Annotated in this window: 56 protein-coding genes, 1 tRNA gene and 1 pseudogene (1 of these 58 cut by a window edge); 36 read left to right on the top strand and 22 right to left on the bottom strand. The window is 68.4% G+C overall.

Annotated features, from left to right (window positions below; genetic code table 11):
• Together AB0L70_RS31400 and AB0L70_RS31395 are read left to right on the top strand one after the other, a co-directional pair.
• Positions 1-721 carry the final stretch of a DEAD/DEAH box helicase gene (locus AB0L70_RS31400; protein ID WP_363690387.1) on the top strand. The gene continues 2,087 nt to the left of window position 1, outside the view, so only the last 721 of its 2,808 coding nucleotides appear in the window; its start codon lies off the left edge, out of view; its stop codon occupies positions 719-721.
• Positions 722-789: 68 nt separating this feature from the next.
• On the top strand, positions 790-2,058 hold the full coding sequence (locus AB0L70_RS31395) for a serine hydrolase domain-containing protein (protein WP_363690386.1): 1,269 nt from the start codon (positions 790-792) through the stop codon (positions 2,056-2,058).
• Positions 2,059-2,064: 6 nt separating this feature from the next.
• On the opposite strand, the gene AB0L70_RS31390 is transcribed toward AB0L70_RS31395, so the two are convergent.
• Together AB0L70_RS31390 and AB0L70_RS31385 are read right to left on the bottom strand one after the other, a co-directional pair.
• On the bottom strand, positions 2,065-3,351 hold the full coding sequence (locus AB0L70_RS31390; RefSeq protein WP_363690385.1) for a glycoside hydrolase domain-containing protein: 1,287 nt from the start codon (positions 3,349-3,351) through the stop codon (positions 2,065-2,067).
• A 30-nt stretch (positions 3,352-3,381) separates the two neighbouring features.
• On the bottom strand, positions 3,382-3,906 hold the full coding sequence (locus AB0L70_RS31385) for a helix-turn-helix domain-containing protein (RefSeq protein ID WP_363690384.1): 525 nt from the start codon (positions 3,904-3,906) through the stop codon (positions 3,382-3,384).
• Positions 3,907-4,010: 104 nt separating this feature from the next.
• Between AB0L70_RS31385 and AB0L70_RS31380 the strand changes: the two genes are divergently transcribed.
• Genes AB0L70_RS31380 through AB0L70_RS31365 form a run of 4 tightly spaced genes read left to right on the top strand, consistent with a single transcriptional unit; the run spans position 4,011 to position 7,215 of the window.
• Positions 4,011-4,388: a nuclear transport factor 2 family protein gene (locus AB0L70_RS31380; RefSeq protein WP_363690383.1), complete on the top strand. Its 378-nt coding sequence runs from the start codon at positions 4,011-4,013 to the stop codon at positions 4,386-4,388.
• Positions 4,389-4,413: 25 nt separating this feature from the next.
• Positions 4,414-4,887 carry a GyrI-like domain-containing protein gene (locus AB0L70_RS31375; protein WP_363690382.1) on the top strand — a complete coding sequence of 158 codons (474 nt, stop codon included), beginning with the start codon at positions 4,414-4,416 and terminating at the stop codon, positions 4,885-4,887.
• Between the two features lie 3 nt (positions 4,888-4,890).
• Entirely contained in the window at positions 4,891-5,946 is a 1,056-nt protein-coding gene (locus AB0L70_RS31370; RefSeq protein ID WP_363690381.1) for a DUF5937 family protein, read from the top strand.
• Between the two features lie 54 nt (positions 5,947-6,000).
• Positions 6,001-7,215 carry an MFS transporter gene (locus AB0L70_RS31365; RefSeq protein WP_363690380.1) on the top strand — a complete coding sequence of 405 codons (1,215 nt, stop codon included), beginning with the start codon at positions 6,001-6,003 and terminating at the stop codon, positions 7,213-7,215.
• A 4-nt stretch (positions 7,216-7,219) separates the two neighbouring features.
• Here AB0L70_RS31365 and AB0L70_RS31360 read toward each other — a convergent pair whose 3' ends face one another.
• The gene (locus AB0L70_RS31360) at positions 7,220-8,239 is read right to left on the bottom strand and encodes an aldo/keto reductase (RefSeq protein ID WP_363690379.1); all 1,020 of its coding nucleotides are present in this window, start codon (positions 8,237-8,239) and stop codon (positions 7,220-7,222) included.
• A gap of 91 nt (positions 8,240-8,330) precedes the next feature.
• Between AB0L70_RS31360 and AB0L70_RS31355 the strand changes: the two genes are divergently transcribed.
• Positions 8,331-8,906 (top strand): TetR/AcrR family transcriptional regulator, encoded by a 576-nt coding sequence (locus AB0L70_RS31355; protein ID WP_363690378.1) that lies wholly within the window; start codon positions 8,331-8,333, stop codon positions 8,904-8,906.
• Here AB0L70_RS31355 and AB0L70_RS31350 read toward each other — a convergent pair.
• Positions 8,887-9,942 carry an FAD-dependent oxidoreductase gene (locus AB0L70_RS31350; RefSeq protein WP_363690377.1) on the bottom strand — a complete coding sequence of 352 codons (1,056 nt, stop codon included), beginning with the start codon at positions 9,940-9,942 and terminating at the stop codon, positions 8,887-8,889. The two genes, AB0L70_RS31355 and AB0L70_RS31350, sit on opposite strands and share 20 nt — an antisense overlap.
• 45 nt (positions 9,943-9,987) lie before the next feature.
• On the opposite strand from AB0L70_RS31350, the gene AB0L70_RS31345 reads away from it, so the two are divergent.
• A complete protein-coding gene (locus AB0L70_RS31345; RefSeq protein WP_363690376.1) occupies positions 9,988-10,881 on the top strand; it encodes a LysR family transcriptional regulator in 894 nt (297 codons plus the stop codon).
• Here AB0L70_RS31345 and AB0L70_RS31340 read toward each other — a convergent pair.
• Positions 10,878-11,621 carry an SDR family NAD(P)-dependent oxidoreductase gene (locus tag AB0L70_RS31340; RefSeq protein ID WP_363690375.1) on the bottom strand — a complete coding sequence of 248 codons (744 nt, stop codon included), beginning with the start codon at positions 11,619-11,621 and terminating at the stop codon, positions 10,878-10,880. The two genes, AB0L70_RS31345 and AB0L70_RS31340, sit on opposite strands and share 4 nt — an antisense overlap.
• Positions 11,618-12,409 carry a VOC family protein gene (locus AB0L70_RS31335; protein WP_363690374.1) on the bottom strand — a complete coding sequence of 264 codons (792 nt, stop codon included), beginning with the start codon at positions 12,407-12,409 and terminating at the stop codon, positions 11,618-11,620. The genes AB0L70_RS31340 and AB0L70_RS31335 overlap by 4 nt, the downstream gene beginning before the upstream one ends.
• 135 nt (positions 12,410-12,544) lie before the next feature.
• Here AB0L70_RS31335 and AB0L70_RS31330 point away from each other — a divergent pair, with 135 nt between their 5' ends.
• Genes AB0L70_RS31330 through AB0L70_RS31310 form a run of 5 tightly spaced genes read left to right on the top strand, consistent with a single transcriptional unit; the run spans position 12,545 to position 18,179 of the window.
• A complete protein-coding gene (locus tag AB0L70_RS31330; RefSeq protein WP_363690373.1) occupies positions 12,545-13,900 on the top strand; it encodes an extracellular solute-binding protein in 1,356 nt (451 codons plus the stop codon).
• Between the two features lie 2 nt (positions 13,901-13,902).
• The gene (locus AB0L70_RS31325; protein WP_363690372.1) at positions 13,903-14,835 is read left to right on the top strand and encodes a sugar ABC transporter permease; all 933 of its coding nucleotides are present in this window, start codon (positions 13,903-13,905) and stop codon (positions 14,833-14,835) included.
• Complete coding sequence (locus AB0L70_RS31320; protein WP_363690371.1) at positions 14,832-15,722, top strand: carbohydrate ABC transporter permease; 891 nt, start codon at positions 14,832-14,834, stop codon at positions 15,720-15,722. Before AB0L70_RS31325 ends, AB0L70_RS31320 begins: the two co-directional genes overlap by 4 nt.
• A gap of 30 nt (positions 15,723-15,752) precedes the next feature.
• Complete coding sequence (locus AB0L70_RS31315) at positions 15,753-17,096, top strand: GH1 family beta-glucosidase (protein ID WP_363690370.1); 1,344 nt, start codon at positions 15,753-15,755, stop codon at positions 17,094-17,096.
• Positions 17,097-17,108: 12 nt separating this feature from the next.
• The gene (locus AB0L70_RS31310) at positions 17,109-18,179 is read left to right on the top strand and encodes a LacI family DNA-binding transcriptional regulator (RefSeq protein WP_363690369.1); all 1,071 of its coding nucleotides are present in this window, start codon (positions 17,109-17,111) and stop codon (positions 18,177-18,179) included.
• Here the strand turns inward: AB0L70_RS31310 and AB0L70_RS31305 are convergent.
• From AB0L70_RS31305 to AB0L70_RS31270, 8 genes are all read right to left on the bottom strand, one after another.
• Positions 18,169-18,651 (bottom strand): 2,4'-dihydroxyacetophenone dioxygenase family protein, encoded by a 483-nt coding sequence (locus tag AB0L70_RS31305; protein WP_363690368.1) that lies wholly within the window; start codon positions 18,649-18,651, stop codon positions 18,169-18,171. The genes AB0L70_RS31310 and AB0L70_RS31305 overlap by 11 nt on opposite strands.
• Positions 18,652-18,661: 10 nt before the next feature.
• A complete protein-coding gene (locus tag AB0L70_RS31300; RefSeq protein ID WP_363690367.1) occupies positions 18,662-19,339 on the bottom strand; it encodes an SDR family oxidoreductase in 678 nt (225 codons plus the stop codon).
• Between the two features lie 95 nt (positions 19,340-19,434).
• Positions 19,435-20,103, bottom strand: a complete 669-nt coding sequence (locus AB0L70_RS31295) for a hypothetical protein (protein ID WP_363690366.1) — start codon at positions 20,101-20,103, stop codon at positions 19,435-19,437.
• A gap of 88 nt (positions 20,104-20,191) precedes the next feature.
• Complete coding sequence (locus AB0L70_RS31290; RefSeq protein WP_363690365.1) at positions 20,192-20,887, bottom strand: hypothetical protein; 696 nt, start codon at positions 20,885-20,887, stop codon at positions 20,192-20,194.
• A 79-nt stretch (positions 20,888-20,966) separates the two neighbouring features.
• Complete coding sequence (locus AB0L70_RS31285; protein ID WP_363690364.1) at positions 20,967-22,493, bottom strand: precorrin-2 C(20)-methyltransferase; 1,527 nt, start codon at positions 22,491-22,493, stop codon at positions 20,967-20,969.
• A complete protein-coding gene (locus AB0L70_RS31280; protein WP_363690363.1) occupies positions 22,490-23,122 on the bottom strand; it encodes a precorrin-8X methylmutase in 633 nt (210 codons plus the stop codon). The genes AB0L70_RS31285 and AB0L70_RS31280 overlap by 4 nt, the downstream gene beginning before the upstream one ends.
• Positions 23,119-24,213 carry a precorrin-3B synthase gene (locus AB0L70_RS31275; protein WP_363690362.1) on the bottom strand — a complete coding sequence of 365 codons (1,095 nt, stop codon included), beginning with the start codon at positions 24,211-24,213 and terminating at the stop codon, positions 23,119-23,121. Before AB0L70_RS31275 ends, AB0L70_RS31280 begins: the two co-directional genes overlap by 4 nt.
• Before the next feature lie 10 nt (positions 24,214-24,223).
• On the bottom strand, positions 24,224-25,390 hold the full coding sequence (locus AB0L70_RS31270; RefSeq protein WP_363690361.1) for an MFS transporter: 1,167 nt from the start codon (positions 25,388-25,390) through the stop codon (positions 24,224-24,226).
• On the opposite strand from AB0L70_RS31270, the pseudogene AB0L70_RS31265 reads away from it, so the two are divergent.
• The 6 genes and pseudogenes from AB0L70_RS31265 to AB0L70_RS31240 form a co-directional block, all read left to right on the top strand.
• Positions 25,389-25,799: pseudogene (locus AB0L70_RS31265) on the top strand (DUF664 domain-containing protein); the annotation flags it as partial. The gene AB0L70_RS31270 and the pseudogene AB0L70_RS31265 overlap by 2 nt on opposite strands.
• Positions 25,800-25,821: 22 nt before the next feature.
• Positions 25,822-26,019, top strand: coding sequence for a DUF664 domain-containing protein (locus AB0L70_RS31260; protein WP_363690360.1), 198 nt, complete (start codon positions 25,822-25,824; stop codon positions 26,017-26,019).
• A gap of 50 nt (positions 26,020-26,069) precedes the next feature.
• A complete protein-coding gene (locus tag AB0L70_RS31255) occupies positions 26,070-26,555 on the top strand; it encodes a MarR family winged helix-turn-helix transcriptional regulator (protein ID WP_363690359.1) in 486 nt (161 codons plus the stop codon).
• A 102-nt stretch (positions 26,556-26,657) separates the two neighbouring features.
• Positions 26,658-28,502 carry a CocE/NonD family hydrolase gene (locus tag AB0L70_RS31250; protein ID WP_363690358.1) on the top strand — a complete coding sequence of 615 codons (1,845 nt, stop codon included), beginning with the start codon at positions 26,658-26,660 and terminating at the stop codon, positions 28,500-28,502.
• A gap of 77 nt (positions 28,503-28,579) precedes the next feature.
• Positions 28,580-29,989 (top strand): DHA2 family efflux MFS transporter permease subunit, encoded by a 1,410-nt coding sequence (locus tag AB0L70_RS31245; RefSeq protein WP_363690357.1) that lies wholly within the window; start codon positions 28,580-28,582, stop codon positions 29,987-29,989.
• Positions 29,982-30,590 (top strand): TMEM175 family protein, encoded by a 609-nt coding sequence (locus tag AB0L70_RS31240; RefSeq protein WP_363690356.1) that lies wholly within the window; start codon positions 29,982-29,984, stop codon positions 30,588-30,590. Before AB0L70_RS31245 ends, AB0L70_RS31240 begins: the two co-directional genes overlap by 8 nt.
• On the opposite strand, the gene AB0L70_RS31235 is transcribed toward AB0L70_RS31240, so the two are convergent.
• From AB0L70_RS31235 to zwf, 3 genes are read right to left on the bottom strand one after another with little or no spacing between them, the layout of a single operon-like run.
• Positions 30,583-32,175, bottom strand: a complete 1,593-nt coding sequence (locus AB0L70_RS31235) for a carboxylesterase family protein (RefSeq protein ID WP_363690355.1) — start codon at positions 32,173-32,175, stop codon at positions 30,583-30,585. The two genes, AB0L70_RS31240 and AB0L70_RS31235, sit on opposite strands and share 8 nt — an antisense overlap.
• 57 nt (positions 32,176-32,232) lie before the next feature.
• Positions 32,233-33,003 carry a precorrin-6A synthase (deacetylating) gene (cobF, locus tag AB0L70_RS31230; protein ID WP_363690354.1) on the bottom strand — a complete coding sequence of 257 codons (771 nt, stop codon included), beginning with the start codon at positions 33,001-33,003 and terminating at the stop codon, positions 32,233-32,235.
• A 45-nt stretch (positions 33,004-33,048) separates the two neighbouring features.
• Positions 33,049-34,545, bottom strand: coding sequence for a glucose-6-phosphate dehydrogenase (gene zwf, locus AB0L70_RS31225; protein ID WP_363690353.1), 1,497 nt, complete (start codon positions 34,543-34,545; stop codon positions 33,049-33,051).
• Positions 34,546-34,708: 163 nt separating this feature from the next.
• Here zwf and AB0L70_RS31220 point away from each other — a divergent pair, with 163 nt between their 5' ends.
• Genes AB0L70_RS31220 through AB0L70_RS31205 form a run of 4 tightly spaced genes read left to right on the top strand, consistent with a single transcriptional unit; the run spans position 34,709 to position 37,262 of the window.
• Positions 34,709-35,047, top strand: a complete 339-nt coding sequence (locus tag AB0L70_RS31220) for a YciI family protein (protein ID WP_363690352.1) — start codon at positions 34,709-34,711, stop codon at positions 35,045-35,047.
• Positions 35,044-36,231: a sigma-70 family RNA polymerase sigma factor gene (locus tag AB0L70_RS31215; RefSeq protein WP_363690351.1), complete on the top strand. Its 1,188-nt coding sequence runs from the start codon at positions 35,044-35,046 to the stop codon at positions 36,229-36,231. Before AB0L70_RS31220 ends, AB0L70_RS31215 begins: the two co-directional genes overlap by 4 nt.
• Positions 36,232-36,249: 18 nt before the next feature.
• On the top strand, positions 36,250-36,879 hold the full coding sequence (locus tag AB0L70_RS31210; protein ID WP_363690350.1) for a maleylpyruvate isomerase family mycothiol-dependent enzyme: 630 nt from the start codon (positions 36,250-36,252) through the stop codon (positions 36,877-36,879).
• Positions 36,876-37,262 (top strand): VOC family protein, encoded by a 387-nt coding sequence (locus AB0L70_RS31205; RefSeq protein WP_363690349.1) that lies wholly within the window; start codon positions 36,876-36,878, stop codon positions 37,260-37,262. Before AB0L70_RS31210 ends, AB0L70_RS31205 begins: the two co-directional genes overlap by 4 nt.
• On the opposite strand, the gene AB0L70_RS31200 is transcribed toward AB0L70_RS31205, so the two are convergent.
• Positions 37,259-38,767 (bottom strand): serine hydrolase domain-containing protein, encoded by a 1,509-nt coding sequence (locus AB0L70_RS31200; protein WP_363690348.1) that lies wholly within the window; start codon positions 38,765-38,767, stop codon positions 37,259-37,261. The two genes, AB0L70_RS31205 and AB0L70_RS31200, sit on opposite strands and share 4 nt — an antisense overlap.
• 133 nt (positions 38,768-38,900) lie before the next feature.
• Here AB0L70_RS31200 and AB0L70_RS31195 point away from each other — a divergent pair, with 133 nt between their 5' ends.
• Entirely contained in the window at positions 38,901-39,431 is a 531-nt protein-coding gene (locus tag AB0L70_RS31195) for a helix-turn-helix domain-containing protein (protein ID WP_363690347.1), read from the top strand.
• Here AB0L70_RS31195 and AB0L70_RS31190 read toward each other — a convergent pair whose 3' ends face one another.
• Positions 39,432-40,445: an aldo/keto reductase gene (locus AB0L70_RS31190; protein ID WP_363690346.1), complete on the bottom strand. Its 1,014-nt coding sequence runs from the start codon at positions 40,443-40,445 to the stop codon at positions 39,432-39,434.
• A 131-nt stretch (positions 40,446-40,576) separates the two neighbouring features.
• Between AB0L70_RS31190 and AB0L70_RS31185 the strand changes: the two genes are divergently transcribed.
• Positions 40,577-41,437: an AraC family transcriptional regulator gene (locus AB0L70_RS31185; RefSeq protein ID WP_363690345.1), complete on the top strand. Its 861-nt coding sequence runs from the start codon at positions 40,577-40,579 to the stop codon at positions 41,435-41,437.
• Here AB0L70_RS31185 and AB0L70_RS31180 read toward each other — a convergent pair.
• Positions 41,379-43,310 carry a DUF1365 family protein gene (locus AB0L70_RS31180; RefSeq protein WP_363690344.1) on the bottom strand — a complete coding sequence of 644 codons (1,932 nt, stop codon included), beginning with the start codon at positions 43,308-43,310 and terminating at the stop codon, positions 41,379-41,381. The genes AB0L70_RS31185 and AB0L70_RS31180 overlap by 59 nt on opposite strands.
• Positions 43,307-44,554, bottom strand: coding sequence for an FAD-dependent oxidoreductase (locus tag AB0L70_RS31175; RefSeq protein ID WP_363690343.1), 1,248 nt, complete (start codon positions 44,552-44,554; stop codon positions 43,307-43,309). Before AB0L70_RS31175 ends, AB0L70_RS31180 begins: the two co-directional genes overlap by 4 nt.
• 94 nt (positions 44,555-44,648) lie before the next feature.
• Here AB0L70_RS31175 and AB0L70_RS31170 point away from each other — a divergent pair, with 94 nt between their 5' ends.
• Genes AB0L70_RS31170 through AB0L70_RS31160 form a run of 3 tightly spaced genes read left to right on the top strand, consistent with a single transcriptional unit; the run spans position 44,649 to position 46,926 of the window.
• A complete protein-coding gene (locus AB0L70_RS31170) occupies positions 44,649-45,551 on the top strand; it encodes a cobalamin B12-binding domain-containing protein (RefSeq protein WP_363690342.1) in 903 nt (300 codons plus the stop codon).
• Positions 45,548-45,985 (top strand): SRPBCC family protein, encoded by a 438-nt coding sequence (locus AB0L70_RS31165; RefSeq protein WP_363690341.1) that lies wholly within the window; start codon positions 45,548-45,550, stop codon positions 45,983-45,985. Before AB0L70_RS31170 ends, AB0L70_RS31165 begins: the two co-directional genes overlap by 4 nt.
• Entirely contained in the window at positions 45,982-46,926 is a 945-nt protein-coding gene (locus tag AB0L70_RS31160) for an SDR family NAD(P)-dependent oxidoreductase (protein WP_363690340.1), read from the top strand. The genes AB0L70_RS31165 and AB0L70_RS31160 overlap by 4 nt, the downstream gene beginning before the upstream one ends.
• Positions 46,927-46,964: 38 nt before the next feature.
• Here the strand turns inward: AB0L70_RS31160 and AB0L70_RS31155 are convergent.
• Positions 46,965-47,036, bottom strand: a tRNA-Arg gene (locus AB0L70_RS31155).
• A 179-nt stretch (positions 47,037-47,215) separates the two neighbouring features.
• Between AB0L70_RS31155 and AB0L70_RS31150 the strand changes: the two genes are divergently transcribed.
• The 8 genes from AB0L70_RS31150 (at position 47,216) to rho (ending at position 56,661) form a co-directional block, all read left to right on the top strand.
• Complete coding sequence (locus AB0L70_RS31150; RefSeq protein WP_363690339.1) at positions 47,216-47,401, top strand: PspC domain-containing protein; 186 nt, start codon at positions 47,216-47,218, stop codon at positions 47,399-47,401.
• Between the two features lie 44 nt (positions 47,402-47,445).
• Positions 47,446-47,973: a hypothetical protein gene (locus AB0L70_RS31145; protein ID WP_363690338.1), complete on the top strand. Its 528-nt coding sequence runs from the start codon at positions 47,446-47,448 to the stop codon at positions 47,971-47,973.
• A 62-nt stretch (positions 47,974-48,035) separates the two neighbouring features.
• Positions 48,036-49,694 (top strand): arginine--tRNA ligase, encoded by a 1,659-nt coding sequence (argS, locus tag AB0L70_RS31140; protein ID WP_363690337.1) that lies wholly within the window; start codon positions 48,036-48,038, stop codon positions 49,692-49,694.
• Positions 49,691-51,097, top strand: a complete 1,407-nt coding sequence (gene lysA, locus AB0L70_RS31135) for a diaminopimelate decarboxylase (protein ID WP_363690336.1) — start codon at positions 49,691-49,693, stop codon at positions 51,095-51,097. The genes argS and lysA overlap by 4 nt, the downstream gene beginning before the upstream one ends.
• A complete protein-coding gene (locus AB0L70_RS31130; protein WP_363690335.1) occupies positions 51,094-52,386 on the top strand; it encodes a homoserine dehydrogenase in 1,293 nt (430 codons plus the stop codon). Before lysA ends, AB0L70_RS31130 begins: the two co-directional genes overlap by 4 nt.
• Positions 52,387-52,390: 4 nt before the next feature.
• Positions 52,391-53,467, top strand: coding sequence for a threonine synthase (thrC, locus tag AB0L70_RS31125; RefSeq protein ID WP_363690334.1), 1,077 nt, complete (start codon positions 52,391-52,393; stop codon positions 53,465-53,467).
• Positions 53,406-54,407 (top strand): homoserine kinase, encoded by a 1,002-nt coding sequence (thrB, locus tag AB0L70_RS31120; RefSeq protein ID WP_363690333.1) that lies wholly within the window; start codon positions 53,406-53,408, stop codon positions 54,405-54,407. The genes thrC and thrB overlap by 62 nt, the downstream gene beginning before the upstream one ends.
• A 364-nt stretch (positions 54,408-54,771) precedes the next feature.
• Entirely contained in the window at positions 54,772-56,661 is a 1,890-nt protein-coding gene (gene rho, locus AB0L70_RS31115) for a transcription termination factor Rho (RefSeq protein ID WP_363690332.1), read from the top strand.
• The last annotated feature ends 55 nt before the right edge of the window (positions 56,662-56,716 follow it).

Raw genomic sequence — 56,716 nt, 5'->3', positions numbered from 1 at the left:
GCAGGAGATGCGGGCGCAGCTGCGCGCGCATCCGTGCCACGGCTGCTCCGATCGCGAGGACCACGCCCGCTGGGCCGAGCGGTACTTCCGGCTCGACCGGGAAAACCGCGACGTACAGCGGAAAATCGAGCAGCGGACAAACACGATCGCCCGCCAGTTCGACCGGGTCTGCCAGGTGCTGGACGCGCTGCACTACCTGGACGGCGACAAGACCACGGAGGCCGGCGACCGGCTGTCGCGGATCTACACCGAGCTCGACCTGGTCGCGGCTGAGTGCCTTCGGCAAGGAGTTTTCGACGACCTCAACGTCCCGGAGCTGGCCGCGTGTCTGGCCGCATTGGTCTACGAGGCGCGGTCGAAGGACGAGCCGACCTCACCACGGTTGCCGCGCGGCGACGTACGGCAGGCGTTGGAGCGGATGGGTGCGATCTGGCGCGACCTGTCCGCGTTGGAGCGGGACATGCGGGTCGACTTCCTGCGATCCATGGACCTCGGGTTCTGCTGGCCCGCGTTCCGCTGGGCCTCGGGCGCTTCCCTGGCTGAGGTGCTGTACGAATCAGACCTCGCCGCCGGTGACTTCGTTCGTTGGGTGAAGCAACTGATCGACCTGACCGAGCAGGTTGCCGATGCCGCCGGCGACACTGCGTTGCGCCGGACCGCACGCCGTGTCGTCGAGGAGATCCGTCGCGGTGTGATCTCCTACGCATCGATGATCGAGTAGACCTCTCGGGTGAAAGACTCGTTGCGTACTACCCCTCTGCCCTGAGACACCTGAAGGAGAACACGTCCGTGGAGTTGACGCGCCGGAATCTCGGCAAGCTTGCTGTCGCCACTGGAGCGGTCGCCGCCGCCGGCACCGGAGTCGGAACGGCCCTGAGTCGTTCCGCCGATGCCGCCGCGACCTGGAAGACCACCGGGACCGCAGTGCCGGCCCTGGCCGGTTTCGACAACCAGATGAAGGCGTTCATGCAGGCCCGCGGCGTGACCGCCGGCCAGTTGGCCGTGACGTACAAGGGCCGCCTGGTGCTTGCCCGCGGCTACAGTACGTCGACCGCGCTGGCCGTCCAGCCGACGTCGCTGTTCCGGATCGCGAGCCTGACGAAGTCGTTCACCGCGGCTGCGATCGTGAAGCTGGTGCAGGACGGCAAGTTGACGCTGGCCACGCCGGTCACCGACATCCTCGACATCACCCCGGCGACCGGCCTGACCCGGGACCCGCGCTGGTCGTCGATCACGATGTGGAAGCTGCTGCAGCACATCAGCGGCTGGGACCGCGACGTCTCCGGCGACCCGCTCGCCAAGGACGCGACCATCTCCCGGACGCTCGGCGTACCGATGGAGCTTCAGCACGCCGACGTGATCAAGTACATGGCCGGGCAGAAGCTGGACTTTGCCCCGGGCACCAAGGTCGCGTACTCGAACTTCGGGTACCTGCTGGCCGGCCGCGTGATCGAGAAGCTCACCGGCCTGCCGTACGCGACGTACGTGCAGCAGAAGCTGCTCACCCCGCTGAAGATCAAGCGGATCACGCAGGGGTACACGATCGCGAAGCACACCGGCGAGACGTCGTACGAGTCGCAGTACACCGCGAAAACCGTGCTGGACATGTCGGGCAAGACCGTGGCTGCGCCGTACGGGTCCTTCAGCATGCGGCTGCACGACGCCAACGGTGGTTGGATCGCCAGTGCGCCCGACCTGGTCCGCTGGGCGAAGATGTTCGACGCTCCGGGCAGCGTGCTGAACAGCACGTCGCTGAGCCACTTCTGGTCCAAGCCGTCGACCGGTGTGAACCCGGACGGCTGGTACTACGGGCTCGGCTGGCAGGTCCGGCCGACGACTGGCGGCACCGGTCGCAACACCTGGCACACCGGCAGCCTGCCGGGGACCTTCACCATCGTGGTGCGGACGTACAACGGGATGAGCTGGGCGGCGCTGTTCAACCGTCGCGACGACGCGAGCGGCAAGTCGTACGGCGACATCGACGCGGCCCTGTGGACAGCTGCCAACGGCGTGAAGTCCTGGCCCACAACCGACCAGTTCCCGACCTACTTCCCGTAACCTCCATCAGCAACGCCGGATCGGGGCTGAGTAGGTCGCGTTGCTAGTGGTCGCAACGTAGTAGTCCGTCACATAGCTGCCATCACTCAACCGATTCCAGACCGCCGTCGTACCGACCTTCGTGCCGGGGAGCTGGCAAGTGACCCACGCCAGCGCCCCGGTGCGCAGCAACCCCGGGTACGTCGCATACGACGTACCCGGCCCACGCCGCCGCCCGAGATTGTCGACAGTCGTCTGGAACGGGAAGCTGCAGCCGGGGATCGGTGCGCTGTACCCGGGCTTGTTCGGCGTCCGCACGTAGTAGTCGGTGACATAGGTGCCATCGATCAACTTGTTCCACACAGTCGTCGTCCCGATCTTCGGCCCGAACGTCTGACACACAACCCGCACGCTCGCGTTGGCGGCGATAGTCGTCCTGACCGGATACGCCGTCGACGGTCCGCCGTAGCTGTGGATCGTCGTCCTGACCGTGTACCGATACGCAACCGAGGCAACCGGTGCGTCGAACCGGTCGTTGTCGATGTTGAGCGTCACACCGCCGTACGTCTCGGTGTGGTCGCCTCGGTACTGCTTCCCGCGCTGCCCGACCGACCAGAAAGCGTTGGGGACCGTCGCCCAGCCGGTCAGCGCACTGTTCAAGTCCCAACGCGCGATCCACAGTGCGTCCGGCCGCGCGTACGACGTGGAGTTGTACGCGGCGGCCAGGTCCGGTGCGCCCGAGCTCAGGTTCCCGTAGACACCGGACAGGTACCTCTGCAGGTGCAGCTCCTTCGTCCACGCGGACAGGTAATGCAGTACGGCGGAACGACAGCCGGCGTCGGTGCTGTCGTAGTTCTCCATGTCGTTGTAGATCGCACTGCCCGGCAGCAGGCCCAGCGCCTTCGCCTTGGCGACCGCATCGTCCGCCTCACGCACCGCTTGCCGGTTGGAGGACGTGGTCGACATCTTGTAGGTGCGAGTACCGCAGGGCGCCTGCAGACCGAGGTAGATCGGGACGAGGCGCCACCCCATCGCAGTGACGGCCGTGACCCAGCTAGGTGTGAGCTGTGGTTGCGCACAGCTCCGGTTGATCCCACCCATGTAGATCCCGACCGCCTTGTACGGCGAGGCTTTCCACGCAGTCATCTGAGCGAGGGTTGGCGCCGTACACGTGTCGAAGGCGAGCCCGGTGAAGCGGGTCGCCGTTGTGCCGGCCGCGTAGGTCAGGGGAGTGGTCGGCTCGGCCAGCGCTGGTGCGGACGGGCCGATCATCAGCAGAGCGAGACTTGCTATCGCGACCTTGACCTTGAGCATGACGGCTCACCCCCTGACGTCAGTACACGCTCACGAGCCCCATGGCGCCAGACCTCGGAAGATCACCGCCAACGTCCGCCGCCGCAGGTCCTCCGACCACCCGCCTTGCTGCGCCGCCTGAGCGGCCGCGGTCAGCAGCGCCATCACCTCATCGACGCGTACGTCGGAACGCACCTCGCCGGCGTCCCTCGCCTTCGTGAGCAGCCGCTCGATCTCATCGGTCAGGCTACGCAGCGCATCGCCCACGTCAAGCGTCGGAGCGGCCAGCGCTGTGACCACGGTCCGGGTCCGGACCGCTTCGTCGACGACTGCGGCGATGAAGTCGAACAGCGTCGACTCCGCAGCTCGCCGGCTCAGCCCGTGCAGCGATTCCTTCATGATCGCGACCAGCAGGGCGTCCTTGGTCGGGAAATGCCGGAACACGGTCCCGACCGCGACCCCGGCCCGGATCGCCACCTTCTCGGTGGTCGCCGCCGGCCCGTGCTCGGCGAACGCCTCGGTCGCGGCGGCGAGGATCGCGGCACGGTTCCGCTCCGCGTCGGCACGGGGAGTCATGTGGCCTCCTGGACTAGAAACCTGAGTGATCACTCACTATAGTCGTGCTGAAACCTGAGTCATGACTCATTTTATCGGAGGTCGGGATGTCGGAGCTGCACGCGATGATTGATCGGATGGGTGCTGGGTGGCTCGGCGATCCGGGCGCGATCGACGGTCTGCTGGCTGACGACGTGGTGATGGAGGTGCCGTTCGCTCCTGGCGGTCCGATGCGGTGGGACGGCCGGGAGTCGTGGCTCGCGTTCGCGGGACCTGCGCGGGAGGGGTTCCCGGTGCGATTCGATTCGTTCACCAAGCTGGCGGTGCACGAGACGGTCGATCCGGAGGTTGCGGTGATCGAATACGAGCTGGGTGGCGAGGTTACTGCCACCGGGGGGCGGGGATCGGCGCGGTTCATCGGCGTACTGCGGGTTCGGGACGGGCGGATCGCCGGGTGGCGTGAGTACCAGAACACCGCGGCGATTCAGCAAGCGCTAGGTTGAGGCGAAGCCGACTTGGGAGGATTGCATGCCGGAGATCGTGGAAGTGGGAGAGCGCCCGTACGTTGCCCTCCGGGGCAAGGTTGCGATGGGCGGAATCGGCGCGTTCGCCGACCGCATGCGCGAGGTGATCGACTGGCTGGCCGCCCGTGAGATCGCCCCGAACGACGCCCCCTTCTTCAAGTACGACGTGGTCGACATGGAGAGCGGCCTGACCATGGAGATCGGCTTCCCCGTCGACGACCTGCACGCCGGCGAGGGCGAGATCGTCACCGGCACGCTCCCCGCCGGCCGCTACGCCAGCGCGGACTACCACGGCCACCCCGACGGTCTCGTCGACGCGACCCGTGACCTGCTCGACTGGGCCTCGGCCGAAGGACTCGAGTGGGACGCCAACGGCGACAACTGGACCGCCCGCCTGGAGATCTACAAGTCCGACCCGCGCGAAGTCCCCGACATGAACGACTGGGACACCGAACTCCAGTTCAAGCTCAAGGGCTGACGCTTGCCGAACGTCCTGGCCGGTGTCAGCCGGCTCGATCCCGAACGCATCCGCCACGTCGCCTCGCCGCTGATCGAGCTGGGCTGCGCGCTACACGTTCTGGCCGAACCGCGACACCACGGGCGGGTCGAGTGGGCTGCCGGCGTACGGCTGTCCGATGAGCTCCGGACCGAGCTGGCTCAGTGGTCCTGGACGGTGCGGGCGATTCGGTCCCGCTGCTTCGCCACGAGTGCGGCCACCGGGATGCCGACCTGGCAGGAAGAGTTGGACGGACTGCGGTCGCGGCCGTCGGCGGAGGTGGCCGCCGATCTGATCCGGCCGCTGCGCGGGCTGCCGTCGTACAGCGGTGTGACCGACCAGGACGCCGTACGGCGTTGGGCGCGGAGCCGGGGGCGGTCCGTCGGGGACATCGTCGAGGCGCTGCTGACGTCACCCGCCGAGCCGGTCCGGCGCTTCATCGCGCTGCTCGAGAACTGCTGGACGGAGTGGTTCGAGGAGGTCTGGGAGGAGTCGCGGCAGGCTCTGGCTGCGCAGGGGCGGCAGGATCGCGATCTGGCTGTCCGTGATGGTGTCGCGGCGATGCTGTGTTCGCTGGACGGCGCGATCAGTGTGCGCGACAAGGACCACCTGGTCGTGCAGAAGGTCCAGAACAAGCGCATCGACCTGTCGGAGCGCTCGCTGTTGCTTGTCCCGAGCAACTTCATCGCGCCACATCTGTTCCTGGGTGAGGTTCCCGGTGAACCGCTGACGGTCATCTATCCACCGACCGGCCGGACTTCCGCCGTACCGACCGCCCAGCAGGTCCGCGGTCGGCTGGAAGCGCTGGCCGCTCCGGACCGCCTGTTCGTCTGCCGCGCGGTCGCCAGCGAGCCCCGCACCGCCGGCGAGATCGCCGGTCTCTGGGGCCTTCACCCCACGCAGGTCACCCGTCACCTCCGGGCCCTCACCCGGGTCGGCCTGGTCACCGCCGAACGCCAGGGCCGCTTCATGGCGTACCGCCTGGACGAATCCGCCCTCCGCGATCTCGGCCTCGACCTCCTCAACCTCGTGATGCGTTGAGCTGACGGATTCCCGCAATCCAACGGTGCTCCCGGGCGCTGTGCCGTTGGCTGGGTGGCTGTGACAACAACCTTTCCGCCCGCTGTCCGGAGCCTGATCGCCGCCACCCTGGTCAACACCTTGGGTAACGGCGTGTACGCCGCCGTCGCCGCGCTGTACCTGACCAGGGCAGCCGGTCTGTCCGTCGGCCAGGTGGGCGTGGGCCTCACGATCGCGGCGTTGATCGGACTGGCCGCGAGTACGCCGCTCGGCGTCGTCGCCGATCGCCTCGGACCCAACCGTACGTACGTCGGGTTCCTGCTGCTGCAGACCGTCACGATGACCGCGCTGACGCAGGTGCGTTCGGTCGTCCCGTACGTCGTTGTTGCCGGCGTGACCGCGATCGCCGACTCCGGGCAGCGTGGTGCCAAGGGTGCTTTGATCGCCGGGCTCGCACCAGTTGACCAGCGGGTGCGGACGCGCGCGATCCTCCGCGTCGCGACGAACATCGGCATGGGTGTGGGGATGGGCCTGGCCGGGATCGTGCTCGCGGTCGATCGGCGTGAGGTTTATGTGATCGCACTGCTGGCGAATGCGGCGACGTACCTGGTCACGGCCGGGCTGGTCCGCTTCGGCATGCCGCCGGTCCCACCGGTGCCGCGAGCAACGGGTCCGTCGGCGCTGACCGCGGTACGGGACCGGCGCTTCCTCGTGTTCGTGGCGCTGGACGGCGTACTCACGATGCATGCCGCGATGGCGCAGATCGGGATCCCGCTGTGGATCGCCACCTCGACCGACGCGCCACGCTGGATGGTCTCCGTGCTCCTGGTCCTCAACTCCGTCGCGGTGGTACTGCTCCAGGTCCGAGTTGCCCGAGGCACCGAAACCCTCACCGGCGCCGCCCGCGCCGGCCGCCGCGCCGGGCTCCTGCTGGCGATCGCCTGCCTGGTCCTGGCGGTCACCGACACCACTTCAGGAACGGTGACCGTCGCCCTCCTGATCGTGGCAGCCCTGGTCCACGTCGTTGGCGAGATGCTCCAGTCCGCCGGCGGCTGGGGAATCAGCTTCGAACTGGCCCCGCCCGGCGCCCAAGGCCAATACCAAGGCGCTTACGCCATGGGCCGCCAACTAGGCGACCTGGCCGCTCCGCTCCTCCTCACCACCGTAGCCATCTCCTGGGGCTGGCCCGGCTGGCTCCTGGTAGCCGCCATCTTCCTAACCGCCGGCCTACTGATCCCACCCGTCGTAAACCACCACCAACTCACCCGAGACCTCACCCCGGTGGGCTAACAGCTCACCGGCGACGTTGGGTGGGGTCCAGCAAGGCGGGTGGGGTGTCAATCTTTTCGTGGGCGGCGAGGTCGGTGCCGGGGGCAACGATTTCGTCGATGGCGTCGAGGAGGTCCGGGGTTAGGACGGTGTCGGCGGCGGCTAGTTGGGAGTGGAGGTGGTCCAGGGTTCGTGGGCCGATGAGGGCGCTGGTTACGCCGGGGTGGGCGGTCACGAAGGCTAGGGCCAGTTGGATCAGGGTCAGGCCCGCCTCGTCGGCGACCTTCACCAGCTGCTCTACGGCGTCCAGCCTGGCCTGGTTGTAGGGGAGCGTGGTGTCGAAGCGTTCTGGCACCACCGTCGAGCGGTTGGTGCTGATCTCGCGCCCGGCGCGGACGGCACCCGATAGCCAGCCCGACGCCAACGGGCTCCACACCAGCACACCCATGCCGTACTGCTCGGTCACAGGAAGCACGTGGCTCTCGATCCCGCGCTGCAGGATCGAGTAGCTCGGCTGCTCGGTGACGTATCGCCCCAGGTGGTGTTCCCGCGCAGTCCACTGCGCCTGGACGATCCGGTACGCCGGGAACGTCGACGACCCGAAGTACCGGATCTTGCCTGCGCGCTGCAGATCGGTCAGCGCGGACAGGGTCTCCTCGTCGCTCGTGGCCGGATCCCAGCGGTGCATCTGGTACAGGTCGACGTGATCGACACCGAGCCGGCGAAGGCTGTTGTCCAGTGCCGTGACGAGCCAGCGGCGTGAACTGCCGCGGCGGTTGCGCTCGGCACCCATCGGCATGGTCGCCTTCGTCGCCAGCACGATGTCGTCGCGGCGCCCGGCGATCGCCCGGCCGACCATTTCCTCCGACTCGCCGGCGCCGTACATGTCGGCGGTGTCGATCAGGTTGACCCCGGCCTCGAGCGCGGCGTCGACGATCGCGGTGGCGTCGTCCTGGGTGGTGTTGGCTTTGGCGCCGAAGTTCATCGCGCCGAGTGCGAGGGTGCTGACTTGTACGCCGGTGGTTCCCAAGCTGCGGTACTGCATGAGTACGGTCCTCCTGGCATGATGGGCTATGCGGAACGATGTTCCGGTAACGACGATACGGAACGTTGTTCCGTTTATCAAGGAGGTCTCAGTGAGCCCGGAACAGGCCAGAGCGCGCCGAGCCGATGCCCGCCGGAACGCGCAGAGCCTGCTCGACGCGGCCGCCGCGGTCTTCGTCACGTCCGGCGTGGACGCGCCCGTCCGCGACATCGCGGCCCGCGCCGGCGTCGGCACCGGCACGATCTACCGGCACTACCCGACCCGGGCCGACCTGATCATCGCCGTCTACCGCCACCAGGTCGACGCCTGCGCCGAGGCCGGTCCACGGTTGCTGGCGACGAGCGCATCGCCGTACGCCGCACTCGCCGAATGGATCGACCTCTACGTCGATTTCGTCGCCACCAAGCACGGCCTGGCCGCCATCCTCCAGTCCGGCCAACCCGGCCTCGAAACGCTCGCCGCGTACTTCCTCGACCGCCTCGTCCCCGTCTGCACCGAGCTCCTCGACGCCGCGGCCACCGCCGGCGAAATCGCCCCTGACACCAAGGCCTACGAACTGATGCGAGCCGTAGGCAACCTCTGCATAGGCGCCGGCACCGACCCCCAGTACAACGCCCGCCACATGGTCGCCGTACTTGTCGCCGGCCTCAGGCTGCCTGTGGTTTGAGGAGGTCTCTGAGGTCTCGGGCTGCCGCGAAGCCGGCTCGGTTGGCGCCGATCGTGCTGGCGGACGGGCCGTAACCGACCAGGTGGATGCGGGGGTCCAGCACGGTCCGCGTGCCATCCATGCGGATACCACCCGAAGGCTCGCGCAGATGCAGCGGAGCCAGATGCGCCAGGTCGGCGCGGAAGCCGGTTGCCCACAGGATCGCGTCGAACTTCTCCACCCGGCCGTCGGCCCACTCGGTGCCGTCCGGCGTCAGCCGCGAGAACATCGGCAGGCGGGTGTAGACGCCGCGTTCCAGCGCCGCCTGCTCCTGCTCGCGCAGGTGGAGCCCGGTCACGCTGACGACGCTGCGGGGTGGGAGGCCGGCGCGGACGCGTTCCTCGACGCGCGCGACCACCTGTCGGCCGTACTCGGGGTTGAAGTCCTCACCCGTCCGCCACTCCGGCTCCCGGCGCGTGACCCAAGTAGTGGAAGCGACCTCGGACAGCTCCGCCAGCAACTGCACCGCCGACGCGCCACCCCCGACCACAAGCACATGCTGCCCAGCAAACTCAGCCGCACCGCGGTAGTCCGCCGTATGCAGCTGCCGTCCGTGAAAGCTCCCCGGATACCAAGGTATGAACGGCCGATCCCAAGTCCCCGTCGCATTCACCAGCGCCGCCGTGCGGTAAGTGCCGGCCGAGGTATCCACCGAGAACCCACCCTCCACCGCATGCACGCTGGACACAGCAACCGGCCGCACCACCGGTAGCGAGAACCGCTTCTCGTAGTCAGCGAAGTACGAAGGCACGAAGGTGTTCGCGCGCTCGGAGGAGGCACTAGGAGGGACCGGCACCCCCGGCAGGTTCGCGATCCCGTGCACGTCGTGCATCGTCAGTGAGTCCCACCGGTGCTGCCAGGCCCCGCCCGGTGCCGGATTCCGGTCCAGTACGACGACCTCGTCGTACGGCGTGAATCCCATCCGGACCAGGTGGTACGCAGCCGACAGCCCCGCCTGACCGGCGCCGATCACCACGACTTCGAGCACGTCAGCCATAACGCGGAGGCATCGACGGGTCTTCCCAGCGATAGCGTGAGTGGCATGGATCTCACCGCGGCGTACGGCTTCCGGATGGACTGGATCGTGAGCTTCGTCGCCGTCGCCCGCCACGGCGGCTTCTCGGCGGCCGGCAAGGCCGTGTTCCGCAGCCAGTCCCGGATCAGTGAGCACGTGGCCGAGCTGGAACGCGCCCTCGGCGTCCAGCTGTTCGACCGCACCGTCCACCCGGCGCGGCTGACACCGGAGGGGCGCGCGCTCGTCCCGTACGCCGAAGAGATCCTCGACCGCCTGAACACCCTGACCGCCGCCGGGGGAGAGGTCCGCTTCGGCGCCTACCCGAGCGCCGCCGCCTGGCTCTTCCCCCAAGTCGTACGCCGATTGCCGGCCGGCATCACGCTATTACTCGTCGAAGGCCCCAGCCTCGAACTCGAGGGCACCCTCGGTCGGGGTGAGGTCGACCTGGCGATCCGACCGGTGCATCCGCCGGTGGCGTCGGAGTCGCTGGAGCACGAGATCCTCTGGACCGAGCCGTTGGTCGCGGTCTTCGAGGACAGCCATCCGCTGGCGGCGGCCGAGTCGATCGGCTTGGCGGAGCTGGCCGGGCTGCCGCTGATCTCGATCGGCGAGGCCTCGGGTGCGCGCCAGTTCGAGTCACACCTGGCGTTCGCGTCGGCCGGTCTCAACCCGAAGAGTGCCTTCCGCACCAATCAGCCGCAGACTCTGCTCTCGCTGGTTCGCCACGGTCTCGGCACCGGTGTCACCAACGCGCTCGCTGTCACAACGGCGAACCTGACCGGCGTACGACTGGTCCCGATCCGCGACGCGGGCGTCGAGCGCCAGGTCGGCCTGTTCGTACACCGTGATCGACCGCGGACCCCAGCCATGGAACACGTGATCGCCGCGGTCCGCGCCGTACCGCCGCCGACCTGGCCCTAGGGGAGCGCGGCGTCGCAGAGCTCCAAGCACTGCGCGAGTACGGCGTCCTGCAGCGCGTGGTCGTATGCCTGTGGATTGAGCTCGATCGCCTTGCGGTCCTGGAAGAACGTCCCGGTCACAAGCGCCTCCGGATCGTCCGATCCGGCCAGCCAAACCGGCGTATCGGCGCCCTGGGCAACGGTCAGCGGCGCTGCGTAACCGCTCATCTTCGTGCTCACCCACCCCGGGTGAACCGCGTTCGACCGTACGTCGGGCCAACGCCGCGCCAGTGCGAACGCGAGGGCGGCCATCACCAGCTTGGAGTCTGCGTACGCCGCGTCCTGCGTCCACTCCTGTTCGTGTTGCAGATCGTCGAGGCGAATCCGGCCGCGCGTGATCGAGTCCGAGCTCACGAAGACGATCCGATCCGGCTTCGGGAGCAACGCGGTGATCAGCAGCGGAGCCAGCGCGTTGATCTGAAACGTCTTCTCCAGCCCGTCCTCGGTCACCGGCCGGGTCTCATCCTTAGAACCCCACCCCGCGTTGTGCACCACGACATCCGGCGCCCCGACCCGCAGCACCTGCTCCGTCAGCACCCGAGTCGACCGCAATGACCCAAGATCGCCGAGCACATATCCCGGCCCGTCAGCGCGCTCCGCATTGCGCGCATGCCGAATCACCTCATGACCCTGAGCCGTCAGCACCCGGGCAATCTCCGCCCCGATGCCATCATTCGATCCGGTAACCAGAACACGGCTCACCGCAACCCTCCTATCGTGACAGGCACCCCATCGGGCGCGATCAGCTGCTGCTCACCCGGTGCGTCCAGCACCAGCCGGCGCGGACCCAGGACAGCGGGTCCGGACGTGGACAGATCGTTCGGCACGATCGGTACGTCGAAGCTGAACACCTCGAGCACCGCCGGACCAGCCTGCAGGTACGTCATCAGGAACCCGCCCGGATCCCCGTGATGCCTGATCTCGCCGATCACCTCGAAGCCGAACCGGTCCCGCCAGAACCCCAGTGCCGCCGGCAGATCCGCCACGGTCACCGCGACGTGGTCGAACCGCGGTTCGTCACCGGCGACCTGCGCGGCCTCTGCGGCGGCCAGCTCCGGCGACGAGATCTGCTGGTAGCCGAGGTTGCCTTGGATGAACTCCAGTCGCGCGCCGTCGGGGTCGAGGAAGAACGCGATCCGTACGTCGCCGAGTACATCGAGGGGCTGTGACAGTACCGTCACCCCAGCATCCTCCAACCGCTTGATCTGTCGATCGACCCCGGCCACCTTCATCCCGAGGTGCCGGATCCCGCCCTGCAGATCGTCGTTCACCCAGCCGCCCTGGTTGCCGTCGGCCCCGACCTCGACGAGCTCGAGGACGACGGTGCCGTGGCTCAGCAACCGGCTGCGTCCGGCCGGTCGCGGTGCGTCGGGGAGTAGCTGGAAACCCAGCAGGCGTTGATAGAAGTCGAGGGAGCGGTCGAGATCCCGGCAGCCGATCTCGATCCGGCGCAGTCCGGGCGATAACGATTCGGGCAGGTCAGCGGGCATGGCAGGGAGAGTACCGTGACCGCTCACAGAATGGCACCCCAGAGTCTTGACAGCGGGCCTCGGCGGGCCGAATCTGTGATCGCTCACAGAAATCTGTGAGCGATCACAGACTCGACTGTTCCGGAGAGGTTCACCATGGTTCGTTCGACCTCAGAGGCCGGCGTCGGCCGCCGTGGCTTCCTGCGCGGTGTGGCCGGCGCGGGCCTTGCCCTCAGCCTGCCGGCCGGTCTGGCCGCCTGTTCCAGTGACGACGAGCCGGCCGCGGCGCCGCAGCCCGCGGGCGATCCGGACGCGCCGGCCAAGCTGACCTTCTGGACCTGGACGACCGGGATCGACAAGGTCGTCGCGATCTGGAACAAGAAGAACCCGAGCCAGCAGGTGACGGTCAGCGCGCAGGCGCAGGGCGAGGAACTGCTGACCAAGATCGTCACCGCGCACCGGGCCGGCAATCCACCCGACCTGATCCACGCCGAGTACCAGGCGCTGCCGGTGCTGATCACCAACGGCGTGACCGCCGACCTCACCACACTGGCCGGACAGGTGAAGAGCGCGTTCACCGACGGCACCTGGGGACTCACCTCGTTCGGCGGCAAGACGTACGCGATCCCGCAGGACGTCGGTCCGATGATGCTGTACTACCGCGCCGACCTGTTCGACCAGCTCGGACTGACCGTGCCGAAGACCTGGGAAGAGTTCGGCGCGCTCGCCGCACAGGTGCGGTCCAAGGACCCCAAGCGATACCTCGCCACCTTCTCCTCGGGCGATCCGGGCTGGTTCGCGGGCCTGGCCGAGCAGGCCGGCGCGAACTGGTGGACCAACGACAACGGCACCTGGACGGTGTCGATCAACGACGAGCCGACCAAGAAGCTCGCCAAGTTCTGGGGTGACCTGGTGAACGCCGGAACCCTGCAGGGCAAGCCGATGTACACGCCGGAGTGGAACAAGGCGATGAGTGACGGCACCCTGCTGGCCTGGCCGAGCGCCATCTGGGGTGCGGGTGTGCTCCAGGGCGTCGCGCCGACCACGAAGGGCAAATGGAAGATGGTCCCGCTGCCGCAGTGGGAGACCGGCAGTACGACGACCGGATTCTGGGGCGGGTCCGCGACCGCGATCGCGGCGAAGTCCAAGCAGTCCGCCCAGGCACAGAAGTTCGTGAAGTGGCTGAACACCGATCCGGAGGCGCTGGAGGCGTTCGTCAGCTTCGGTGGCATCTACCCGGCCGCGACCGCGGGGCAGTCGACGCCCGCACTGGCCAAGGCGCCGGCGATGATGCCGAACCAGCCCACCTTCTTCACCGAGGCGGCCGAGATCGCGAAGGGTGCCCGCGGATTCACCTGGGCGCCGAACGTGAACGTCACCTACAGCCAGTACAGCGACCTGTTCGCGAAGGCGATCCAGACCAAGGGCGACTTCGGCGCGACCGTCGACCAGTTGCAGGCGGCATCGGTCGCGGATCTGAAGAAGCAGGGCTTCCAGATCAAGGGGTCGTGACGGTGGCCGCACTGTCCCTGCGCAGCCCGGCGACCCGTCCACGGCGGGTCGGCGGCGCGGCGCCGTACGTGTTGCTGCTGCCGGCGTTGGTGTTGCTCGTGCTGTTCCTGATCATCCCGATCGGGTACACCATTTGGCTCAGCGTGCGCGCGTCCCGGGTCACCGGTGGTGGGCTCGGGCTCCGGAAGGAGTCGTTCGTCGGCCTGGCCAACTACGTCGGCGCGATCACGGATTCGGCGTACGCGCACTCTGTCGTGCGCATGCTCGGGTACGGCGTGATCGTGGTGCCGACGATGCTCGGACTGGCCCTGTTGTTCGCGCTGCTGCTGGACTCCCGCGGAGCCCGGTTCACCAGGTTCACCCGGCTCGGCATCTTCCTGCCGTATGCCGTCCCCGGGGTGATCGCTTCGCTGCTGTGGGGATTCCTCTACCTGCCCGGTGTGAGCCCGATCCGGGCAACGTTCGACTGGATCGGGATACCCGCGCCGGACTTCCTCGGCTCGGGCACCGTGCTCTTCTCGGTCGCCAACATCGGCATCTGGGGCGGAGTCGGGTTCAACATGATCGTGCTCTACACCGCGCTGCGCGGTCTGCCGGCCGAGCTGGACGACGCCGCCCGGGTCGACGGTGCGAGTGAGCTGCAGATCGCCTTGCGGATCAAGGTTCCGCTGATCGCCCCCGCACTGGTGATGACGGGGATCTTCTCGCTGATCTCGTCCCTGCAGGTGTTCAGCGAGCCGTCGACGCTGCAGCCGCTGACCGACTCGATCTCGTTCACCTGGGTGCCGCTGATGACGATCTACCGCGACGCCTTCGTCAACAACGACATCTACACGGCCGCCGCGGCCTCGGTACTGCTTGCCCTGGGCACCTTGGTGGTCTCGCTCGCCGTCCTGAGTTTCCTGCAGAAGCGCGCCTTCGGGGAGGATCGATGAGTACGGCGGTACTGACCCGGCCCGAGGCGGTTCGGGCCGACGCGCGCCCGCCGCGACGTACCCGGTATGTGTCCACGGCGATCCTGCTGATCGGGGCGCTGTACTGCCTGCTGCCGGTGGTCTGGGTGGTCATCGCGGCCACGAAGGGGCCGGGGGACCTGTTCACCACGTTCTCGTTCTGGCCCAGCTTCAACGGCGGCTTCGGCTACAACATTACGCACCTGCTGGAGTTCCGCGACGGGATCTTCTGGAAGTGGGCCGGCAACAGCCTCCTGTACGCCGGAGCCGGATCGCTGCTGTCCGTGGCGATCTCGGTGACAGCCGGGTACGCGCTGGCGAAGTACCGGTTCCGCGGCCGGGAGACGCTGTTCCGCTGCATCCTGGCCGGTGTCCTGGTCCCGCAGATCACGCTGGCGGTGCCGCAGTACCTGCTGATGTCGAAGCTCGGCCTGGTCAACTCGTACTGGTCGGTGCTGCTGCCGAGCATCATCAGTCCGTACTGCATCTACCTGTCCCGGATCTACGCGGCCGCGGTGGTGTCGGACGACATGCTCGAGGCCGGCCGGATCGACGGTGCGGGCGAGTACCGGCTGGCCTGGTCGATCGGGATCCCGCCGATGATCCCCGGCATGGTGACGATCTTCCTGCTGCAGTTCGTCGCGATCTGGAACAACTTCCTGCTGCCCTACATCATGATCTCCGACGACCGGCACTTCCCGATGACGGTCGGCCTGTTCTCGATGCTCAACCAGGGCGCCAGCCAGCCGGCCCTGTACTCGCTGGTGATCATGGGCGCGTTCCTGTCGGTGCTGCCGCTGATCGCCCTCTTCCTGTTCCTGCAGCGCTACTGGCGCATCGACCTGGTCAGCGGCGCCGTCAAGGGCTGACCTTTCTCAACCACTACTGGAGGACCCTGTATGAGTGACGCACCCCGTCCGACCGATACCTTTCCCGAGGGCTTCGTCTGGGGTGCGGCCACCGCCGCGTACCAGGTCGAGGGCGCGGTGGACGCGGACGGTCGTGGCCAGTCGATCTGGGACACGTTCTGCCGTGTCCCAGGCGCGATCGCCGGTGGTGACACCGGCGACGTCGCCTGCGACCACTACCACCGGTACGCCGAGGACATCGGGTTGCTGGCGGATCTCGGGCTCGGCGCCTACCGGTTCTCGATCGCCTGGCCGCGGGTGCAGCCGGACGGGGCGGGTGCGATCAATCAGAAGGGCCTGGACCACTACCGCCGGGTGGTGGACGAGTGTCTGGCCCGCAACGTGGTGCCGTACCTGACGCTGTACCACTGGGACCTCCCACAAGCCCTGCAGGACAAGGGCGGCTGGCCCGCCCGCGATACGGCGTACAGGTTCGCGGACTACGCGGCGGTGGTGCACGACGCGCTCGGGGACGTCGTGAAGCACTGGATCACGCTCAACGAGCCGAAGGTGTCGAGTCACGCCGGCTACGGCAGCGGCATCCACGCGCCGGGGATCAAGGACCAGGTACAGCGTGACCGTGCGGTTCACCACCTGATGCTGGCGCACGGCCTGGGACTGCAGGCACTGCGTGGCGGCCGGCACTCACAGGACCAGGTCCTCGGCATCACCCTCGACGTGAGCCCGGTCAAGCCGTTCACCGACTCCGATGCTGATGTCGCGGCGGCGCGGCGGGTCGACGTCGACAGCCACCGGCTGTTCCTCGACCCACTGCTGGGCGGCGCGTATCCGGTCGAGCTCGACGCAGTGGAGGACGGGGACCTCGAGCTGATCAGTGCGCCGATCGACTTCCTCGGAATCAACTACTACCGCCGAATCCTCGTCCAGGCCGGTCCCACCGGTGACGAGACCGTCCTGCCCGCGGGCGTTCCGGTCACCTCGGTGAACTGGCCGGTCCAGCCCGACGGCCTCCGGGAAGTCCTGGTCGAGCTGCATGCCGACTACGACCTACCGCCTGTGTACATCACGGAGAACGGCGCCGCGTACGACGACGTACCCGCTGAGGACGGGACCGTCGACGACCCGCTGCGCGTGGACTACCTGCAGGGACATCTGGCTGCGTTACGGACCGCTGTCGCCGCTGGGGTTGATGTCCGTGGGTACTTCGTCTGGACACTGCTGGACAACTTCGAATGGGCCGAGGGCTACGCCAAACGGTTCGGCATCGTCCACGTCGACTTCCCGACCCAGACCCGTACGCCGAAGAGCAGTGCGGGCTGGTTGGGTCGGGTGGCGCGTGCCAATGCCCTGCCGTCCGGTAGCAGTACGGCCTGACATGATGTGCCCGTGACAGGCAGGGGGACGTCCGCCGGCGAGCCCGCCGCACACCCGAAGTCGCGGGGTGCGGCGCGACGGGCCATGCGGCGTGGACCCACCATCGACGACGTCGCCGAGCTGGCCGGCGTGTCCCGCGGCACGGTGTCGCGGGTCCTGAACGGCGGCCACTACGTCAGCGCCCCCTCGCTCGAGGCGGTCCGCAAGGCGATGGCCGCCACCGGCTACACGGTCAACCAGAGCGCGCGCAGCCTGGTGACCAAGCGGTCGAACGCGATCGGATTCGTGCTGTCGGAGCCGCAGGAGCGACTGTTCGAGGACCCGAACTTCAGCGTGCTGCTGCGGTCCTGCACGCAGGCCTTGGCCGAGCAGGACATCAGCCTGGTGCTGATGCTGGAGTCCAGCGACGCCGAGCGGGACCGGATCCTGCGGTACGTCCGCGGCGAGCACGTGGACGGGGTGCTGCTGATCTCGTCGCATCTCGGCGACCCGCTGATCGCCGAGATCGCCGAGAGCGGCGTACCGGCCGTTGTCTGTGGCAAGCCGCTCGCGCCCGGCGACGTCCTTCCGTACGTCGCTGCCGACGATCGCGAGGGCGCTCGGCAAATGACCCGGTACCTGGTCGAGAACGGGCATCAGCGGATCGGGATGATCAGCGCGCCGCAGATCGCCGGTGGGCAGGAGCGGCTGCAGGGCTACCAGGACGTGCTCGGGCGGAAGGCCTTCAAGCGGCTCGTGGTGTCGGTGACCGACTACAGCCAGGAGGCCGGCCGGCAGGCGATGGCGAAGCTGCTCAAGGCCAGCCCGGACCTTGACGCCGTCTTCGCAGCCTCGGACCTGCTGGCCTCCGGTGCGTTGATGGAGCTGCGCCGGGCCGGTCGCAGTGTTCCCGACGAGGTGGCCGTCGGCGGGTTCGACGACTCCCGGATCGCCCGGGAGTCGGACCCCCCGCTGACCACGATCCGGCAACCGCTGGAGTTGGTGGCCCGCGAGATGATCGACGTACTCCTGCGCCGGATCGACGGTGCCGACGAGGGGCCGCGGATCCTGCCGACCGAGCTGGTGGTCCGGGCTAGCGGATGAACTGGTCGACGTAGTCCGCACCGAGACCGTTCGCGCCGTAGTGGTCGCGGCACAGCTGGATCTTGGTGAAGGTGTCCTCGTACCCGATCTGGTTGCCGTCGTCATCGACGTAGATCATCGCTCCGGAGATGTTGAAGAACGTGATCATCTCCGTGCAGTCCTCCGGCACGCGCAGTGTGTGGATCTCACCCGGCGGCTCGTACACGAACGACCCGGTCTCGGCGACCCACTCGTGTTCGTCGTACTGCCATTTGCCCTTGATCACATAGCCGAACACCGCGCTCGGGTGCCGGTGCCGGGACACGATGCCGGAGCGGGTGACCTTGAGCAGGTTGCACCACTGGCCGGTGATCGTGTTCAGCATCAACGGCCGGAACCACACGTCGGGCGCCTGCTGCACCCACAGCCGGTCGTCGTCCGGCACCGCCGGTACGGCGATCTCCGCGGGTACACCTGCTGAAATCGGGATCATCCACTGCTCCTTACATGCTCTGGTAGCCGCCGTCGACGGGGAGGACGGTGCCGGTGATGAAGCCCGCGTCCGGGCCGGTGAGGAAGGCGATGGCGCCGGCGACCTCTGCGGGCGTGCCCCACCGGGCCATCGGCGTACGGGACAGGATCCGGTCCGACGCGTCCGGGTCGGCCTGCAGGTCGGCGGTCAGGTCGGTGGCGATCCAGCCCGGTGCGACGGCGTTCACCCGGATCCCGTCGGCCGCCCAGGCGACCGCAAGCGACTTGGTCAGCTGCACGATCCCGCCCTTGGAGGCGCTGTACGCCGGTACGAGCGGACCACCGAAATAGCTCAGCATCGAGGCGACGTTGACGACGCAACCGCCACTGGCGGCGAGCAGGTCGTGGGCCGCCTCGGCCGCCCGCATCGCGCCGGTCAGGTTGATCTCGACGACCTCCCGGAACACCTCCGGCCGGTGCTCGTCACCGCGCCGGATGATCCCGGCCGCGTTGACCAGTACGTCGAGGTGCTCGAGCGAGCCGATCAGGTCCTCCAGCGCGCCCGGCTCGCGGAGATCGAGCTCGACCTCGTCAGGTCCTGGCTTGAGACCGGCCGCGACGACCTGCAGTCCGTCGGCGGCGAGACGCCGTACGGTGGCCGCCCCGATCCCACTGGTGCCTCCGACGACGAGCGCAGTACGGGCTGGCATGCCTGGCATCCTGCTCGCCCTGAGTGATCGCGGCAAGCAAGACCCGGACGGCGGATAGGAGCTATCCGCCGTCCGGGCCTACTGCTGACCGATGGTCAGTCGGTCGTTCGATCGCCGCTGAGGTCGATGCGGCGGTGGTATCGCTGGCCGGCGATCCCGCCGACCAGAGCTGCGAACAGGGTCACGACGATGGCGATCCCGAGGACCAGCAGTCCGCCGGCGGTCAGCGTGTGCTGCCCGATCGAGACGGACGGGAGATCGACCCGGTCCAGTACGTCGTACTGCGAGCCGGCGACTCCGGCGATGGCGCCGACGATCAGCGTCACGACCACGCCGATTCCCCAGACGCCGAAGCCCTGCCGGGCACCGTCGAACCGGGCCAGCCGGCCGGCGACGTACCCGCCGTTGTAGTAGGCGATCGCGAGGATCAGGACCAGGACCGCGCCGGACACGACACCGATGGTGCCGGCCTCGTCCCCAGCGGTCGTCCAGTCGATCGTCGTCGCGTAGTCGACGCCCGCAGCGATCGCACCGACGATTCCGGTCAGCAGCGCGGTCAGTCCGATCGCGACCAGCCAGCCGAAGAACGCGGCGCCGCCCTTGAAGCCGCGGTACGCCGGATCCACCTCGGCGGCGGCCGACGTCTGGATGTCCGCGCGGTGGTGCGGTGCCGGTGCTTGGACCTGCTCGCGCTCGGCGCGCTGCAGGGGACGAGTGTCGTCGACCTGCTTCGCGTCCGCGTCGTCACGGTAGTGCTGGACCATGTTCGGTTCTCCTCACCAGACAGACCCCGTGCATCCCTCCGGTACCCGCCGGAATGCTGGCTATGCGTGGTGAGGCGACGACTTTCTGCTAGTCGAGCAAACGGTCGATCTTGTCGTGGTACCGCTTGCCGGACTTGCCGCCGAGGATCGCGGCGCCGAGCGTCAGCAGCAGGAGTGCGGCGGCGGCGATAATGCCGCCCATGCTGAGGGTGTCGTTCGAGAGGGCGATATCGGGGCGGTCGAGGTCGGTGAGGAAGTCGTACTGGTGGTTCAGGAGGGCTCCGACGCCGGCCGCGAGCACCGAGACCACCAGGGCGATCATCCAGACACCGAAGCCGTTCCGCCCGCCGTCGAACCGCGCGAGCCGGCCGGCGACGTACCCGCCCGCGTAGAACGCCAGCGTCAGCATGAGGACGGTCACGGCGGCCACGGTGACGGAGGCAGCGCCGGGGTCCGCCTTGGCGTCATTGGTGGTGTAGTCGAGGACCTGCGCGGTGCCGAGGGCGGCGCCGGCGACGGCGGCCATCAGCAGCACGGACATGGCGATCGCGATCAGCCAGCCGAAGAACGCGGCGCCGAACTTGAATCCGCGGTAGGACAGCAGTTCCGGGTCGACCTCCTGGTCGACCGCTGCCATCGTGCCGGTGGTCGGCGGCTGGTCCGGGATGATCGCGACGTTGCTCATCGCCCGGGCGGCGGCAGCGCGGGCCTCTTCGTACCGTTGCGTGGGATTCGTCTCGCCGCTGGGGATCGTGGCGGTGGTCTCGCCGTACTGCTGACTCATGTCCGCTGTTCTCCTCACTGGTCACCCTCGCGCCGTGTCTACCCTCTGACAGCGCGTCTGACACAGGCGGAGGGCGGATTTAACCGGCTCCTGGCCTGCCCTCACTCATCGTCGCCGGATAACGGCGTGGAGTGAAGACCAGGGGACCGGCCGGGCGTGGCACGGTACGGGTCTGGGACGAGCCGACCAGCAGGAGACAGCGCATGTCAACCGTTTGAGGGTCGAGTTCCGCCAGCGTTGTCACGGTGATGGCTTCCTGCGGGCCGCCGACGTCGCGGCCGATCACGACCGGCGTGTCGGGAGAGCGGTGCTCTCGAAGGAGATCACGTGTCGCTTCGACCTGCCAGGTGCGGGATTTCGAGGCCGGGTTGTAGATCGCGATCGCCAGATCCGCCTTGGCGGCCGCGGTGATCCGGTCGGCGATCACTTCCCAGGGCTTCAGCCGGTCGGACAGCGACAGGACGCAGTAGTCGTGCCCGAGCGGTGCGCCGACCCGGCTGGCGACGGCCTGGGCCGCGGTCATACCGGGGAGCACGCGGACGGCGATATCGGCGTACTCCGGCTCCGACGCGACCTCGGTGACCGCACTGGCCATCGCGAACACGCCGGGGTCGCCGGAGGAGACCACGACCACCGTGGAGCCCTTGCGGGCCAGATCGAGGGCGAACGCGGCCCGCTCGGACTCGACCCGGTTGTCCGAGCCGTGCTTGCGCTGGCGGGCGCGGTCCGGCAGGCGGTCGACGTACGGGCCGTAGCCGATCAGGTCGTCGGCACCTGCGATCGCGGCGCGCACCTCGGGGGTCATCCACTCCGGTCCGGCCGGTCCGAGGCCGACGACGGTCACCGAGCCGTCGGTGGCGCTCTTCGGCGGCGGGGGAGCGAACGTGCTGTTCATCGGGCTCGGAAGCAGGGCGAGGGAGAAGTACGGGACCTCGTCGGGGTTCACGTCATTGAGCGGTGCTGTGCGCTGGGCGTCGGTGGTCGCGCGTTCGACGTACCAGGCCTCGTCTGCTCGGCCGGCCAGCTCGAAGGCCTCGCGGACGTTGTGGAACGTGCGTCCGAGCTTCATCACCGCGGCCGCGTCGGTGGTCCGCAGGCGCTCGGCGAGGACGTCCGGCGGCAGCGTGCCGGGGAGGACGGTGAGGATCTCGTCCCGCTCGCACAACGGCCGTCCGAGTACGGCGGCCGCGGCACTGACCGAGGTCACGCCGGGGACGACCTCGCACGGGTAGTGGTCGGCCAGGCGTTTGTGCATGTGCATGTAGGAGCCGTAGAAGAGCGGGTCGCCTTCAGCCAGTACGACGACATCGCGGCCCGCGTCGAGATGCGCAGCCAGCCGCTCGGCGCAGTCGGCATAGAAGTCGTCCATCGCGCCTTGATAACCGCCGGGGTGATCGGTGGTCTCAGTCGTGAGCGGGTAGACGAGGTGCTCCTCGAGCTGACCCTCCTTCAGGTACGGCGCCGCCACCGAGCGGGCGATGCTCCGACCGTGCCGAGCACTGTGGAACGCGATCACATCGGCCGCCCCGATCAGCCGCGCCGCCTTGACCGTCACCAACTCGGGATCGCCGGGTCCTAACCCGACACCCCACAGCCGACCTGTCACTCTTCCTCACTCGCAATCGCATTCACGGCGGCCGCGGTGATCGCACTCCCACCGCGTCGGCCTCGCACCACCAGGTACTCAAGGTCCAGCCTGTTCGCCGCCAGCGCGTCCTTCGACTCGGCCGCTCCGATGAACCCGACCGGGATCCCGAGCACGGCGGCAGGTCGCGGACCTCCGGAGGCGATCACCTCCAGCAACCGGAACAGCGTGGTCGGCGCGTTGCCAACCGCAACAACCGATCCTTGTAGGTGGTCGGCCCAGAGGTCGACGGCGGCCGCGCTTCGAGTGGTCTGCTGTTGCCGGGCCAGCTCTGCCGTGCGTGGATCTTGCAGGGTGCAGATGACCTCGTTGTCCGCCGGGAGTCTGCGTCGGGTGATGCCGGCGGCAACCATCTGCGCATCGCAGAGGATCGGTGCGCCGTCCTGGAGTGCGGCTCGCGCGTTCTTCACCACGTTGGGCGACCAGGCCAGGTCTTTGACCAGATCGGTCATTCCGCAGGCGTGGATCATCCGTACGGCGACCTGCGCGACCTCGGCCGGGAGCGCGCCGAGCGCGTCCGCCGCCTCTGTTCGGATCGTCGCGAAGGACCGTCGGTAGATCTCCGCACCATCACGCACGTAATCGTTCACATCGGCTCCCCGTCGACCAGATACCCGTTGCCCACAGCAAGCACATCCACAAAGTCGCCGGCAGGTTTGCCGCACCGGCGCTCACACCCCGACCAGTGCACCCGTCTCCCGTCCCGCCGCATGCCCGGCATCACCTGCCAGGCATCGGCCCGCACGTCCGCCAGCGCCTTGCTGCACTTCGGCTGTCCCGCGCAGGCGGTGACCCCGCCCCACACCGAGCCGGCGGTCGTCACCAACCCGACGGCCTCCAACTGTCCTGCGGCTGCCGCCGGCACGACCACCGACCGCCAGGGCGTAATCCGGATCTCGTTGGAATGCTCTGTCAGCACGGCGGCTTGTTCCTGGGTGAGGGTGCCGAGGGGGACTGTCACGACGAGTGCTGATCCGTGCTGCCCTGCCTCGATCGTGGCGGAGGTGGTCGGGAGGACCTCGGTCGCGTGCAACCCGAGCCGGTTGAGCACCCGCTCCGCCCCGTCCGCCAGCTCAGCGATCCGCCACTCCTCGCCGTCACGTTCGTCCAAGAACGCCTCAGCCGCCGCAACCATCAGCCCAGGCACGTCACCCCACCCCACCCGCACTGCGCTGGTCCCGAGGTGCAGCAGAGCCTCTCTCTCATCCACCGCCCGCACCGCGACATCAGCCCGCACCCCGGCCAAGTCCCCGCGCCCGTCGTCCAACGCGAACAGGAACCGACCGGGCAGCTCAGCCAACCGCGGCCGCGCACACAGTTCACGGTCAACCGCAGCCACCACGGGGAGTACGTCGTACCGGCTGTGCTGGTCCAGTCCGGTGAGTGGGGACGCGAGGACGTTGCGTACGCGCTCGTGGGTGATCGACGGAAGCAGTCCCGCGCCGTACAGCCGTTCCGACAGCTCACGCGGCCCGTTGGCGCGCAGTGCGCGGATCTGCACGTTGCCTCGGGAGGTGAGCTCCAAGCGCCCGTCACCCAGGTCAGCGGAAGCGATCCGCAGTACGTCGAGCTGGGCGGCGCTCAGCGCGCCACCCGGCACGCGCACCCGCGCGAGACCCCCATCAGCCGCCTGGTGCACAGCCAGCACACCGGGGCATCGATCGGTCTCGGTCCTCACCACACCTGGGATGCTACGTCCCCGGCGCCTGCTGTGTTCTGCACCACAGCACCACCCCGGCCGCGAACGCCGCAACCACCCCGCCGCACACCATCGCGGCCGACACGGACCACGCGTCCACCAGCAACCCACCCAGCAACGCACCGGTCGACAGCACCGCTTGGAACGACGACGTGAACAGCACGGTCGCCGCTTCCCGCGACCCCGGCACCGCCCGCGCGAACATGCCCATCGAGCAGACCGGCACACCGCCGTACCCGAGTCCCCAGACCACGAGCAGCACCAGGGCTCCCGGCGTACTCCGTCCGACGACCGGCATGAGGAGGGTCGCCAGCGCGATGAGGCCGGCGCAGGTGGCGAAGGTGGCGGTCAGGTTCCGGGCGGCCGTCGTACTGGCGACGAGGTTGCCCACCAAGCCGGCGGCGCCGTAGACGAGGAGCAGGAGGCCGATCAGCTCCGGGCGTACGACGGTCCGGAGGAACGGAGTCACGTACGTGTACGTGGCGAAGTGGGCGGTCACGATCAGACAGGTGACGATGAGGGCGTTCCGGCTGGGACGGATCGCTTGCCGCAGTACGGCGGCCCGGGTGACCTGCAGTGGGGGCAGTGCGGGCACGGTGAAGTAGAGAGCGGCCAGGACGACGAGTGAGAGCAGTCCGAGGGCGGCGAACGACGTACGCCAGCCGGCGAGCTCACCCACGAACGTGCCGGCCGGTACGCCGACCACCGAGCCGAGCGGGACCGCGGAGAAGATCACCGCCGTCGCCCGCACTGTCCACTGCTCCGGCACCAGCCGCGCCGCTAGCCCGCCTCCGATCGACCAGAAGCCGCCGAGCGTCAGGCCGACGAGGAACCGGGCTAGCAACTCGAGCCAGTACACCGGCGCCGCCGCAGCGAGGAACCCGGCCGCGGCGAGCAACACCATCAACGCACACAACATCACCCGTCGATCGAGCTTCGCCGTCGCGACTGTCACCACCGGCGCCGCCACCCCCGCAACCAGCCCCGGCATCGTCATCAGCCACCCCGTGCGCCCCGACGTCAGCCCAAAGTCGGCCCCGATCGGCGTGAGCAACCCAATCGGCAAGATTTCCGTGGTGGTGATCGCAAAGATCCCCAATGTCACCGCAACGACCCCGAGCCACCGGACGGTCGACGTACGCGTCATCACAACACTCATGCCACCCACCCAACCCACCCGCTTCCCCACAAACTCGCGGTTTCACGCCACCGCCCTCAACGTCGCATTCCCGCCACTAACCTCGGCTCCCGGGGATGTCGGCGGGGCATGGGAGGGTCGGAGGATGGTGCTTAGGGAGCGGGCGTGGCCAGGGGACGGGTTGGCTTTGCGGGAGTCGGTGGTCGGCTACTTCGGATTCGTCCACGCGACTGTGATGAACAAGCTGGAAGGACTGGACGAGCAGCAGGCTCGGGCGACGCCGATCGAGACTTCGCCCGTGATGAGTCCGTTGGGCCTGGTGAAGCACCTGACCGCGGTCCAGCGGCAGCACATCCAACGGACCGCCGGCGGCAAGGATCTACCGTCGCTGTGGCGCCCCGACGATCACGACTTTCGAGTTCAGGATCGGGCCGGACGAGACGGTCGCGTCGGTGCTGGCGGCGTACGACGCCGAGTGGGAGCTGTCGCAGCAGACGATGCGGGACGTCGACTGGTCCGGGTTCGTCGAGGGGTATCGCGGGCCGATCCGGGTCGAGCGGCTACTGGCCGACGTACTGCAGGAGTCGGCCCGCCACCTCGGTCACCTCGACATCGTGCGGGAGTTGATCGACGGGGCCAAGGGGGAATGATCTGGCTTGGGATCGTCTGGGAGTAGATGATTGCGAGCTATTCTCGGGGTATGGCCAAGACTCCTCCGCGTACGGTTCCTGACCTGACCGGATACCTCACGCACGCCGGCCACGTCCTCGAGACCCAGCTGTCCGCGGCGCTGGCCGAGGTCGGGCTGACGCTGCGGATGCAGTGCGTCCTGCGCCATGCGCTCGAGGAGGAGCGCACGCAGATCCAGATCGCCGAGCTGGCGTACATGGACAAGACCACCATGGTCGTGACGGTCGACGCCCTCGAGAAGGCCGGGTACGCCGAACGCAAGCCGTCGGCCACCGACCGCCGCGCCCGCATCATCGCGGTCACCGAATCCGGCGCGACGATCGCCGCCGAGGGCCAGCGCATCGTCGACCGCGTCCACGCCGACGCCCTCGCCGCCATCACCACCGCGCAGCGCAAGCCGTTCATCGAGGCCCTGATCGACCTCGTCGACGGCGGCCACCTCTCCACCCCCGTCGAAGCCCAGCCGGTACGCCGGACCCGCCAGCGCGCGAGCTGATCACGGGAACCGAGTAACCCCGGACCGTGTCTGGGCTGTGTCAGGCGGGTGTCAGCACCGTTGGCGATTGTCGTCTGGACAACAGCCACGGAAGGACACCGAATGACACTGCACCGGCGGGGACTCGTCTCCGCGGTCGCGCTTGTAACCGCCTTCGTCGTTGCCGGAGTCCCCGGCGCAGCAGCGACAGCCAAGCCGACGATCAACACCTCCGGCGGGCTCACGCAGCCCGTCTTCTCATACCAGGACGCCATCCGCGAGCACGTTCAGGTGCAGTCCCCGGTGGACAGCGATGGCGACGGCAAGAAGGACCTGGTCCGGGTCGACATCATCCGGCCGAAGGAGTCGAACGCCGGCCTCAAGGTGCCGGTGATCATGCACGAGAGCCCGTACTTCGACCAGCCCGGCATCGGTTTCGAGCTCGACCACAAGAAGTACGACGCGAACGGGAACCTGACCAAGTTCCCGCTGTACCTGGACAACTACTTCGTGCCGCGCGGGTACGCGTTCGTGTCCGTCGACATGATCGGCACCAGGTTGTCGGACGGCTGCCCGACCTCCGGCGGTCCGTCCGACGTACTCGGTGGGAAGGCGGTGATCGACTGGCTGAACGGCCGGGCCACGGCGTACGACGCGCACGGCAAGCCGGTCAAGGCCACCTGGACCACCGGGCGGACCGGGATGATCGGGCACTCGTACGAGGGCTCGCTCGCGATCGGGGTCGCCGGCACCGGGGTGCGCGGGCTGGAGACGATCGTGCCGCTCGCGGGCCCGAGCAACTGGTACGACATGTGGCGGATGAACGGCACCCTCACCGACTACAAGGACGGCCAGAAATGGCTGGCCTCCATGGTCGACGAGGATCCGGATCAGAAGTGTGCGGCGGCGTACGAACGGATGATCCAGGGATCGGATGATGCCACCGGCAACTACAACGCGTACTGGCGCCAACTGGACTACCGGACCGGGCCGGTCTCGAACGTGCGGAACGTCCGGGCGAGCGTCTTCTCGGTCGTGGGCATGCAGGATCGCAACGTCACCGCCAACCAGTTCTCCACGTGGTGGGCCGGACTGCCTCGCGGTGTCGAGCGCAAGGTGTGGGTCACGCAGTACGGGCACCTCGACCCGTTCTGGGCCCGGCGCGATGTCTGGATGGACACGCTGCACAAGTGGTTCGATCACGAACTGATGGGTGTACCCAACGACATCATGCGGCAGCCGCGGGCCGACGTACAGCTCGGTCCGGATCGCTGGATCACCCAGTCCGACTGGCCGGCGCCGACCCGGCCGGTGACGCTGCGACCGCAGTACGACGGCTCACTCGGCGCGAAGCCGTCGACCGGGGCCAGGAGCTATGTCGACACCAGTCAGACCGAAGTTGCCATGGTCAACGATCCGGCCGGCGCCGATCCGCACCGGCTCGCGTTCTTGACTCCTGCGTTGAAGAAAGCGGTGCGGTTGTCCGGTACGCCGTCGGTGAGCCTGAGGGTCACGCTGGACAAGCCGACCGCCAACCTGGGCGTGTATCTCGTCGACTACGGCCAGGACACGCGGATCGACGGTGTCGACCCGAACGGCGCGCAGGGCCTGAAGTTCATCGACGGCAAGGACTGCATCGGCGAGGGCACGGCCGACGACGACGGCTGCTACCAACGGGCCGCCGACAACACCATCACCTCCGGCTTCCAGGTCGTCACCCGCGGCATCATCGACGCCCAGAACCGTACGTCGCTGACCCACCCGACCCCGCTGAAACCCGGCAAGTCCTACCAGGTCACCTGGCCGATGCTGCCCCAGGACTACGAGTTCAAGGCCGGCCACCGCCTGGGCCTCGTCCTCACCGGAACCGACGCCGATCTGGTCACCCCCGACACCGAACCAGGCACCAACACCAGGATCACCGTCGACCTGGCCCACACATCGGTCTCCCTACCATTGGCGAGCTAGTTCGATAAAAGATCGTCTGCTACGGGACTATCTGTTATGGTCATATTCATCGGAGTCGGATCGATGAGGAGCTGACCGTGGTTGCAGAGGTTGTCGGGCAGGGCGTGGCTGGGCGGGCGAAGGCGCTCGTCGTGCTCTGTGTGATGCAGTTGATGATCATCCTGGACGGGACCGTGGTGACCGTCGCGTTGCCGACGATCCAGCGCGACCTGGGGTTCTCTCAGGCGGGGCTTGCGTGGGTGATGAACTCGTACCTCATCGCCTTCGCCGGCCTGCTCCTGCTCGCGGGGCGGATCGGGGACCTGATCGGCAGCAAACGCGTGTTCCTCGCGGGCCTCGGCCTGTTCACCGCTGCCTCGCTCCTGTGCGGGCTGGCGAACAGCGCAGAGGACCTCATCGCCGGACGCTTCCTGCAAGGCGTCGGCGGCGCCCTGGCCTCCGCCGTGATCCTCGGCATGATCGTCAACCTCTACCCGGCTCCGGGCGAGCAAGCCCGCGCGATGGGCGTCTACAGCTTCACCGCGGCGAGTGGCGCGTCGATCGGGCTGATCCTCGGAGGCGTGATCACGCAGACGATCGGCTGGCACTGGGCGTTCCTGATCAACGTCCCGATCGGCCTAGCCGCCCTGGCGTTCGCCGTACGGCTCTTGGCCCGCCAGACCGGTCTCGGTCTCGGCAAGGGCGCCGACGTACTAGGCGCAATCCTGGTGACTGCCGGTCTTTCCGCGGGCATCTACACGATCGTCCAGACTGCCGAGCCAACCGCGAGCCTCCCGCGCACGCTCGTCCTCGCCGCGGTCTCGGTGCTCCTGCTGGCGGCGTTCGTGCTCCGCCAGACCCGCGTCGCCAACCCCCTGCTCTCCCTGCACATCTTCCGCAGGCGCCAGCTCACGGTGGCGAACGTCGTGGTCGTCCTGCTCTTCGCCGCCGGATTCGGCTTCCAGTTCACGACTGCGCTGTACGTCCAGAAGGTGCTGGGCTACGACTCCCTGACCACCGGACTGGCGTTTCTGCCCGCACCGCTCATGAACGCGGTGATGTCGCTCTCCATCGCCCCACGCCTCACCGTCCGCTTCGGTCCGCGGACCATGCTCCTGGCCGGCCTGACCGCGTTCCTCGGAGCACTCCTCTGGATCAGCCAAGCACCAGTAGACGGGTCGTACGTCGTCAACGTCGCACCCGTGCTCGCCGTGATGGGCGCGGGGATCGGACTGGCGATTCCGGCCGCGATCATGCTTGCCATGGCCGGTGCGGACCCGGCCGATGCCGGACTGGCCTCCGGGCTCAACAACACCGCCCAGCAAGCCGGCGCCGCCATCGGGACCGCAGTACTCGCGACTTTGGCCGCATCCACCACGTCAGACCGGCTCAGCCAGGGTGCGAGCGACGTATCGGCGCTGCGAGACGGATACAGCGCCGCGTGGCTCACAGCGGCCGGGTTTGTCCTGGCAGCCCTGGTACTGGCTACTCTTAGCCGCCGTGAGTAAGACGAGAGATCCCGACCGGTTGGTCCTGTTCACCGATGCGGTCGTCGCGATCGCGATCACGCTGCTGATCCTGCCGCTGGTCGACGTGGTGAAGGAGTCCAAGGCAGAGGACCTCACCGCGGTCGAGGTGGTCACTCACCACAAGCCGGAGATCTCCACGTTCCTGCTGAGCTTCGTGGTGATCGCGAACTTCTGGCTGGGCCACCACCGGGTGTTCGAGCACGTCCGCGGCTACACCTCGGCCATGATGCGGCTGAACCTGCTCTGGTTGCTCACGATCGTGTTCCTGCCGTTCCCGACCGAGATCACCGGCGCCTACGACAGCAGCCGGTTCACCGCCGGCCTGTACAGCGGGACGATTCTGGCCCTGAGTATCTGCCAGACCGCCCTGACCTGGATGATCCACGGCCATCGGGAGCTCGAGAACCCGGACGACCCGGTCAGCAAGCGGGAGCTCATCGGCTCCTGCGTACTGACCGGGCTGACCCTGGTCGCCTTCGTGCTGGCGGCCTTCGTCCCCGGAGTGGGCTTCTACGCCCTGCTCCTGCTGCTTCTGTCGCCGGCCCTGATGCGGGTCTGGCGACCGAAGCAGGTCAGCTGAGTCCGGCCCAGAAGGCGCACTGGTGCTCGGTGCTCAGGTTGACCGGCTTGATCCCGGTCTGGTCGGTCGGAGCCAGTGACAGCCCCTTGACCGAGTGACTGCCGGTCGGCGACCACTGCGGCCGGTCCGGTCCGTTCGGGTTGCCGGTCCGGGCGAACGCGGTCCAGTAGTCGATCATCTGGTTCGAGAGCCGCTGCTGGGTCGCCGACATCGGGAGGTCGTAGCCACCGAGCCGGAACAGGTACGGCAGCTCCATGGCGTGCGCGGCTCCCAGCCCAGGCGTTGAGATCGGCGAGTGCTTGTCGGCGAACTCGTACGCGTACACCGGCACCTTGCGAGCGGCCTGCTGGTCAGTGGCGACCTGGGTGCACGACCAGATCCGGTCCGTGGTGAGCGCGGACCACGCTGCCTTCGGCGACTCGTAACGGCTCAGCGGGTAGTGCCGCAGTACGACCGCAGCCTTGTCCGCGCCGACCATGTTGGTCACCAGTTGCGGGTAGTTCTTGGCCGTGATGTCCCCGAACGCGGGGGCCCATGCCGTTGCCTCGTCGTGGTTGTTCCCGGAGATGACCGGCACGCGGTGGAACAGTCCGGCCTTCATCGCCTTGGCCGGACTCAGCGGCACTGCCGCAGTGCCGCCGTACCCGACCTGGGTGAACTGCAGCGTCTCGTCCACCAGTACGTCGGACTTCGCGGCGCGGAGGCAGTCAAGCATCGACTGACCCGGCTTGCACGCCAGCTTGTCCTTGTAACCGTCGGCCCACTCCTTGCCGTTCGCCTGGACCGTCTTGGCGGGGATCCACGGCGAGTCCGCGGCCTGGCCCGGGTACTGGCTGTTGTCGGCCCAGTTGAAGGCACACGAACCGCTCTGCATGATCGCCTTCGCGAACAGGCCGGTGGAGGTCGGCGAGGTCAGCTGTGCGCACGTGCTCATGCCACCGGCCGACTCACCGGCCAGGGTGACGTTGCGCGGGTCGCCACCGAAGGCTCGCGCGTTGCGTTGCACCCAGCGCAGTGCAGCCTGCTGGTCCTGGATGCCGTACGTGCCGGAGCCCGCCAGGCCCGGATAGCCGAAGAAGCCGAAGATGCCGAGTCGATAGTTGACCGTGACAACGACCACGTCGCCACGGGCGGCGAACTTGGACGCTTCGTAGCTGTTGCCGGCGCCGGAGAAGAAACCGCCGCCCGGGATCCACACCACCACGGCGCGCGGCTTCGCCGACTTCGCGGCCGGCGTGGTCACGTTCAGATAGAGGCAGTCCTCGGCGGAGGAGCCGTTCGGGGCCTCGGAGTTGGCCTGCTGCGGACACGGATTACCGAGCGCCGACGCCCGTACGCCGTCCCACGCCTTGACCGGCTGCGGTGCCTTCCACCGCAGCGCACCGACCGGGGGAGCGGCGTACGGAATCCCGTCGAACACCCGCGCATCCCCAACGGCCTTACTCGCCACGAGCCCGGAATCAGTCCGTACGACGTCCTGTTGCGCCGGGGGACTGGTCTGCGCGCTCGCGGAGTTCACGAGCAGCCCGGCGGGAATCACCGCCAGAGCTACGGCCAACCGCAGTTTGCTTCGCAATGTCGTCATACCCGGAAGCCTCGGGCAGACCGGCCGACTCCCGCTTCGGCCTGAAGAACACCCAACCTACGACTTTGGTCTACCTGACCGTCGGAGCAGGTAGGTGTCCATGATCCAGCCCTTCCGATCCCGGGCCTCCGCGCGTACCTTCTCGATCTCGCTCGCAACCTCCCGCAGCGGCCCCGAGATCAAGATCTCGTCCCGCGTCCCAAGATAAGCACCCCAGTAGATCTCCGCATCCTGATCCAGATGCTCGGCGAACGCCGTCTGCGCGTCCAGCATCACCACGACGTCGTCGACCTCCTCCGGCCACTCCCGGGCCAGCCGCCGTCCGGTAGTGATCTGGATCGGCTTCCCGACCTGGTTCAGCCCGACCCGATGCCGCGCCGCCAGCGTCGACACGCTGCTGATTCCCGGAATCACCTCGACCTCGAACGCCAACTCACCCCGCGCCTGGATGTCGTCCAGGATCGCCAGCGTGCTGTCGTACAGCGAAGGATCGCCCCACACCAGGAACGCACCGACCTGACCCTCGCCGAGCTCCGACGCGATCAGCTCCGCGCACACGTCGGCCCGGCGCCGGCGCCAGTCGTCAACGGCTTCGACGTACGCCGAAGTGGTCCGATCGCGCTCGGGATCGCGGCCGACGACGACCCGGTACTGCTTGGACGTCGCGTACCGGCGCAGGATCTCCTCGCGCAGCTCGACGAGCTCCTGCTTCACCTCGCCCTTGTCCAGCACGAAGAACACGTCGACCCGGTTCAGCGCCGACACGGCCTGCATCGTCACCTGTTCCGGATCGCCCGCACCCACGCCGATCACCACGATCTCCCGCATACCCGGGAGCCTATGACAGCGCCGACCGGCAGCGCCGACTGGCAGCTACTGCTTGGCCTCGCGCCACTCGCGTTCGAACGGAAGCCGCCAGGCCCGCGGCGCGATCAGTTGATGGATCGCGTTCGGTCCCCAGGTGCCGGGCTGGTACGGCTTGGCCGGCGGCGGGTCCTCGAGCAGCATCGCGGACCGCTCCCACAGCGACTCGATACCCTCGGCAGTGGTGAACAGCGTGTGGTCGCCCCGCATCGCGTCCAGGATCAGGCGCTCGTACGCCTCGAGGACGTCGGCCGCGTTCCCGGTCTCCTGGGTGGAGAACTGCATCGACAGCTTCTCCAGCCGCATCCCCGGGCCGGGCCGCTTGCCGTAGAACGACAGCGAGACCCGGGACGAGTCGGCCAGGTCGAAGGTCAGGTGGTCCGGCCCTTCCGAGCCGACCCCGGACCCGACCGGGAACATCGTTTTCGGCGCCTCCTTGAAGGCGATCGAGATGATCCGCTGCCCCTCGGCCATCTTCTTGCCGGTGCGCAGGAAGAACGGCGTACCGGCCCAGCGCCAGTTGTCGATCTCGACCCGCAGGGCGATGAATGTCTCGGTGTCGGAGTCGGGCGCGACGCCTTCCTCCTTGCGGTAGCCGGAGTACTGCCCGCGGACCACGTCCGTCGGGCTGATCGGCAGCATCGACCGGAAGACCTTGTTCTTCTCCTCCGAGATCGCGCGCGGCTCCAGGGCGGTCGGCGGCTCCATCGCGACGAACGACATCACCTGCATGAGGTGCGTGACGACCATGTCCTTGAACGCGCCGGTCGGTTCGTAGAAGGTGGCCCGCTGGTCCAGGCCGAGCGATTCGGGGATGTCGATCTGGACATGGTCGATGAAGTTGCGGTTCCAGATCGGCTCGAACAGGCCGTTCGCGAACCGGAACGCGAGGATGTTCAGCGCCGCTTCCTTGCCGAGGAAGTGGTCGATCCGGAACACCTGCGACTCGTCGAAGGTCTCGTGCACGAAGTCGTTCAGCTTGATCGCGCTGGCCAGGTCGTCACCGAACGGCTTCTCCATCACCACCCGGGCCCGGTCGACCAGGTCCGCGTCGCGCAGCATCGCGATCACCGACTGGGCCGCCTTCGGGGGCACCGACAGGTAGTGCAGCCGCCGTACGTCCGGACCGAGCAGCTCCTCCGCCGCCTTGACCGCCGCGGACAGCGCCTCCGGCCCGGCCGTGGACGCCACGTACTCGAGCCGCTCGGCGAACTGCGCCCACTCCTCGTCCGACATCTTGTGGGTGCCGAACTTCTCCACCGCGTCCCGCGCCCTGGCCCGGAACTCGTCCGAGGTCAGCTCCTCGGTCGCCGACCCGATGATCCGTACGTCGGGAGCGAACCTGGACTGCTGCAGATACGCGAGCCCCGGCAGCAGCTTGCGCTTGGCCAGGTCACCGGTGGCACCGAACAGCACGATCACGTGCGGCGCCAGCGGCTCCGGATCCCGTCGCGACGGGCGCGATCCGGGAGACGGGTACGCAATGGTCTGGGTACGGTCAGGCATTCAGTCCTCCCGAGGACACCACCGGAGCCAACACATCTCGCAGTGTAGGTCGCTCCGGTGACGGTCAGGCGTCAGGCTGATTGCCAACGCCCGAGAACGCTACGGTGAGGGTGTCTGTTTCCGGCGTCGCCGTACGTCGGTGGGGTGACAGAGAGGACCTGCCGTGAAGTACCTGCTGATGATCTGTGGTGACGAGTCGGCCGAGGAGCACGCCAACGACGGGTGCGGTGGGTGGTCGGAGGAGATGGAGCAGCGCGGAGTGGTCGAGGGCGGTGCCGGGCTGCGGCCGCCGGGAGAGGCGACGACGGTCCGGGTGCGCAACGATGAGTTGCTGCTCACCGACGGGCCGTTCGCCGAGACGAAGGAGCAGATCGGTGGTTTCGTGCTGATCAACTGCGCCGACCTGGACGAGGCGATCGAGATCGCGGCCAAACACCCGGTGGCCGGCTACGGCACCATCGAGATCCGACCGGTCCTGGAGCCACCACCGGGCGTGGTGTGACGTTCGAGGAGGTCTACCGGCAGGAGTGGGGCCAGGTGGTCGCCACGCTGATCCGGGTGACCGGGAACTGGGAGCTGGCCGAGGAGTGCGCGCAGGAAGCGTTCGCGGCGGCGCTCGAGCGCTGGCCGCGGGACGGCGTACCGGACAAGCCAGGTGCCTGGCTGACCACGACCGCACGCAACCGTGCGGTCGACTGGCTGCGCCGTGAGGCCGTCGGCGCCAAGAAGCTCCAGGAGGTGGCTGCGATGACCCACGAGTCCGGACCGGCGTACGACGTACCTGATGACCGGCTGCGGTTGATGTTCACCTGCTGCCACCCCGCGCTGGCGATGGAGGCAAGAGTGGCGCTGACCCTCCGGACGCTCGCCGGTCTGAGTACGGCGGAGATCGCACGGGCGTTCCTGGTTCCGGAGACGACCATGTCGAAGCGGCTGACCAGGGCGAAGCAGAAGATCCAGTACGCCGGTATCCCGTACCGCGTCCCGCCCGCACACCTCCTGCCCGAGCGGACTCCCGCCGTACAGGCTGTGCTGTACCTGCTGTTCAACGAGGGGTACTCCGACGTGGTCCGGAGCAACCTGAGCGCTGAAGCGATCCGGTTGGCGCGGCTGCTCGTGCAGCTGATGCCGGACGAGCCTGAGGGTGCCGGTCTGCTCGCCCTGATGCTTCTGCACGATGCCCGCCGCGCGACCCGGCTGACACCGGACGGTGAGCTGGTGACGCTAGAGGACCAGGACCGGACCCGCTGGGACTGCGCTCTGATCGCCGAGGGCGAGGACCTCCTCGATGCGACCCTGCGCCGCGGCGCTGCTGGTCCGTACCAGGTACAGGCCGCCATCGCGGCCTGCCACGCGACCGCGCGGACCGCAGCCGATACGGACTGGCCGCAGATCGCCGGCCTGTACGCCCAGCTGAAGCAGACCCCGGTCGTTGCCCTCAACCGTGCAGTAGCCATCGGCATGGCCGACGGCCCGGCTGTGGGCCTGCGCCTGGTGGACGACCTGGCTGCTGGTCCGCTGGCCGGCTACCACCTGCTCCCGGCCACCCGCGCCGACTTCCTCCGCCGGCTCGGGCGCTGGCCCGAGGCGGCAACGGCGTACCGGGCGGCGATCGACCTGGCCGGGACGGACGCGGAACGGCGCTATCTGCGTCGAAGGCTGGCCGAGGTGTCTGTCCGGTCCTGATCCGTTCGTCGGTGGGGTATGACGGACATTCGAGAGGTCATCGCGGAAGAGCGGCGCGACCTGGCCGACCTGCTGACCGGGCTGCCCGCGGACGACTGGGACCGGACCACGTTGTGTGCGGGCTGGCGGGTACGGGAGGTGGTTGCGCACATCACCATGGCGTACCGGTACTCCGTGCCGCGGTTCCTGCTGGGGATGGTGAAGAACCGGGGCAACTTCAACCGGTTCGCGGATCGGGCGGCCCGTCGTGATGCGGTCGAGCTGAGTGCGGCCGAGCTGACGGCGAGTGTGCAGGACAACATCCATCATCCGTGGAAGCCGCCGGGTGGTGGTTATCAGGGCGCGTTGTCGCACGACGTGATCCACGGCCTCGACATCACCGTTGCCCTGGGCATCGACCGGCGGGTGCCGCCCGATCGGCTGCGCTACGTCCTGGGTGACCTGCATCCACGTCAACTCAAGTACTTCGGTGTGGATCTGACCGGCGTCCAGCTCCAGGCGAACGACCTCGACTTCACGTACGGCGCCGGCGAACCACTCACAGGCTCCGCCCAGGATCTGCTGTTGGTGCTGTGCGGTCGCCGCCTCCCACCTGACCATCTGACCGGCGCCGCCGCTGAGCGCTTCACCCTGGGAGTGAACCGATGATCATCAGTCTTCCGATTGCGGACCGTCCGCGCTCGTACGCCTTCTACCAGGAGGCTTTCGGCTTCGAGCCGTTCGGTGACGAGCTGCGCGAGGACGGCATCCCCGAGCCCCTGCAGTTCGTGCTGGCCGACGGCGTACGGATGATGCTGATCCCGACCGGCGGCTTCCGGATGGTGCTCGGCGACCAGCCGGTCGCACGGACCGGAACCAGCGAGTGCCTCCTCAGCATCCACGTCGAATCAGAGGCCGCCGTGGATGCCCAGGTGGCCAAGGCGGTGGCCGCGGGCGCGAAGGTCGTCACGGCGCCGACCCGGAAACCCTGGGCCTACCTCGCGACCTTCACCGACCCAGACGGCCACCTATGGATGGTCGAAACCACCTAGAGCAGCCGCGGGTGCTTGAGGTGGGGAGCCTTCAGTGCCTTGGGAGTCGCCGTGGTGGGTTGGTGGCGGAAGAGCCGGCCGCCGTAGCGGAGCCAGTCGACAGAGCCGTTCGAGCCGCGGACGAAGTTGGCGCGGACGTGGGTGGGTTGGCCGTCGGGTTCCAGAGCTAGGACATAGTCCTGGCGGTAGAACGGCAGGCGAAGGGCGACCTGGCCGCCGATACTGGCGACCAGTTCCCCGTCGTTCGCCGCCAGTTCGAGGCCGAGCTCCTCCGGCTTGCCGTCGAAGCCGATCTGCTGGGACACGTAGGTGCCTTCGTAGGCAGCCAGCTTCTGCGGTGGCAGCTGACGCGGTACGGCGGGCAGATTACTGACGCCGGCGAACTCACGCAGCGCCCAGTCGTCCGCGAACAGCTCGGCCACCAACGCCGGACCGCTCTCCGAGTTGGTCAGCAAGGTGATCGCGAAATCCCGCTGCGGGACCATCAGGAAGCCGGAGTGCTGACCGGACCAGTCACCACCGTGCTGTACGACGGTCGGGCCCTCCGCGGTCGGCCGCAGCATCCACGTGACGCCAACACCGTTCAGTTCGACGAACAGCGTGCCGCCGGGACCCGGGTGGGAACGCATCGCCAGCCGGGCGCGATCGCTGAGCAGGTGTGGGAATCCCGGGTGCCCCAGGTGATACCGCGCGTACCGGAGTTGGTCGCGAGCGCTCGAGATCAGGCCACCGATCGCGGCCAGACTGCGGGGGATCCGGTCGAACGACGGTTCGACCACCGGCTTGCCGTCGACGATGTTGTGCGAGGCGGCGACGCTGAACCCGTCGAGCTCGCTGCGGAAGTACCGGCTGTGCTCGAGGCCGAGCGGATCGATGAGCAGCTCGCGGGCGGCGACTTCGTACGGCTTGCCGGTGACGACCTCGATGATCCGGCCGGCCACACCGATCGCGGCGTTGTTGTACGAGAACACCTTGCCGAGCGGGGTCAGCTGCGGGACCTCCGTCATCCCGGCGACGTACCGGGTCAGCGCGTCCTCGCCGTCACCCGTGTCGAGGAAGTAGTCGCCCTGCCAGCCGGCCGAGTGGTTCAGCAGTTGGCGGACGGTGATCCGCCGGGCCACCGAGGGATCGCTGGTCCGGAAGTCGGGCAGGTACGCGCGGACCGGGCGGTCCAGGCTGATCCGGCCGCGTTCGACCAGGCGCATGATCAGCGTGCCGGTGAAGGTCTTGGTGGTCGAGCCGATCCGGAACACCGTGTCCGCGGTGACGTCCGACGGCTGGTCGACGTTCGTGACGCCGAAGCCGCGGACGTACTCGCGGCCCCGGTACCAGAGGCCGAGGCCGACGCCTGGGATCGCGTACTTCGCCATCCCGGCCTCGATCTTGTCCGCCAGCCGGCCGATCGGGGCCGGCTCCCGGGTGGCTGATGCGGGCAGGGACGGCAGGGCGGCGACCGGTACGGCGGCAGCCGCGGAGGTGAGCAGGGTTCGACGGGTGAGCAACACGGCAACTTCTCCTCGGGGCGACAGGGTGAAATGGTTCCGTTGCCGCTATTATTACCAAAGTTGGGAACAATTGGGACCCTGAAAGAACCCTGACCCCCAGGCCCGACTCGGAGCGCCGTGATGGAGTGCGTGCATGGATGAATCGCCGACGCCGGTGTCGGACCTGCTGCTGCATCCGATCCGCTGGCGGATCACGCAGCGCCTGCTCGGTCGTGAGCTGACCACGACCGAGCTCAAGCGCGATCTCCCCGACGTCCCGACCACGAGCCTGTACCGGCATGTCGCCGTACTGATCGACGCGGGCTTCCTCAGCGTGGTCCGGGAACGACGCGTCCGCGGCACGATCGAGCGCACCCTCACCCTGGACCAGTCGAAGGGCCGCATCGACGAGGCCGAGGCCCGTGCGATGACGCCCGAACAGCACCGGCAGGCGTTCCTGCTCGTCCTCACCCGCCTGGCCGCCGACTTCGACCGCCTGGTCGAGAGCGGCGACCTCTACCCGCGGATGGCCCAGCTCGGCTACAGCCAACTCGCGCTGTACGTCGACAGCGAGGACCTCACCACCATCCGCGACGGCATCAGCGCCCTGCTGGAGCCGCACCTGCAGGAGACGCCGGGCAAGGATCGCGTGGTCCTGTCGATGATCGCCCTGCCGGACGTGTGATCAGCGGCGCCGGAGGGTGGCGTCGAGGATCGCCGGGGGAGCGGCGTTGTAGTTGTCGGCCGGATCCAGCTCGGTGCCTGGGGCAACGATCTCGTCGATCCGGTCGAGCACGTCGGCGGACAGCGTGAGCCCGGCGGCCGGGAGCAGGGTGTCGAGATGCTCCTGGGTTCGCGGGCCGATCAACACCGACGTGACCACCGGATGCGCCCGGACGAACGCAATGGCCAGCTGCGGGAGCGTCATCCCGGCCTCGGCCGCAAGGGGCGCGAGCTTGGCAACGGCCGCGGCCTTGGCCTGACCGGTCGCAGTGGTCGGGTCGAAACTCGACGGCCGGAACGTGGACCGGTGCGACGAGGCCTGGTTCGCCCGGCCGGAGAGCCAGCCGCTGTTCAGCGGTCCGAACGTGAGTACGCCGAGGTTGTGCCGCTGGGCCACCGGGAACACCGACGCCTCCGGCCGGCGGGTCAGGATCGAGTACATGGTCTGTTCGGTCCGGAACCGGTGGGTGCCGCGACGCTCGGCGGCCCACTGCGCCTCGACGATGGTTTCGGCCGCGAACATCGACGAGCCGAACGCCCGGATCTTGCCCGCCTGGACCAGGTCCGACAGCGCCGACAACGTCTCGGCGACATCAGTCTCGTGGTCGGGGCGATGCAGCTGGTACAGGTCGAGGTGGTCGGTGCCGAGCCGGCGCAGGCTGTTCTCGACCGACCGCATGATCCAGCGGCGGGAGGCGCCGCGCTGGTTCGGGTCCTCACCCATCGGTAGCCCGAACTTGCTCGCCAGGACGACGTCGTCGCGCCGGCCGCGGATCGCCGTACCGACGATCTCCTCGGACTCGCCGCCGGAGTAGACGTCGGCGGTGTCGATCAGGTTGATGCCCGCGTCGAGGGCGCGGTGGATGATCCGGACCGAGTCCTCGTGGTCCTGATTGCCCATCGCGCCGAACATCATCGCGCCGAGCGCGAGCTCGCTGACCGAGATACCGGTGCCGCCGAGGATTCTGCGATTCACAGGTGGTGCCTTTCTCATCGTTGCCGTCTTCTCCATGACAGCACCGGAGTGCGCCGGGGCGTGAGCGTGATACTGGCGCCGGCTTGCGCGATCCTGCCGCCTTGTCATCGGCACTGTGCTCCACTGGAAGGGTGGATCTGCTCGACGAACTCCGGACCCTGATCACCCGGCACACGGCCGGCCAGCGCGGCGACAGCGTGCACCTGATCGACGGAGTGCTGGTCAGCCGGCGCGACGAACCGACCGAGTTGACCGCGAGCATGGCGCAGCCGTCCGTCGCGATCGTGGCCTCGGGCATCAAGCGGACGATGCTCAACGGCGTCGCCTACGAGTACGGCGTCGGCCAGTTCCTGGTCACGTCACTGGACCTTCCGGTGGTCGGCCAGGCCCTGAAGGCCAGCCACGACGAACCGTTCGAGGTGGTCAGCCTGCGGCTCGATCCGGTGGAGATCGCCCCGCTGCTGGTCGACCTTCCGGACCGACCACCGCAGTACGCCGGTCTGGTGGTGAGCGACGCGACGCCTGACTTGCTCGATCCCGTCGTACGGCTGTTGCGGATCGCCGACCATCCGGACGAGGTGCGGGTGCTGGCGCCGGGGATCCGGCGGGAGATCCTGTGGCGTCTCCTGACCGGCGAACAGGGCGGCCTGGTCCGTCAGATCGGCCTGGCCGACGGCATGCTCGCGCACATCTCGCGCGCGATCAGTTGGATCCGCCGCCACCACCACGAATTACTCCTGGTCGCCGACCTCGCCGAGCTGGCCGGGATGAGCCCGTCGACGTTCCACCGGCACTTCCGCGCCGCGACCTCGATGACGCCGATCCAGTTCCAGAAGCAGATCCGGCTCCAGGAGGCGCGGGTCCTGTTGCGCACCCAGGCCATCACCGCGGCCGAGGTCGGCCTTCGGGTCGGCTACACCAGCGCCGCCCACTTCACCCGCGCGTATCACCAGGCGTTCGGTCGGACTCCGGGTGAGGATCGGGTCGCCTGAGCACGAGTTGGCCGACGTCGAGGTAGCCCGAGGCGAAGCCCGCCTCGCTGTACGCGAGATAGAACTCCCACGTACGCCGGAAGGCCTCGTCGAAGCCCTGTGCGCGAATGGCCGGCCAGTTCACGTCGAACTGCCGCCGCCAGCGACGCAGCGTCTCTGCGTAGTCCTGGCCGAACCGGTGATCGCCCTGCACCACCAGGCCGGTGTGGCGCGCCAGCGTCTCGTCGATCGCGGTCCGGGACGGGATCAGGCCGCCCGGGAAGATGTACTTCTGGATCCAGCTGTAGGAGCGCCGGGTGGCCAGCATCCGGTCGTGCTCCATCAGGATCGCTTGCAGTGCGACCGATCCGCCGGGCGCCAGCACGCGGTCGAGCGTGCGGAAGTACTCCGGCCAGAACTCTTCCCCGACGGCCTCGACCATCTCCACGCTGACGATCGCGTCGTACGAACCGGTCAGCTCGCGGTAGTCCTGCAGGTGCAGGTCGACCAGGTCGGTCAGCCCGGCGTCGGCGACCCGCTCGCGGGCGAGCGTCAGCTGTTCTCTCGACAACGTGATGCCGGTGACGTGAGCGCCACGCCGCGCGGCGGCGATCGCGAGAGTGCCCCAGCCGATGCCGATCTCGAGCACCCGGCTGCCCGGTCCGACCCGGGCCTGGTCGAGGATGCGCTCCACCTTGTTGCGCTGGGCCTCCTCCAGTGACTGTTGGGGGCTGTCGAACAGGGCTGCGCTGTACGACATCCCAGGGTCCAGGAAGGCGGCGAACAACCCGTTGCTGAGGTCGTAGTGCGCACTGATGTTGCTGCGGGCACCATTCGGCGTATTGCGCAGGCGGCTGGGGATGCCTTGGTCGACCAACCGCCGGAAGCGGACCAGCGAAGGCGGCACCAGTTCGGTGAGCCGGGCCGCGAACGGGGTCAGCAGTTCACCCAGGTCGCTGCCCTCGGCCGGCTCCCAGTCACCGGCCGTGTAGCCCTCGCCCAACCCGATCTTGGGGTTCTGTCCCAGCCGTGCGTACAGCGACTCCGGCCGCGCGATCCGTACTGCGGGCGCATCCGGCCCACCGCCGCCGAGGACAGTGCCGTCCGGGTACAGCGCGCGGACTGGAACCCGGTTGAGGATGCGGTTGACGATCAGCCCGGTGATCCGGCCGCGCAGGGACTTCTGTTCAGGCCGTTTCACCACAGGGAGACGCCGGGCCCACAGCCACAACCCGTGCAGCCGGATCAGTGCCGACACCCGCTGTGGCATCAGCGGCATCCGCACCGCTGCGGCCAGGACCGCTCGACGGGTGGCCGGTCGCGGTACGCCGTCGAAGCTCGCGCCGAATACGGTCCGCTGGCCACGCGACAGGCTGACCTGGACTCGCACGCGTTCGCGATCGAGTTCGAACTTGAGCCGATAAGAACCGGACACGTCGTTGAACGGCGAGACGTAGAACTTCTTCGCGGTCTTGGCGCTGCCGTCCGCCTCCGGTGTCAGCAGGTACGCGTGCCGCTCGCCGTAGGTGTTGTGCACCTCGGCGACGACGTACGGGCTGTCGACGCACCAGAACACGGTGATCGGATCGAAGACATGGCCGAGCACGCGGGCGTTGGCGAGCATCAGGACCCGGCCGTCGTACTCGATGCCGTGACTGGCCAGGTAGCGGCGCAGTCCTGCCTTGATCGTCGGACCGTGGCCGCCGAGGTGATCGCGTACGTCGAACCCGCCCAGCGGCCGCAAGTACCAGGGCAGCCTCGGCATATCGTCGAGGTCGACGAGCCACTGGTACACCCGGTGCTGGAAGCCGTGCCGGATCGGGATCGACCGCCCGTGCCGGACAAAGCCGGTGACGACGGCCGGAACGGTGGGGACCTCTCCGACCGTCGTCACCAGCGCACTCCGAAGGACTCCGCCGCCGTCACCCCGGCGCGGCAGCCGTCCTCGTGGAAACCCCAGCCGTGGTACGCACCGGCGAAAGTGGTCCGCCAGGTGTTCAACGACCGCAGCCGCTGCTGCGCAGCCACTGCCTTCGGGGTGTAGATCGGGTGCTCGTAGTCCATCCGCGCGATCACCTTCGCCGGATCGACCGCGTCCGCGCCGTTCAGCGTGACCAGGTAGGTCTCGTCGGTCTCCAGGCCCTGCAACCGATTCATCCAGTACGTCGTCAGTGGGGCGTCACCACGAACGACGTAGTTCCAGGACGCGCGCGCGTTCTTCGTTGCGGGAAGCAACGACGTGTCGGTGTGCAGCACAGTCTCGTTACGGCTGTACTCGAACGGTCCGAGTACGGACTTCTCCGTAGGCGTCGCGTCCGCGAGCAGCTCGAGCGCCTGGTCGGCATGCGTTGCCAGCACGACCCGGTCGAAGTCCGTCGTGCTGCCGTCGGCAACGGTCACCGCGATGCCGTCGGGATGCCGCTGCACGGACCGGACCGGGACGCCGCTGCGGATCGCGTCCAGCCGGTCGGCGACGGCATCGACGTACTGGCGGGAGCCGCCGGTGACGGTCAGCCATTCCGGTGAACCGCTCACCGAGAGCATCCCGTGGTGCTCGAGGAACCGGAACAGGTACCGGGCCGGGTAGTTCAGCGCCGAGCCGCCGCCGCACGACCAGACGCAGGACACGACGGGTACGGCGTACAGGCGGATGAAGGCCGGGCTGAACTTCTCGGCCTCGAGGAACGCGCCGAAGGTGGTGAGATCGCTGTCGCCGGTCCGCTCGACGTAGGCGGCGGCGCGGCGGTGGAACCGGCGTACCTCGGTCAGCAACTTGAGGAAGCGCGGGTCCGACAGCCGCCGGCCCTGCGCGAAGATCCCGGTCATCCCGCGGCCGCCGGCGAACTCCAGGCCCGTGGACGGGTCGCTGATGCTCATGCTCATCTCGGTCGGCTGCGTCCGCACGCCCAGCTCCGTGAACAACCTGCGGAGCAGGGGATAGGTGCGGGCGTTGTGGACGATGAACCCGGTGTCGATCGCGAGCGGGCGCCCGTCGGGGTCGGTCACGTCATGGGTGTGGGCGTGTCCGCCCAGCCTCGGTTCGGCCTCGTAGAGCGTTACGTCGTACTGACGGGCCAGCAGGTACGCGGCGGTCAGTCCGGACACTCCGGCGCCGACCACGGCCACGGTTTCTCGCATCGGCATTCCCTCCGCTTGTCTAAGGTTTGTCTAGAGATTAGACAGCTTGTCTGGCTCTTGTCAAAGTTACGTCTAGGGTTTGTATAGTGTCCTCGTGGAGACTTCGGGGCCGGGCGGTCTGCGGATCGGTGCGTTGAGCAAGCGCGCCGGTGTCAGCGAGCACGTATTGCGTGCTTGGGAGACCCGGTACGGGCTGCTGGCGCCGATGCGGTCGTCCGGTGGCTTCCGGCTGTACTCCGAGAGCGACGTGCACCGAGTGCGGCGGATGCGGGCCTACCTCGCGCAGGGTCTGTCCGCGGCCGAGGCGGCGCGTGCAGTACTGGCCGAGCGGGCCGGAGGGGTGCCCGACTCGGCTGTCGTCCGCGGACCTGGGGTAGGTGGGGCAGCCAGCCTCAGGTCCGCCTTGGACGAACTCGACGAGCGGGCGGCACAGCACGTGCTGGACGAGCTCTTCGGCGCGCTGTCCATCGAGGCCGTCATCCGGGACGTGCTGATCCCGTACCTGCGCGACCTCGGCGAACGATGGAGTCGCGGCGAGGTGACCGTAGGGCAGGAGCACTTCGCCAGCAACCTGATCCGGTCCCGGCTCGCCGGACTGGCCCCCGGGTGGGGTGCCGGCCTGGGCCCGCGGGCATTGCTCGCGTGCCCGCCCGGCGAGTTGCACGACATCGCGCTGCTGTCGTTCGGGCTGGTGCTCCGGCGGTCAGGCTGGCGCGTCATCTACCTCGGTGCGGACTCGCCGATCTCCGACATCGAGCAGGCCGCGGGGGTGCTCGGACCGGACGTAGTGATGCTGGCGTCCTCTGATGCCGGCCGGTTCGAGTCGGTGCGCGCCGACCTGACCCAGCTGGCCCGGGACTGGCCCGTCGCCTTGGCCGGCGCGGGTGCCTCCGCGGAGATCGCGACTGCGGTCGGGGCAGAGCACGTCACTGATGACCCGGTCACCGCGGCGGAGCGGTGGGCGGACCAAGTCGCAACCACAAGGGCGGACCGATGATCGTGATCGAGCGGGAAGTCGTCGTAGCGGCACCGGCGGAGCTGGTGTTCGACTACCTGGCGGACTTCGAAACAACAGAGGAGTGGGACCCAGGCACAGTCCGGACGGTCCGGCTCGAGGGCGACGGTGGCGTCGGTACGACGTACCGGAACGTCTCGTCGTTCGCGGGTCGCGAGACCGAGCTGCGGTACGTCGTGGAGGAGTCGGACCGCCCGAACCGGGTGGTGCTGCGCGGTGAGAACAAGACTGTGGTCGCCCGGGACACGATGACGTTCCGCGGCGAATCCGGCGGCACCCGGGTCACATATCGCGCGGAGTTCCAGCTGAAGGGCCTGGCCCGGTTCGCGGAGCCCTTGATGCGCAGGCCGTTCCGGCGGCTCGGTGACGAGGCCGAGCGCGGGCTGCAGAACGCACTGGGCGCGCTGACGCGATGACCGCCCTCCGCACTGCTCTGGACACGGCCCTGGACCGCACTGTCCTCCCCGGCTACAGCCGCATCGGCTACTTGGTACGCCGTACGTCCTGGCCGGCCGACGACCCGCGGCCGGACGCGCTGCGGGGGAGAACCGCCATCGTCACCGGCGCGTCATCAGGACTGGGCAAAGCAACGGCCCTCGGCCTGGCCCGTCTGGGCGCGACGGTCCGCCTCGCTGTCCGCAACCTGGACAAGGGGCGGACGGCACTGGCCGACATCGAACGCGAGGTACCAGGCGCCGAACTCGTCCTGGACCGCTGTGACGTGTCCGACCTGGAGGACGTGCGCCGGTATGCCAAGGAGCTCGAGGCCGGCCAGATTCACGTGCTGGTGCACAACGCCGGCGTGATGCCGCCCAAACGAGCCCTCAGCCCGCAAGGCCACGAGCTCACCCTGGCCACCCATGTCCTGGGCCCGCTGCTCCTTACCGACCTGCTCCGCCCCAAGCTTGCGGGCGGCCGAGTGATCCTGATCGCTTCCGGGGGCATGTACACCCAGCAGTTGCCGACCGAGGACCCGGAGTACCGCAACGATCCCTACCGCGGCGCGACCGCCTACGCCCGCTCCAAGCGCATCCAGGTAGCCCTGACCCCGCTGCTGGCAACCCGCCTGGCCCCCGACAACATCACGGTCGCCACCATGCACCCCGGCTGGTCCGACACCCCGGGCCTGACGTCGTCACTCCCGCTCTTCACCAAACTCACCCGCCCACTACTCCGCACCCCGGCCGAAGGCGCCGACACCACCGTCTGGCTGGCCGCGACCACCCCCGAACCCCCCACCGGCAAGTTCTGGCACGACAGGCAACCCCGTCCGACCCATTACCTCGCCCGGACCCAAGAATCACCAGCCGACCGCCAACACATCTGGCAGTACTGCCTCGACGCAACTGGCCTCTGAAACGACAAAAGCCGAACCGCAATGGTTCGGCTGGTACGCGCCCCCGGCAGGATTCGAACCTGCGCACCCGCCTCCGGAGGGCGGTGCTCTATCCCCTGAGCTACGGGGGCTCAGGAACGGTCAGAACAGTAGCAGGAAAGTCCTGGCAATCCCGAATTGGGGGACACGTCCCGATGCCGACTGGGGAGAGCCCTGATCCGACCCTGGAAAGGCGGTGCGGCGGGATCGACTATCGCCGAGACGGCGTCATAGTGGTTGTAAGCCCATCTGTGGAAAGGAATCGGTACCCATGGCTACCACTCTGGTCCGCCCGTCCAACGGTCGCTGGATCGGCGGTGTCTGCGCCGGGCTGGCCCGCCGGTTCGGCATCTCTGCGAACACGATGCGGGCGATCTTCGTCATCAGCTGCCTGCTCCCCGGCCCTCAGTTCCTGATCTACATCGTGCTCTGGGTGCTGATGCCGTCGGACGACTGACCCTCCGGCCGCGCGCCCGTCCCGGCATGGCAACCTGGCTGTTCATGAGAGCAGGCAGGTGGCGCCGGGCGGGCGCGGCTGGAATCGCGGCCGCTCTGCTCCTCGTCAGCAGCGGCTGCCAGGTAGGCCCGGCGCAGCCCGGCCCGGCCGAGCTCCGGACCAGTGCACCCCCGTGGGACGCGCCACGCGACGGGGTCTCATACATCGACAAGGCCGGATTCGAACGACTCCCGCTCGACTTCTCCGGACCCTCGCCGTACACCCTGCACATCGCGGTCACCGTCGACGGCAAGCCGGTGCAGATCCCGGCCGGCGTCGGGATAGACCGGCTCCGCGCCGAGCAGGCGGCCATCCACACCCACACCACCGACGGTGTCGTCTGGGTCGAAGCCAAAACCGCCTCCGAGCACCCCACGCTCGCGCAGTTCTTCACCCTCTGGGGAGTCCAGTACGACGCCAAGTGCATCGCTGACGCCTGTACCGCCCTGTCGATCACCGTCGACGGCAAACCGGCGCCCTGGAACACCCCGCTCGTCCGCAACAGCCACGTCACGGTGAGTGCCCGGCACTGACCTCGTACCGGGCTGTGGATAGCGAGTCAAGGGTTTGGGGGCGCGGCCATTAGGCTGAGGCAGTGACTCCGGAACAGCTCGCTGAGAAGATCCTGCAGGCCCTGGCCGCGCTCGCCGACGACGGCACCATCACCGTCGAGGGCGGGCTGCCGCGCGAGCTGAAGGTCGAGCGCCCCAAGAACCCCGAGCACGGGGACTACGCCACCAACGTCGCCATGCAGCTCGGCAAGCGCTCCGGGCTCAATCCGCGCGCCTTCGCCGAGCTCCTGGCCGCCAAGCTGCGCGACGACGACGCGATCACCGCGGTCGAGATCGCCGGCCCGGGTTTCATCAACCTCCGGGTCGCGGCCGATGCCCAGGGCAAGGTCGCCCAGTCGATCGTCGACGCCGGCCCGCAGTACGGCACGGGCGACAGCCTGAGCGGCCAGGCGTTCAACCTCGAGTTCATCTCGGCCAACCCGACCGGGCCGCTGCACCTCGGCCACACCCGCTGGGCCGCCGTCGGTGACGCGCTGGCGCGGGTGCTCACCGCCGCCGGCGCGAACGTCAAGCGCGAGTTCTACATCAACGACCGCGGCGCCCAGATGGAGAAGTTCGGTGCCAGCCTGGCCGCGGCGGCGAACGGGCAGCCGATCCCGGAGGACGGCTACCACGGCGAGTACATCCTCGACCTGGCCAAGGAGATCGTGGCCGAGGTCCCCGGCATCACCGACCTCCCGGCCGACGAGCAGCTGGTCGCGTTCCGCGAGGCTGGGTACGAGCGCCAGCTCAAGGAGCAGCAGAGTCAGCTCGAGCACTTCCGGACCAGCTTCGACGTGTGGTTCTCCGAGCGCAGCCTGACCGAGCAGGACGGCGTCGGCCACGCCATCCAGAAGCTCCGCGAGCAGGGCCATCTGTACGACGCCGACGACGCACTGTGGATGCGGACAACGGACTTCACCGACGACAAGGACCGGGTCCTGATCCGGTCCAACGGCGAGCCGACGTACTTCGCCTCCGACGCGGCGTACTACGTGAACAAGCGCGAGCGCGGGTTCGACGTCTGTATCTATCTGCTCGGTGCCGACCACCACGGCTACGTGAACCGGCTGAAGGCGATCGCGGCCTGCGCCGGCGACGACCCCGAGCACAACATCGAGGTCCTGATCGGTCAGCTGGTGAAGATCCTCAAGGGCGGCGAGGAGATGCGCCTGTCCAAGCGGGCCGGCACCATCGTCACGCTGGCCGAGCTGGTCGAGGAGGGCGGCGTCGACCCGCTCCGCTACACGCTGTCGCGCTACCCGGCCGACTCCCCGCTGACGCTGGACATCGAGGAGATGACCCGCCAGGCCAGTGACAACCCGGTCTACTACGTCCAGTACGCGCACGCCCGGCTCGCCTCGATCCTGCGGAACGCGGACGAACTCGGCATCAAGCTGGACGAGTTCGATCCGGGCCTGCTCAGCCACGAGCGCGAGGGCGACCTGCTCCGTGCGCTGGCCGAGTTCCCGCGCGTCGTCGCGACTTCGGCCGAGCTGCGCGAGCCGCACCGGATCGCGCGCTACCTGGAGGACACGGCGGCCGCGTTCCACAAGTTCTACGACAGCTGCCGCGTGCTGCCGCGCGGCGACGAGGAGGTCGAGCCGGTGCACAAGGCTCGTCTGACCCTGGTCTCCGCGACCAGGACCGTGCTCGCCAACGGGCTGGACCTGCTCGGCGTCTCCGCACCGGAGCGGATGTGAGGGCGCACGAGGCGGGCGCGCTGCACGCCGACATCGGGCACAAGGCGCCGCCGTGGCTGCGCGCGCCACGCGACCCCAACGACCTGGTCACCTCGCTCTGGTCGCTCACTGCGAAGAAGAACGGTGAAGGCGCGCTCGAGATCGGCGGTGTCGACGTCCGGGACCTGGTCGCCGAGCACGGCAGCCCGGCGTACGTCCTGGACGAGGACGACTTCCGCGCCCGCGCCCGCGCGTTCAAGCTCGGCTTCAAGGACTTCGACGTCTACTACGCGGGCAAGGCCTTCCTCTGTACGACGGTCGTCCGCTGGGTGATGGAAGAGGGCCTGAACCTCGACATCTGCAGCGGGGGAGAGCTGGCCGTCGCACTGCGGGCCGGTGCGGACCCCAAGCGCCTCGGGTTCCACGGCAACAACAAGTCCGAGTCGGAGCTGGCCCGCGCACTCGATGCCGGCGTCGGCCGGATCATCGTCGACTCGCAGCACGAGATCACCCGGCTGATCGCGCTCGCCGGTGAGCGCAACGTCGTCGCGCCGGTGATGATCCGGGTCACGGCCGGCGTCGAGGCGCACACCCACGAGTACATCGCGACCGCGCACGAGGACCAGAAGTTCGGCTTCTCGATCACCTCCGGCGCGGCCTACGAGGCCGTTGCCCGGGTCAACGAAGCACCGGAGCTGGAGCTGCTCGGCCTGCACTCGCACATCGGCTCGCAGATCTTCGACTCGTCCGGCTTCGAGGTCGCTGCGAAGCGCGTGATCGCCTTGCACGCAAGGGTTTCCGAGGAGCTCGGCGTGGACATGCCGGAGCTCGACCTCGGCGGTGGTTTCGGGATCGCCTACACCACCCAGGACGACCCGTCCGACCCCGCGCAGCTGGCCACCGAGATGGGCAAGATCGTCGAGCACGAGTGCCGTGCCTTCGACGTGGACGTCCCGAAGGTGTCGATCGAGCCCGGTCGCGCGATCGTCGGCCCGGCGATGTGCACCGTCTACTCGGTCGGCACGGTCAAGGATGTCGAGCTGGATGCGGGCGCCGTGCGTACGTATGTTTCGGTCGACGGCGGGATGAGCGACAACATCCGCACCGCGCTGTACGACGCTGACTACTCGTGCACGCTCGCCAACCGGTACTCCGACAACGAGCCGACACTCGCCCGTGTGGTCGGCAAGCACTGTGAGGCCGGTGACATCGTCGTGCGGGACGAGTTCGTCCCGTCGGACGTGCGGCCCGGTGACCTGGTCGCCGTCCCCGGCACCGGTGCGTACTGCCGGTCGATGGCGAGCAACTACAACCACGTGCCGCGGCCACCGGTGATCGCGGTCAAGGACGGCCGGTCGCGGGTCGTCGTACGGCGTGAGACCGAAGACGACCTGCTGGCACTCGACATGGGGGCGGACGCGTGAACGAGAAACCCTTGAAGGTAGGCCTGCTCGGTTGTGGCGTGGTCGGCACCGAGGTGGTGCGGATCCTGACCGAGCGGGCTGATCATCTCGCCGCCCGGGTCGGCGCCCGGCTGGAGATCGCGGGCATCGCCGTCCGCCGGGCCGGACGCGAGCGCGACATCGCGGTCGACCCCGCGCTGATCACGACCGACGCGCAGGCCCTGGTGTCGCGCGGCGACCTGGACCTCGTGATCGAGGTCATCGGCGGCCTGGAGCCGGCTCGCACCCTGATCCTGTCCGCGCTCGAGCACGGCGCATCCGTCGTCACGGCGAACAAGGCGCTGCTCGCCGAGGACGGCCCGACCCTGTTCGCCGCCGCCGAGAAGTACGAGCGCGACCTGTACTTCGAGGCCGCCGTCGCGGGTGCGATCCCGATCCTGCGACCGCTGCGCGAGTCGCTGGCCGGTGACGACGTGACCCGGGTGATGGGCATCGTCAACGGCACCACGAACTACATCCTCGACAAGATGGACAGCACCGGCGCCGGCTTCGACGAAGCACTCGAAGAGGCACAGGCCCTCGGGTACGCCGAGGCCGACCCGACCGCGGACATCGAGGGCTTCGACGCCGCCGCGAAGGCCGCCCTGCTGGCTAGTTTGGCCTTCCACACCAGGGTTTCCATCGCCGACGTCCATCGCGAGGGCATCACCGAGGTGAGCGCGACCGATATCGCGTCGGCCCGCGCGATGGGCTGCGTGGTGAAGTCGCTGGCGATCTGCGAACTGGACGAACCGACCGACTCGGTCAGCGCCCGGGTGTATCCGGCGATGATCCCGGCCACCCATCCGTTGGCCAGTGTTCGGGACGCGTACAACGCCGTGTTCGTGGAAAGCAAGGCAGCCGGCCAGCTGATGTTCTATGGTCGTGGTGCCGGCGGCGCCCCGACGGCCAGCGCAGTCCTCGGGGATCTCGTGTCCGCCGCGCGCAACCGGCTCAAGGGCGTGCCGGGGGTCGGCGAGTCGTCGTACACCCAGCGAGCCGTGCGGCCGATGGGCGACGCGACGACCCGCTATCACGTGTCGCTGGACGTGGCCGACAAGGCCGGTGTGCTGGCGGCTGTGGCCCAGGCCTTCGCCGAGCACGACGTGTCGATCCAGACCGTCCGCCAGGAGGGCCGGGGCAGTGACGCGCAGTTGGTGGTGGTCACCCACACCGCGACCGACGCCGCGTTGTCCGCGACCGTGGAGGCCCTGCGGGACATGGACACCGTTCGTGAAGTCAGCAGTGTGATGCGGGTAGAAGGCGGGTAGAGGAATGGCGCAGCAGCGGCCTCATCAATGGCGTGGCGTGATCGAGGAGTACCGGCACCGGTTGCCGGTCTCGAACGACACCCCGGTCGTCACGCTCGGCGAGGGCGGGACGCCCCTGGTGGCCGCGCAGTGGCTCAGCGAGCAGACCGGCTGCGAGGTCTGGCTCAAGGTCGAGGGCAACAACCCGACCGGCTCGTTCAAGGACCGGGGTATGACGGTGGCGATCTCGCTCGCCGCGCAGGCCGGTGACAAGGCGGTCGTCTGCGCCTCGACCGGGAACACCTCGGCCTCGGCCGCGGCGTACGCCGTGCGCGCCGGACTGCTCCCGTTGGTACTCATCCCGGCCGGCCGGATCGCGAAGGGCAAGCTGGCCCAGGCCGTCGTTCACGGTGCCAAGCTCGTGTCGATCGACGGTGGCTTCGACGACTGCCTGCGGATCGTGCGCGAGCTGGGCAAGCACTACCCGGTCGCCCTGGTGAACTCGGTCAACCCGGTCCGCCTCGAGGGTCAGAAGACCGCCGCTTTCGAGGTCTGCGACGCGCTCGGCGACGCCCCGGACCTGCACCTGCTTCCGGTCGGTAACGCGGGCAACATCGCGGCCTACTGGAAGGGATACCAGGAGTACGCGAAGGACAAGCTGGCCTCGAAAACCCCACAGATGTGGGGATTCCAGGCCGAGGGCGCGGCTCCGATCGTGCGCGGCTCGATCGTCGAGAAGCCGGACACCGCCGCCACCGCGATCCGCGTCGGGAACCCGGCTTCCTGGACGCTGGCCGAGGCCGCGCGGGACGAGTCCGGCGGCCGGATCGAGATGGTCACCGACGAGCAGATCCTGGCCGCCCAGGGTGAGCTCGCCGCCCGCGAAGGCGTGTTCGTCGAGCCCGCCTCGGCGGCCGGCGTCGCCGGACTGCTGCAGACGAAGGCCCAAGGCCGGCTGCCGGGTGGCTCGACCATCGTGATCACTGTCACAGGCCACGGCCTGAAGGACATCGACACGGCCCTGGACCACGCGAAGGCCGATGAGTCCCCGGTCACACCGGCCGACACCGACGCCGTCGCCCGCGTTGCCGGTCTGGCCTGAGGCGGTCGCGGTGGAGAACAAGGACGACCGTTCGGCGCAGCGGCGGCCGTGTGACCAGGTGCGGGTGCGAGTCCCGGCGACGAGCGCCAACCTCGGCCCTGGGTTCGACGCCTTCGGCCTGGCGTTGACGCTGTACGACGAACTCGTCGTGACCCCGGGTGGTTCCGGCGTCCGGGTCGAGGTGATCGGTCCGGGTCAGGGCGAGGTGCCACTGGACGAGTCGCACCTGGTCGTGCAGTCGATCGAGGCGGGACTGAAGGCGCTCGGTGCCGACGTACCGGGGTATTCGCTGCTGTGTGAGAACAGCGTGCCGCATGGTCGCGGGCTCGGGTCGTCGTCGGCGGCGATCGTCGGCGGGCTGGCCGCGGCGTACGGGCTGGCTGGTGAGCAGCTCGACCGGGACCGGATCGTCGCGCTCGCGACCGAGATCGAAGGGCATCCCGACAACGTCGCGGCGAGTGCGCTCGGTGGCTTCACGATCGCTTGGAGCGAAGGCGGAACCGGCAAGGCGGTCCGGCTCGAACCGAAGACGTCGCTCGTCGCGATCGCCTATGTACCTGACAATCGGGTGCTGACGAAACAGGCGCGCGGTCTGCTGCCGAACGTCGTACCGCATGCGGATGCGGCCGCGAACGCAGGCCGTGCGGCTTTGCTCGTAGCGGCTCTTGACGGGCGGCCGGAGTTGCTGATGACGGCGACCGAGGACCGGCTGCACCAGGACTATCGCGAGTCCGCGATGCCAGAGAGCCTGGCCCTGATGCACAAGCTCCGGGGCAGTGGCCTGCCGGCCGTGGTGAGTGGCGCCGGACCGACCGTGCTCGTACTGGGCGGCCCAGACAAGGCGAAGGGTTTGACGCCGCCCGCGCCGGACGGCTGGACCCGCTATGACCTGGGGATTGATCCAGTTGGCGTACAGGTCTGGTCGCTCGAAGCGGGGTAGCTGCGGAATCCGGTGGTGACCTGCCGGGAATTCCGCGGAACTGACACGCGTTGGACCCCTTGAGTCACCAGAAGGACCCCTAGTGGTGCTAGTCTCGACTCACCCGATCCCCTCCAGGTGATCGGTGAACTCTCGTCACGATCCGGGCTGTGCTCCCGGCACCCTGTGTTGTGTGGCGACCCTCCTGTGGATTTGACCTTGCGCCGCCTGCGCCGGAGATGTCCGGGGGGACTCAGATCGAGCGAGAGCCTCTTGAACCCGCGTCGCCGCCGAAGCCGGAACAGTCGGCACTGCGTCGGTCGTCGGGATGAATTTGATCGATGTGCCTCTGCTACATCGATGATCCGTGTGGGAAGGACCTCACGTGACAGAAACTGTTGAAGCCTCCAGCGGAGCCGGCACCACGTCGGCCCCGGGATCCGACGCTGCGGCGACCACCGCCACGCGTCGCCGGAAGGCCGGAGGCGGCCTCGAAGGCATGCTGCTCCCCGAGCTCAAGCAGCTCGCCGGGACGCTGGGCATCAAAGGCACCGGCGCACTGCGCAAGGGCCAGCTGATCGAGGCGATCAAGGCCGCCCAGACGGGCGGCTCCACCGGCGGTGCCCGGGCGAAGGCCAGTCAGCCGACGCTCGACGAAGGTGCTGCCGAGGCGCCCGTGGCCAAGAAGGCCGAAGCGCCGGCCAAGCGCGAGGGTGGCAGTCGCCGGACCCGCGCCGCCGCTGAGAAGGACTCCGCTGCGCAGAACGGCGCAGACACCCCGGCCGCCGTCGTGGTCGAGGCACCGGCCGCCGCGTCCCAGAACGGGACCGCCGCTGTCGCCTCTACACCGGCTGAGCCGAAGGTCGAGCAGGCCGCGGACAACCGCGCCGACGACCGCGGTGAGAACCAGAACCGCTCGCGCGACAACCGCAACCGCGACAGCGGTCAGAGCCGCGACCGCAACCGGGACAACACGAGGGACAACACGCGGGAGACCTCGCGCGACAACCAGCGTGACAGCCAGGCCCGTGACAACCGTGATGCCAACCGCGACAGCCAGGCGCGTGACAACCGTGACGGCAACCGTGACGGTCAGAACCGCGACAACAACCGGGACAGCCGCGGTGACAACCAGCGGAACCGGCAGGACCAGAACGCGCGCGCCAATGACAACCGCGCCGACAGCCGCGCCGACAACCGTGGCGACAACCGCGACGACCGCGGTGAGGAAGGCGACAGCCGTCGTCGTCGCCGCCGGGGCCGCGACCGGGACCGTAACCGCGACGGCAGCCCGAGCCCGCGCGACAACACCACCCGCAACCGGGGCCGCGGCGAGCGGTTCGACCCGGAGCCGACGATCAGCGAGGACGACGTCCTCGTCCCGGCCGCCGGCATCCTCGACGTACTCGACAACTACGCGTTCGTCCGGACCAGCGGCTACCTGCCCGGCCCGAACGATGTGTACGTCGCACTCTCGATGGTGAAGCGGTACGGCCTGCGCAAGGGTGACGCGATCACCGGTGCGGTCAAGCAGCCGCAGGAGGGCGAGCGCAAGGAGAAGTTCAACCCGCTGGTCCGGATCGACACCGTCAACGGTGCGGACCCGGAGATCGCCAAGCAGCGGCAGGACTTCAACAAGCTGACCCCGCTGTACGCGACCGAGCGGCTCCGCCTGGAGACCGAGCCCGGCGTACTCACCACCCGGATCGTCGACATCGTCAGCCCGATCGGCAAGGGCCAGCGTGGCCTGATCGTCTCGCCGCCGAAGGCCGGTAAGACGATGGTGCTGCAGGCGCTCGCGAACGCGATCACCACGAACAACCCCGAAGTGCACCTGATGGTCGTGCTGGTGGACGAGCGGCCCGAAGAGGTCACGGACATGCAGCGCACGGTCAAGGGCGAGGTCATCGCCTCGACGTTCGACCGTCCGGCCGACGACCACACCACGGTCGCGGAGCTGGCGATCGAGCGGGCCAAGCGGCTGGTCGAGCTCGGCCACGACGTCGTGGTACTGCTCGACTCGATCACCCGGCTCGGACGCGCGTACAACATCGCGGCCCCGGCCAGCGGCCGGATCCTGTCCGGTGGTGTCGACTCGTCCGCGCTGTACCCGCCGAAGCGGTTCTTCGGTGCGGCCCGCAACATCGAGGACGGCGGCTCGCTGACCATCCTCGCGACCGCGCTGATCGAGACCGGCTCGAAGATGGACGAGGTGATCTTCGAGGAGTTCAAGGGCACCGGCAACAGAACCGCCGACGGCGAGGAGACAGCGTGACGAACCAGCCGACCAGTGACGGCGGGTTCATCGCGCACGGGATCGACACCACTCG

It is taken from the genome of Kribbella sp. NPDC051952 (assembly GCF_040680855.1).
GTDB lineage: Bacteria > Actinomycetota > Actinomycetes > Propionibacteriales > Kribbellaceae > Kribbella.
Note: the sequence above shows the minus strand (reverse complement) of the source record. Positions and strands in the feature narration are given on the sequence as shown.

Coding starts and splice junctions, on each gene's coding strand:
- AB0L70_RS31390 (WP_363690385.1), bottom strand. CDS start 3,351: ATGCTCAAGGTCAAGGTCGCGATAGCAAGTCTCGCTCTGCTGATGATC.
- AB0L70_RS31385 (WP_363690384.1), bottom strand. CDS start 3,906: ATGACTCCCCGTGCCGACGCGGAGCGGAACCGTGCCGCGATCCTCGCC.
- AB0L70_RS31380 (WP_363690383.1), top strand. CDS start 4,011: ATGATTGATCGGATGGGTGCTGGGTGGCTCGGCGATCCGGGCGCGATC.
- AB0L70_RS31375 (WP_363690382.1), top strand. CDS start 4,414: ATGCCGGAGATCGTGGAAGTGGGAGAGCGCCCGTACGTTGCCCTCCGG.
- AB0L70_RS31360 (WP_363690379.1), bottom strand. CDS start 8,239: ATGCAGTACCGCAGCTTGGGAACCACCGGCGTACAAGTCAGCACCCTC.
- AB0L70_RS31350 (WP_363690377.1), bottom strand. CDS start 9,942: ATGGCTGACGTGCTCGAAGTCGTGGTGATCGGCGCCGGTCAGGCGGGG.
- AB0L70_RS31345 (WP_363690376.1), top strand. CDS start 9,988: ATGGATCTCACCGCGGCGTACGGCTTCCGGATGGACTGGATCGTGAGC.
- AB0L70_RS31335 (WP_363690374.1), bottom strand. CDS start 12,409: ATGCCCGCTGACCTGCCCGAATCGTTATCGCCCGGACTGCGCCGGATC.
- AB0L70_RS31330 (WP_363690373.1), top strand. CDS start 12,545: ATGGTTCGTTCGACCTCAGAGGCCGGCGTCGGCCGCCGTGGCTTCCTG.
- AB0L70_RS31320 (WP_363690371.1), top strand. CDS start 14,832: ATGAGTACGGCGGTACTGACCCGGCCCGAGGCGGTTCGGGCCGACGCG.
- AB0L70_RS31315 (WP_363690370.1), top strand. CDS start 15,753: ATGAGTGACGCACCCCGTCCGACCGATACCTTTCCCGAGGGCTTCGTC.
- AB0L70_RS31305 (WP_363690368.1), bottom strand. CDS start 18,651: ATGATCCCGATTTCAGCAGGTGTACCCGCGGAGATCGCCGTACCGGCG.
- AB0L70_RS31300 (WP_363690367.1), bottom strand. CDS start 19,339: ATGCCAGCCCGTACTGCGCTCGTCGTCGGAGGCACCAGTGGGATCGGG.
- AB0L70_RS31295 (WP_363690366.1), bottom strand. CDS start 20,103: ATGGTCCAGCACTACCGTGACGACGCGGACGCGAAGCAGGTCGACGAC.
- AB0L70_RS31290 (WP_363690365.1), bottom strand. CDS start 20,887: ATGAGTCAGCAGTACGGCGAGACCACCGCCACGATCCCCAGCGGCGAG.
- AB0L70_RS31270 (WP_363690361.1), bottom strand. CDS start 25,390: ATGAGTGTTGTGATGACGCGTACGTCGACCGTCCGGTGGCTCGGGGTC.
- AB0L70_RS31255 (WP_363690359.1), top strand. CDS start 26,070: ATGGCCAAGACTCCTCCGCGTACGGTTCCTGACCTGACCGGATACCTC.
- AB0L70_RS31250 (WP_363690358.1), top strand. CDS start 26,658: ATGACACTGCACCGGCGGGGACTCGTCTCCGCGGTCGCGCTTGTAACC.
- AB0L70_RS31235 (WP_363690355.1), bottom strand. CDS start 32,175: ATGACGACATTGCGAAGCAAACTGCGGTTGGCCGTAGCTCTGGCGGTG.
- cobF (WP_363690354.1), bottom strand. CDS start 33,003: ATGCGGGAGATCGTGGTGATCGGCGTGGGTGCGGGCGATCCGGAACAG.
- zwf (WP_363690353.1), bottom strand. CDS start 34,545: ATGCCTGACCGTACCCAGACCATTGCGTACCCGTCTCCCGGATCGCGC.
- AB0L70_RS31210 (WP_363690350.1), top strand. CDS start 36,250: ATGACGGACATTCGAGAGGTCATCGCGGAAGAGCGGCGCGACCTGGCC.
- AB0L70_RS31205 (WP_363690349.1), top strand. CDS start 36,876: ATGATCATCAGTCTTCCGATTGCGGACCGTCCGCGCTCGTACGCCTTC.
- AB0L70_RS31195 (WP_363690347.1), top strand. CDS start 38,901: ATGGATGAATCGCCGACGCCGGTGTCGGACCTGCTGCTGCATCCGATC.
- AB0L70_RS31175 (WP_363690343.1), bottom strand. CDS start 44,554: ATGCGAGAAACCGTGGCCGTGGTCGGCGCCGGAGTGTCCGGACTGACC.
- AB0L70_RS31165 (WP_363690341.1), top strand. CDS start 45,548: ATGATCGTGATCGAGCGGGAAGTCGTCGTAGCGGCACCGGCGGAGCTG.
- AB0L70_RS31160 (WP_363690340.1), top strand. CDS start 45,982: ATGACCGCCCTCCGCACTGCTCTGGACACGGCCCTGGACCGCACTGTC.
- AB0L70_RS31150 (WP_363690339.1), top strand. CDS start 47,216: ATGGCTACCACTCTGGTCCGCCCGTCCAACGGTCGCTGGATCGGCGGT.
- AB0L70_RS31145 (WP_363690338.1), top strand. CDS start 47,446: ATGAGAGCAGGCAGGTGGCGCCGGGCGGGCGCGGCTGGAATCGCGGCC.
- thrC (WP_363690334.1), top strand. CDS start 52,391: ATGGCGCAGCAGCGGCCTCATCAATGGCGTGGCGTGATCGAGGAGTAC.
- thrB (WP_363690333.1), top strand. CDS start 53,406: ATGAGTCCCCGGTCACACCGGCCGACACCGACGCCGTCGCCCGCGTTG.